52 protein-coding genes (2 of these 52 running past the window's edge) are annotated in these 56,508 nt (G+C 66.7%); 38 read left to right on the plus strand and 14 right to left on the minus strand.

Annotation, left to right across the window (positions count from 1 at the left end; all coding sequences use genetic code 11):
• The 16 genes from tal to xylB all read left to right on the plus strand — a co-directional run.
• On the plus strand, window positions 1-466 hold the 3' end of the coding sequence (gene tal, locus ACSFBM_RS01010; protein ID WP_435482734.1) for a transaldolase. It extends 491 nt beyond the left edge of the window; only the last 466 of its 957 coding nucleotides appear in the window; its start codon lies off the left edge, out of view; it ends in the stop codon at window positions 464-466.
• Between the two features lie 2 nt (window positions 467-468).
• Window positions 469-2,025: a glucose-6-phosphate isomerase gene (gene pgi / locus ACSFBM_RS01015; protein WP_435482735.1), complete on the plus strand. Its 1,557-nt coding sequence runs from the start codon at window positions 469-471 to the stop codon at window positions 2,023-2,025.
• Between the two features lie 208 nt (window positions 2,026-2,233).
• Window positions 2,234-4,690 carry a type VI secretion system Vgr family protein gene (locus ACSFBM_RS01020; protein WP_435482736.1) on the plus strand — a complete coding sequence of 819 codons (2,457 nt, stop codon included), beginning with the start codon at window positions 2,234-2,236 and terminating at the stop codon, window positions 4,688-4,690.
• An 11-nt stretch (window positions 4,691-4,701) separates the two neighbouring features.
• On the plus strand, window positions 4,702-5,532 hold the full coding sequence (locus ACSFBM_RS01025) for a M23 family metallopeptidase (protein ID WP_435482737.1): 831 nt from the start codon (window positions 4,702-4,704) through the stop codon (window positions 5,530-5,532).
• Between the two features lie 3 nt (window positions 5,533-5,535).
• Complete coding sequence (locus tag ACSFBM_RS01030; RefSeq protein WP_435482738.1) at window positions 5,536-5,982, plus strand: hypothetical protein; 447 nt, start codon at window positions 5,536-5,538, stop codon at window positions 5,980-5,982.
• A complete protein-coding gene (locus ACSFBM_RS01035) occupies window positions 5,979-6,557 on the plus strand; it encodes a hypothetical protein (RefSeq protein ID WP_435482739.1) in 579 nt (192 codons plus the stop codon). Before ACSFBM_RS01030 ends, ACSFBM_RS01035 begins: the two co-directional genes overlap by 4 nt.
• A 352-nt stretch (window positions 6,558-6,909) precedes the next feature.
• Window positions 6,910-8,220, plus strand: coding sequence for an ABC transporter substrate-binding protein (locus ACSFBM_RS01040; protein ID WP_435482740.1), 1,311 nt, complete (start codon window positions 6,910-6,912; stop codon window positions 8,218-8,220).
• A 149-nt stretch (window positions 8,221-8,369) separates the two neighbouring features.
• Window positions 8,370-9,227 (plus strand): carbohydrate ABC transporter permease, encoded by an 858-nt coding sequence (locus tag ACSFBM_RS01045; RefSeq protein ID WP_435482741.1) that lies wholly within the window; start codon window positions 8,370-8,372, stop codon window positions 9,225-9,227.
• 10 nt (window positions 9,228-9,237) lie between these two features.
• Window positions 9,238-10,062 carry a carbohydrate ABC transporter permease gene (locus tag ACSFBM_RS01050; protein WP_435482742.1) on the plus strand — a complete coding sequence of 275 codons (825 nt, stop codon included), beginning with the start codon at window positions 9,238-9,240 and terminating at the stop codon, window positions 10,060-10,062.
• A gap of 167 nt (window positions 10,063-10,229) precedes the next feature.
• Window positions 10,230-11,270: an ABC transporter ATP-binding protein gene (locus ACSFBM_RS01055; protein ID WP_435482743.1), complete on the plus strand. Its 1,041-nt coding sequence runs from the start codon at window positions 10,230-10,232 to the stop codon at window positions 11,268-11,270.
• Between the two features lie 79 nt (window positions 11,271-11,349).
• Window positions 11,350-12,738, plus strand: coding sequence for a D-arabinitol 4-dehydrogenase (dalD, locus tag ACSFBM_RS01060; RefSeq protein ID WP_435483706.1), 1,389 nt, complete (start codon window positions 11,350-11,352; stop codon window positions 12,736-12,738).
• Window positions 12,735-13,523, plus strand: a complete 789-nt coding sequence (locus ACSFBM_RS01065; RefSeq protein ID WP_435482744.1) for an L-iditol 2-dehydrogenase — start codon at window positions 12,735-12,737, stop codon at window positions 13,521-13,523. Before dalD ends, ACSFBM_RS01065 begins: the two co-directional genes overlap by 4 nt.
• Before the next feature lie 23 nt (window positions 13,524-13,546).
• Complete coding sequence (locus tag ACSFBM_RS01070; protein ID WP_435482745.1) at window positions 13,547-14,218, plus strand: transaldolase family protein; 672 nt, start codon at window positions 13,547-13,549, stop codon at window positions 14,216-14,218.
• A 17-nt stretch (window positions 14,219-14,235) separates the two neighbouring features.
• A complete protein-coding gene (locus tag ACSFBM_RS01075; RefSeq protein ID WP_435482746.1) occupies window positions 14,236-15,204 on the plus strand; it encodes a carbohydrate kinase family protein in 969 nt (322 codons plus the stop codon).
• Between the two features lie 11 nt (window positions 15,205-15,215).
• The gene (locus ACSFBM_RS01080; RefSeq protein WP_435482747.1) at window positions 15,216-16,163 is read left to right on the plus strand and encodes an AraC family transcriptional regulator; all 948 of its coding nucleotides are present in this window, start codon (window positions 15,216-15,218) and stop codon (window positions 16,161-16,163) included.
• Window positions 16,164-16,181: 18 nt separating this feature from the next.
• Window positions 16,182-17,651 carry a xylulokinase gene (gene xylB, locus ACSFBM_RS01085; RefSeq protein WP_435482748.1) on the plus strand — a complete coding sequence of 490 codons (1,470 nt, stop codon included), beginning with the start codon at window positions 16,182-16,184 and terminating at the stop codon, window positions 17,649-17,651.
• A 162-nt stretch (window positions 17,652-17,813) separates the two neighbouring features.
• Here the strand turns inward: xylB and groL are convergent, their stop codons facing one another.
• Complete coding sequence (gene groL / locus ACSFBM_RS01090; RefSeq protein ID WP_435441693.1) at window positions 17,814-19,466, minus strand: chaperonin GroEL; 1,653 nt, start codon at window positions 19,464-19,466, stop codon at window positions 17,814-17,816.
• A gap of 53 nt (window positions 19,467-19,519) precedes the next feature.
• On the minus strand, window positions 19,520-19,810 hold the full coding sequence (groES, locus tag ACSFBM_RS01095; RefSeq protein WP_093125512.1) for a co-chaperone GroES: 291 nt from the start codon (window positions 19,808-19,810) through the stop codon (window positions 19,520-19,522).
• Between the two features lie 291 nt (window positions 19,811-20,101).
• Between groES and ACSFBM_RS01100 the strand changes: the two genes are divergently transcribed.
• Window positions 20,102-20,902: a GntR family transcriptional regulator gene (locus tag ACSFBM_RS01100; protein ID WP_435482749.1), complete on the plus strand. Its 801-nt coding sequence runs from the start codon at window positions 20,102-20,104 to the stop codon at window positions 20,900-20,902.
• A gap of 63 nt (window positions 20,903-20,965) precedes the next feature.
• Here ACSFBM_RS01100 and ACSFBM_RS01105 read toward each other — a convergent pair whose 3' ends face one another.
• The 4 genes from ACSFBM_RS01105 to ACSFBM_RS01120 are packed head-to-tail and all read right to left on the minus strand — an operon-like array spanning window position 20,966 to window position 23,887.
• Entirely contained in the window at window positions 20,966-21,703 is a 738-nt protein-coding gene (locus tag ACSFBM_RS01105) for an amino acid ABC transporter ATP-binding protein (RefSeq protein WP_435444926.1), read from the minus strand.
• On the minus strand, window positions 21,681-22,370 hold the full coding sequence (locus ACSFBM_RS01110) for an amino acid ABC transporter permease (RefSeq protein WP_435482750.1): 690 nt from the start codon (window positions 22,368-22,370) through the stop codon (window positions 21,681-21,683). The genes ACSFBM_RS01105 and ACSFBM_RS01110 overlap by 23 nt, the downstream gene beginning before the upstream one ends.
• On the minus strand, window positions 22,370-23,038 hold the full coding sequence (locus ACSFBM_RS01115; protein ID WP_435482751.1) for an amino acid ABC transporter permease: 669 nt from the start codon (window positions 23,036-23,038) through the stop codon (window positions 22,370-22,372). Before ACSFBM_RS01115 ends, ACSFBM_RS01110 begins: the two co-directional genes overlap by 1 nt.
• 15 nt (window positions 23,039-23,053) lie before the next feature.
• Window positions 23,054-23,887 carry a transporter substrate-binding domain-containing protein gene (locus ACSFBM_RS01120; RefSeq protein ID WP_435482752.1) on the minus strand — a complete coding sequence of 278 codons (834 nt, stop codon included), beginning with the start codon at window positions 23,885-23,887 and terminating at the stop codon, window positions 23,054-23,056.
• A gap of 206 nt (window positions 23,888-24,093) precedes the next feature.
• Between ACSFBM_RS01120 and ACSFBM_RS01125 the strand changes: the two genes are divergently transcribed.
• The 7 genes from ACSFBM_RS01125 (at window position 24,094) to ACSFBM_RS01155 (ending at window position 31,050) form a co-directional block, all read left to right on the plus strand.
• Complete coding sequence (locus ACSFBM_RS01125) at window positions 24,094-24,420, plus strand: (2Fe-2S)-binding protein (protein ID WP_435482753.1); 327 nt, start codon at window positions 24,094-24,096, stop codon at window positions 24,418-24,420.
• Window positions 24,413-25,861, plus strand: a complete 1,449-nt coding sequence (locus ACSFBM_RS01130; RefSeq protein WP_435482754.1) for an FAD-dependent oxidoreductase — start codon at window positions 24,413-24,415, stop codon at window positions 25,859-25,861. The genes ACSFBM_RS01125 and ACSFBM_RS01130 overlap by 8 nt, the downstream gene beginning before the upstream one ends.
• Entirely contained in the window at window positions 25,858-27,006 is a 1,149-nt protein-coding gene (locus tag ACSFBM_RS01135) for an NAD(P)/FAD-dependent oxidoreductase (protein ID WP_435482755.1), read from the plus strand. Before ACSFBM_RS01130 ends, ACSFBM_RS01135 begins: the two co-directional genes overlap by 4 nt.
• Before the next feature lie 12 nt (window positions 27,007-27,018).
• A complete protein-coding gene (locus tag ACSFBM_RS01140; RefSeq protein WP_435482756.1) occupies window positions 27,019-27,954 on the plus strand; it encodes a dihydrodipicolinate synthase family protein in 936 nt (311 codons plus the stop codon).
• Between the two features lie 32 nt (window positions 27,955-27,986).
• Window positions 27,987-29,399, plus strand: coding sequence for a dihydropyrimidinase (hydA, locus tag ACSFBM_RS01145; RefSeq protein ID WP_435482757.1), 1,413 nt, complete (start codon window positions 27,987-27,989; stop codon window positions 29,397-29,399).
• Between the two features lie 13 nt (window positions 29,400-29,412).
• Window positions 29,413-29,667, plus strand: coding sequence for a zinc ribbon domain-containing protein (locus ACSFBM_RS01150; RefSeq protein WP_435482758.1), 255 nt, complete (start codon window positions 29,413-29,415; stop codon window positions 29,665-29,667).
• Between the two features lie 132 nt (window positions 29,668-29,799).
• Entirely contained in the window at window positions 29,800-31,050 is a 1,251-nt protein-coding gene (locus ACSFBM_RS01155) for a Zn-dependent hydrolase (protein ID WP_435482759.1), read from the plus strand.
• On the opposite strand, the gene ACSFBM_RS01160 is transcribed toward ACSFBM_RS01155, so the two are convergent.
• The gene (locus ACSFBM_RS01160; protein WP_435482760.1) at window positions 31,028-31,978 is read right to left on the minus strand and encodes a LysR family transcriptional regulator; all 951 of its coding nucleotides are present in this window, start codon (window positions 31,976-31,978) and stop codon (window positions 31,028-31,030) included. The two genes, ACSFBM_RS01155 and ACSFBM_RS01160, sit on opposite strands and share 23 nt — an antisense overlap.
• Window positions 31,979-32,060: 82 nt before the next feature.
• On the opposite strand from ACSFBM_RS01160, the gene pyrB reads away from it, so the two are divergent.
• Together pyrB and ACSFBM_RS01170 are read left to right on the plus strand one after the other, a co-directional pair.
• Window positions 32,061-33,101: an aspartate carbamoyltransferase gene (pyrB, locus tag ACSFBM_RS01165; RefSeq protein WP_435482761.1), complete on the plus strand. Its 1,041-nt coding sequence runs from the start codon at window positions 32,061-32,063 to the stop codon at window positions 33,099-33,101.
• A complete protein-coding gene (locus ACSFBM_RS01170) occupies window positions 33,101-33,853 on the plus strand; it encodes a sulfite exporter TauE/SafE family protein (protein ID WP_435482762.1) in 753 nt (250 codons plus the stop codon). Before pyrB ends, ACSFBM_RS01170 begins: the two co-directional genes overlap by 1 nt.
• A 43-nt stretch (window positions 33,854-33,896) precedes the next feature.
• On the opposite strand, the gene ACSFBM_RS01175 is transcribed toward ACSFBM_RS01170, so the two are convergent.
• Window positions 33,897-35,498, minus strand: a complete 1,602-nt coding sequence (locus ACSFBM_RS01175; protein ID WP_435482763.1) for a phospholipase D family protein — start codon at window positions 35,496-35,498, stop codon at window positions 33,897-33,899.
• Between the two features lie 172 nt (window positions 35,499-35,670).
• On the opposite strand from ACSFBM_RS01175, the gene ACSFBM_RS01180 reads away from it, so the two are divergent.
• The 4 genes from ACSFBM_RS01180 to ACSFBM_RS01195 all read left to right on the plus strand — a co-directional run bounded on the left by ACSFBM_RS01180 (window position 35,671) and on the right by ACSFBM_RS01195 (window position 41,409).
• On the plus strand, window positions 35,671-37,791 hold the full coding sequence (locus tag ACSFBM_RS01180; RefSeq protein WP_435482764.1) for a TonB-dependent siderophore receptor: 2,121 nt from the start codon (window positions 35,671-35,673) through the stop codon (window positions 37,789-37,791).
• Window positions 37,792-37,819: 28 nt separating this feature from the next.
• Complete coding sequence (locus ACSFBM_RS01185) at window positions 37,820-39,010, plus strand: PepSY-associated TM helix domain-containing protein (RefSeq protein WP_435482765.1); 1,191 nt, start codon at window positions 37,820-37,822, stop codon at window positions 39,008-39,010.
• Window positions 39,007-39,195 (plus strand): hypothetical protein, encoded by a 189-nt coding sequence (locus tag ACSFBM_RS01190; protein ID WP_435441422.1) that lies wholly within the window; start codon window positions 39,007-39,009, stop codon window positions 39,193-39,195. The genes ACSFBM_RS01185 and ACSFBM_RS01190 overlap by 4 nt, the downstream gene beginning before the upstream one ends.
• A 63-nt stretch (window positions 39,196-39,258) precedes the next feature.
• Window positions 39,259-41,409 carry a TonB-dependent receptor domain-containing protein gene (locus ACSFBM_RS01195; RefSeq protein ID WP_435482766.1) on the plus strand — a complete coding sequence of 717 codons (2,151 nt, stop codon included), beginning with the start codon at window positions 39,259-39,261 and terminating at the stop codon, window positions 41,407-41,409.
• Window positions 41,410-41,482: 73 nt separating this feature from the next.
• On the opposite strand, the gene ACSFBM_RS01200 is transcribed toward ACSFBM_RS01195, so the two are convergent.
• Genes ACSFBM_RS01200 through ACSFBM_RS01210 form a run of 3 tightly spaced genes read right to left on the minus strand, consistent with a single transcriptional unit; the run spans window position 41,483 to window position 44,219 of the window.
• Window positions 41,483-42,355: an ABC transporter permease gene (locus ACSFBM_RS01200; protein ID WP_435441420.1), complete on the minus strand. Its 873-nt coding sequence runs from the start codon at window positions 42,353-42,355 to the stop codon at window positions 41,483-41,485.
• Between the two features lie 23 nt (window positions 42,356-42,378).
• Window positions 42,379-43,188 (minus strand): ABC transporter ATP-binding protein, encoded by an 810-nt coding sequence (locus ACSFBM_RS01205; RefSeq protein WP_435482767.1) that lies wholly within the window; start codon window positions 43,186-43,188, stop codon window positions 42,379-42,381.
• A gap of 2 nt (window positions 43,189-43,190) precedes the next feature.
• Window positions 43,191-44,219, minus strand: coding sequence for an ABC transporter substrate-binding protein (locus ACSFBM_RS01210; RefSeq protein WP_435482768.1), 1,029 nt, complete (start codon window positions 44,217-44,219; stop codon window positions 43,191-43,193).
• A 182-nt stretch (window positions 44,220-44,401) separates the two neighbouring features.
• Between ACSFBM_RS01210 and ACSFBM_RS01215 the strand changes: the two genes are divergently transcribed.
• Entirely contained in the window at window positions 44,402-45,076 is a 675-nt protein-coding gene (locus ACSFBM_RS01215; protein WP_435482769.1) for a response regulator, read from the plus strand.
• Window positions 45,077-45,088: 12 nt separating this feature from the next.
• Window positions 45,089-46,534 carry a sensor histidine kinase gene (locus ACSFBM_RS01220; protein WP_435482770.1) on the plus strand — a complete coding sequence of 482 codons (1,446 nt, stop codon included), beginning with the start codon at window positions 45,089-45,091 and terminating at the stop codon, window positions 46,532-46,534.
• A 12-nt stretch (window positions 46,535-46,546) separates the two neighbouring features.
• Here ACSFBM_RS01220 and metK read toward each other — a convergent pair whose 3' ends face one another.
• A complete protein-coding gene (gene metK / locus ACSFBM_RS01225) occupies window positions 46,547-47,728 on the minus strand; it encodes a methionine adenosyltransferase (protein ID WP_435441416.1) in 1,182 nt (393 codons plus the stop codon).
• A gap of 214 nt (window positions 47,729-47,942) precedes the next feature.
• Here metK and ACSFBM_RS01230 point away from each other — a divergent pair, with 214 nt between their 5' ends.
• Together ACSFBM_RS01230 and ACSFBM_RS01235 are read left to right on the plus strand one after the other, a co-directional pair.
• Window positions 47,943-48,833, plus strand: a complete 891-nt coding sequence (locus tag ACSFBM_RS01230) for a lysophospholipid acyltransferase family protein (RefSeq protein WP_435482771.1) — start codon at window positions 47,943-47,945, stop codon at window positions 48,831-48,833.
• The gene (locus ACSFBM_RS01235) at window positions 48,830-49,714 is read left to right on the plus strand and encodes an LpxL/LpxP family acyltransferase (protein WP_435441414.1); all 885 of its coding nucleotides are present in this window, start codon (window positions 48,830-48,832) and stop codon (window positions 49,712-49,714) included. Before ACSFBM_RS01230 ends, ACSFBM_RS01235 begins: the two co-directional genes overlap by 4 nt.
• Before the next feature lie 21 nt (window positions 49,715-49,735).
• On the opposite strand, the gene ACSFBM_RS01240 is transcribed toward ACSFBM_RS01235, so the two are convergent.
• Both ACSFBM_RS01240 and yihA read right to left on the minus strand, forming a co-directional pair.
• Complete coding sequence (locus tag ACSFBM_RS01240; RefSeq protein ID WP_435482772.1) at window positions 49,736-50,647, minus strand: alpha/beta fold hydrolase; 912 nt, start codon at window positions 50,645-50,647, stop codon at window positions 49,736-49,738.
• An 85-nt stretch (window positions 50,648-50,732) separates the two neighbouring features.
• Window positions 50,733-51,506 carry a ribosome biogenesis GTP-binding protein YihA/YsxC gene (yihA, locus tag ACSFBM_RS01245; RefSeq protein WP_435482773.1) on the minus strand — a complete coding sequence of 258 codons (774 nt, stop codon included), beginning with the start codon at window positions 51,504-51,506 and terminating at the stop codon, window positions 50,733-50,735.
• A gap of 78 nt (window positions 51,507-51,584) precedes the next feature.
• Here yihA and ACSFBM_RS01250 point away from each other — a divergent pair, with 78 nt between their 5' ends.
• The 4 genes from ACSFBM_RS01250 to msrP all read left to right on the plus strand — a co-directional run.
• The gene (locus ACSFBM_RS01250; RefSeq protein ID WP_435441411.1) at window positions 51,585-52,274 is read left to right on the plus strand and encodes a c-type cytochrome; all 690 of its coding nucleotides are present in this window, start codon (window positions 51,585-51,587) and stop codon (window positions 52,272-52,274) included.
• Between the two features lie 122 nt (window positions 52,275-52,396).
• Entirely contained in the window at window positions 52,397-54,571 is a 2,175-nt protein-coding gene (locus ACSFBM_RS01255; protein WP_435482774.1) for a cytochrome c biogenesis protein ResB, read from the plus strand.
• Window positions 54,568-55,884: a c-type cytochrome biogenesis protein CcsB gene (gene ccsB / locus ACSFBM_RS01260; protein ID WP_435441409.1), complete on the plus strand. Its 1,317-nt coding sequence runs from the start codon at window positions 54,568-54,570 to the stop codon at window positions 55,882-55,884. The genes ACSFBM_RS01255 and ccsB overlap by 4 nt, the downstream gene beginning before the upstream one ends.
• A gap of 116 nt (window positions 55,885-56,000) precedes the next feature.
• On the plus strand, window positions 56,001-56,508 hold the beginning of the coding sequence (msrP, locus tag ACSFBM_RS01265) for a protein-methionine-sulfoxide reductase catalytic subunit MsrP (protein WP_435441408.1). 512 nt of this gene lie beyond the right edge of the window; the window shows 508 of its 1,020 coding nt (coding positions 1-508); the start codon lies at window positions 56,001-56,003; the stop codon falls past the right edge of the window.

The raw sequence follows: 56,508 nt of genomic DNA on the forward strand, positions 1-56,508 counted from the left end.
CGGCGTGCAGCTCATTTCGCCCTTCGTGGGCCGCATCTACGACTGGTACAAGAAGTCGGCCGGCGCCAAGTGGGACGAGGCCGCCAACGCGGGTGCCAACGACCCCGGCGTGAAGTCGGTGCGTGAAATCTTCAACTACTACAAGCAGCACGGCATCAAGACCGAGGTCATGGGCGCGAGCTTTCGCAATGTGGGCCAGATCCAGGCGCTGGCCGGCTGCGACCTGCTGACCATCAGCCCCGAGCTGCTGGCCGAGCTGGCCGCAAGCAACGAGCCGCTCGAACACGCGCTCGACGCCAAGGCTGCAACCCAGGGCGATGCGAAGAAGGTGAGCTACGACGAGGCGGGCTTCCGCTTCGCGCTCAACGAAGACGCCATGGCCACGGAAAAGCTCGCCGAAGGCATTCGCGCCTTCGCGGCCGACGCCGTGAAGCTCGAGAAGCTCATGCAGGAAAGCGGCAAGTAAACATGGCCATGACCCAACGCTGCGATCGCGCGCCGGCCTGGGCGCAGCTGCAATCCAGTTTCGACATCGCCGGGCGCCAGTTCGACGTGCGCCACGCCTTCGTCGACGACGCCGGCCGCTTCGCGCGCTTCAGCCAGGAGGCGCCTTATGTCTTCGCCGACCTGTCGAAGAACCTGATCGACGCGCGCACCGAAGAGCTGCTGCTCACGCTGGCGCGCGAATGCGGCCTCGAGGCGCACCGCGACGCCATGTTCACGGGCGAGCACATCAACAACACCGAAGACCGCGCCGTGCTGCACACGCTGCTGCGTGCGCCGGCCGATGCGCCGACCGGCCCCAAGACAGCGAACGAGCTGCGCGAGGTGCACGCCACGCTCGACGCCATGCTGGCCTATGCCGAGAAGGTGCGCGGCGACCACACCATCACCGACGTGGTCAACATCGGCATCGGCGGCTCCGACCTCGGCCCGCAGATGGCGGTGCTGGCGCTGGCCGAGTTCGCCGCACCGGGCAAGCGCTTTCATTTCGTCTCGAACGTCGACGGGCATGAGCTGGCCGGCGTGCTGAAGGGCCTGGCACCGGAGCACACGCTGTTCCTCATTGCCTCGAAGACCTTCACAACGACCGAGACGATGACCAACGCGCTCTCGGCCAAGCGCTGGTACGAGCAATCGGGTGGCACCGACGTCGCGGGCCACTTCGCCGCGCTCACCACCAACGTCGAGGCCGCGAAGAAGTTCGGCATCGACACCACCTTCGGCTTCTGGGACTGGGTGGGCGGGCGCTATTCGCTGTGGTCGGCCATCGGCCTGCCGATCGCGCTGGCCATCGGCCCCGAGGGCTTTCGCCGGCTGCTGGCCGGTGCGCATGCGATGGACGAGCACTTCCGTACCGCACCGCTCGCACAGAACCTGCCGGTGCGCCTGGGCCTGCTCGACGTCTGGTACCGCAACTTCCACAAGTTCACGAGCCGCGGCATCGCGCCCTACCACAGCGCCCTGAAGCGCCTGCCGGCCTACCTGCAGCAGCTGGAGATGGAAAGCAACGGCAAGCAGGTCGACGCGAGCGGCAAGCCGGTGGCCTTCGGCACGTCGCCTGTGCTGTGGGGCGAGCCCGGCACCAACGGCCAGCATGCGTACTTCCAGATGCTGCACCAGGGCACCGACGTGATTCCGCTCGAATTCGTGGCGGTGCGCGACGCGGCCCACGAACTCGAAGGCCACCACCCCAAGCTGCTGGCCAATGCGCTCGCACAGGCGCAGGCCTTGATGGTGGGCAAGCTCGACGAAGGCGGCCACAAGAACTTTCCGGGCAACCGGCCGAGCATCTTCTTCGTGTTCGAGAAGCTCACGCCCGAATCGCTGGGTGCCTTCCTCGCGATGTACGAGCACCGCGTGTTCACCAGCGGTGCGCTGTGGGGCATCAACAGCTTCGACCAGTGGGGCGTGGAGCTGGGCAAGGTGCTCGCGAAAGACATCGAGCCGCGGTTGGCTTCGGGCGATGTCACGGGGCTTGATGCGTCGACGGCGGGGTTGCTGCGGCGTCTGAGTTCGCGGTAGCGATTTGCAGCGGGCGCCGACGCCGGCGCGCCGCGCAGAAGCCGCGTGAGCGACACGGCCTGACCGCGCCGCAGTGCGCGGCTTCTGCAAATTACTTCTCACTCTTTTCGGCTTTGTTCGGCGATGGAGGCCGGGCGACCATTGTTTGCAATGGTGCAGCGCACGCACCCCTGAGACTTCTTGAACGATCACTCGTCAAGGTCTGTGCGTGCCTTCCTCCATCTTCACCAGCTCACGAACCATCTCTGTCGGCAGCGTTGCAATGCCCAGCCTGCTGGGCAACCCGGCGCTGGAATTCAAGTCGCTCGACGGCCACGAGGCGTTGGGCGAACTCTTCGAATACACCGTCCGGCTGCAGACGCCCGACAGCCCGGCACTCACCGAGTACGTCACGGCCAATGTTCCGGTCAAGCAACTCATCGGCAAGGAGTTCGGTGTCTGCATCGAGCTCGACGGCAAGGGCTTCGGTGTAGCGGCCCGAACGGGGGCGGGCACGCGCGAGATCAACGGCCTCGTCACGAGCGCGCGGTTCCTGCGATCCGAAGACCGGCGAGGCATCTACGAAATCGTTCTGCGCCCATGGCTGATCCTGGCCACCCACACCAGCGACTACAGGATCTTCCAGAACAGGACGCCGTTGGAGATCATCGAAGAGGTGCTGGCCGACTACAGCTTTCCCACTGAAAAGCGCGTCACCCATCGCTACCCGCAGCGCGTGTTCCAGGTGCAGTACGGCGAGACGGACTTCGAGTTCATCACGCGGCTGATGCAGGAGTTCGGCATCTGCTATTTCTTCGAGCACAAGGATGCTGCTCACCGGCTGGTGCTGGTGGACGACGCAGGCGCACACAAGGCTTTCGAGAGCGAGGCCTACCGGATCATCAGCTACTACCCGCCAGGGCACCAGGTCGACGAAGAGCACTGCAACGAGTTCTGCAGCAGCGAGAACCTCGAATCGGGCCAATGGGTCACCGACGACTTCGACTTCACCCGGCCGCGTGCCCGGCTTCGGCAGATCTCCAAGATGCCGCGCAACACGGGCAACAACGCCTGTGAGTTGTACAAGTGGCCGGGTGACTACAGCGATCCCGAAGAAGGCCGCGACCTGGCGCGCACGCGCATGGAAGCGACCGGCGGCCCCGGCAGCCGGGGCCGCGGAAGCGGGAACCTGCGTGCGGTCGTCACGGGATGCACCTTCTCTCTGATCAACTACCCGCAGGATGTGGCAAACCTCGAGTACTTGGTCATCGCCAGCACCTTGCGCCTGCACGAAAGCGCGCATGCCAGCGGCGAGGACGGCTACGTGTGCTACGCCGACTTCGAGGTCCAACCCGCCCACAAGATCTTTCGCTCACCGCAGACGCAACCCAAGCCGAGCACCGCCGGGCCGCAGACGGCCATCGTCACGGGCCCGAGCGGCCAGGACATCTGGACCGACGAATACGGCCGCATCAAGGTCAGCTTCCACTGGAATCGCTACTGCACGAAGGACGAAAATTCTTCCTGCTGGATACGTGTGGCCTCCTCTTGGGCCGGCACCAACTTCGGCGCCATGCATGTGCCGCGCATCGGCCAGGAGGTGATCGTCGACTTCGAGAACGGGGACCCTGATCGCCCCATCGTCACCGGGCGCGTCTACAACCGGTTGAACATGCCGCCCAGGCAACTGCCCGGGCAAAAGCACCTCTCGGGTTTTCGCAGCCGTGAACTGAGTGCCGATGGACAAGGCCAGAGTGCCCGCGGCAACCATCTCGAACTGGACGACCATCCCGGCAAGATCCAGGCGCAGCTCAAGAGCGACCACCTGAGCAGCAGCTTGAGCCTGGGACACATCGGGCGCATCGACGACTCGACCGGCCGCAAGGACGACCGGGGCCAGGGTGTCGAACTGCGCACCGACGGCCACGGCGCCATCCGCGCCGCCCAGGGCTTGCTGGTCACCACGCAAGCCCGGCCCAACGCGCAGGCGCACATCACCGACATGGGGGAGACCCTCGTCAGGCTCACGCAGGCGCGCGATCTGCACGAGGGAATGAGCGAGCTGGCGCAGCAGGCCAAGGCGCACGAAGCGGGCGATCAGGATGCCGTCACGAAGGTCCTGAAGGAACACAACGACGCGGTCAAGGGCAAGCGCGGCGGCACTGCGCAAGGGCAGTTCCCGGAACTCGATGAACCCCACCTGGTGCTTGCCAGCCCGGCAGGCATTCACAGCACCGCCGGGACGACGACGCACATTGCAAGCGTCGGGCACAACGCGTTGACAAGCGGCGGGCATACCAGCGTCAGTGCGGGCAAGGGCTTTCTGGTGAGCGTGAAGGATGCGATGCGCCTGTTTGCCTGGAAGGCCATTCGCCTTACGGCCGCCACCGCAGGCATCGACATCGTGGCGCTGCAGAACAGCATCAAGCTCATGGCCAAGCTCGACATCAAGCTGGAGGCCCACAGGATCAGCATCACCGCCAAGGAAGAGATCCTGATCAACGGGGGGAGCAGCTACACCCGGTGGGACGCCTCGGGCATCGTGCATGGCACCACTGGGGTGTGGCGCGAGCACGCGGCCACGCACAGCTTTGCGGGGCCCGACAGCTTGCCGGTGGCCGTTACTTCCTTCGACGTGCCCCAGGTATTGCCGAAGACAAACGGCAAGTTTCCCTTCTCTCTCTGAGCTCGATTGACATGATCATCAGCCCTCCCTTCCTGTCGTTGAGCGACATCCCCGTCTATGACGGTCAGTGCGTCAGTAGCGTCATGCCCGGTGGCATTGTCGGCAGTGGTGCCTACCCGATCAGTCAGGCCATGGGCTGGCATGGCGGACTTCACATCCACGCCCCCACCAATACGGAGCCCGTGCGCGCCATTGCCGACGGCACCGTGGTCTTCAGACGCGACGCAGGCAACGCGCGCTACGACAACGAGGACCATTCGACGGGTTGCGTCGTGATCCGTCACGTGAGCGAGATCGGCGCGCAAGGCTCCACGCCTGTCACCGTCACCTACTACTCCATCACCCAACATCTTCGGCAACTGGATCGCGACCTGCCCGCTGTCGGCAGGGCCATCTATCGCAAGGACAAGCTGGGACTTGCTGGCACCATTCATGGCGAGAGCGACCGCATCCATCTGGAAATCATCGCGGGCGATGCCGACACCCTCAAGCTCGTCGGACGCAGCACCGGGGAATTGGCTGTCGGTGGCAGCGGTCGCATCGATGCGGTTTACGGCCAGATGTATGTGCTGGTGCCCGCCAAGAGCCCGTGGTACAGCGCGCAGCCAGCCGGCGTCCCCGGGGCCACGGCTGCCGGCGACAGTGGCAACGACGACCTGGTCATCGGCATCCGGTATGAAGCGGGTAGCGCCACGCTCACCACATACAAGCTCAGCGGCGGCATCGTTGGAACGGCGCCGCGAGAAGCCGATGCCGAATACAACCTCTACACCGAGGCGAACGCGCGCCATGGCCGGCTGAACGCAGCCGACCAGCCCCACAGCAGCCCCAGTGGCTGGTAAGAGTTGCTGCGCTTCGGTCGCAATCTGGGCACGGACCCCTTGCCCGCAAATGCAGCCCACTGGCGCAAGGTCGTCGTGCCGGGCCAACCAGGCGGTGTCTGGATCAATCTGAATGCCAGCAACACCAGGAAATTCAGCGATGCCGATTTCCCGCAGTGGGCAGGCTGGAAGCTGATCGACGATGACGTGACCGACGACAACAGCCGCTGCGACTCGGCCGCGATCAACGCGATGCTGACCTCGCCACCTCAATCCTTCGTCAACTGCGCCACTGCCGTTAATTTTCCTGGCGCGACGGGACAAAATCCACCCAACATGAACGGATTGGTTGATCGCTCAGTCGCATTTGTGAACGCTTTAATGGTTTTGGCTGATGTTCCTTTGTTCGAGAATTCCCAACAAATTTACGAGCCTCAGCCAGAGAGCTACGTTCAGCAAAGGGCCGTATGAAATCAGTATCCATTCTCTGGATGGTTCTCGCCCTTCATCTGCCCTGCAATGCAAATGCTACGGATTTTTCTAGCCCCACTGCTGCAGACAGGCTCAAGATTGAATGCGGCTACGATCTTGGAGAGGAAATAACCAGGGAAATTATTTCGGAGGAGATAAAAGAAGGTGTTTTTGATTCTGCCAAATACGTCAATTTTGATTTCCGAATTAATTTGAGAATTTTGCAAAAAGAGGTGGCAGCCAATATTGTTTTTAATTGCATTGGTGAGGGGTCACGTGCCCCATCTAAGAAATCGCTGACGCCGATTCAATTGATGCGGCAGGAGGATGCAGGTGGTCGTTATTTTCGGCACGTCGCATGGCAACGAAAAATACATGGGCGTAATTGGAGTGGCTTGATTGCTTATTCTGATTATCTTTTTGGAGACGGGCAGAAAACGCCGACTTACACCTATTTGATCTGTCGTGCTCAATCGCAGTGTTTTAATATTGAGATTGATCCAAGAGATAGACTGACCTCCAGGGAGCGTGAGGCAGTGCTTGATTTGATAAAGGACATTTCGTACGAAAAATAAAAAGATGAAATCTTGGATATTTCAATCGAAAAGTAAATAAGTTTCTCAGTGTTGTCTCGAACGCTGGAGGCCTGCGGTTTGCGCTGCGCATGTCACGCGACCCGCATTGGTCTCGCTTGGTGAGACGCGTGGATCTCCGCCATGGCGGTTGCAGCAGTCGCTGGGCGGCTGTGGCCTTTGGACCCCGCAACATGCATGCTGTATTGCAGTAACTAGGGAATATCCCAGTCAAGTAGTGCATGAAAGTACCATTGCTGTCCGTCGAAGTACCAAAGCTGCAACGGCGTTTCTCCAGAATCCACCCCACGGCGACCCGACAAGAAGAGGGCGTCGCTCACCTCTAGGAGACAACATGAAGCGTTTTCTGAAAGCGGGCCTCGTCCTCGCACTCATCGGCACGGGCGTCGTGTCCCAAGCCGCCACCGAACTCGTGATCGCGACCGTGAACAACGGCCACATGATCGAGATGCAGAAGCTCACCCCCTTCTTCGAGAAAGCCAACCCCGACATCAAGCTGAAGTGGGTCACGCTCGAAGAAGGCACGTTGCGCCAGCGCGTGACCACCGACATCGCCACCAAGGGCGGCCAGTTCGACGTGATGACCATCGGCCTGTATGAAACCCCGATCTGGTCGAAGAAGGGCTGGCTCAAGCCCATCGCCACCGATGCGGCCTACGACATCGACGACCTGCTGCCCGCCATCCGTAACGGCCTGTCGACCGACGGCAAGCTGTACGCGGCGCCGTTCTACGGCGAGAGCTCGATGCTCATGTACCGCAAGGACCTGGCCGACAAGGTGGGCGTGAAGTTTTCCGACCAGCCGACCTGGGCGCAGGTGAAGGAGTTCGCCGACAAGGCCAACGACCCGAAGGGCGGCGTCTACGGCATGTGCCTGCGCGGCAAGCCGGGCTGGGGCGACAACATGGCCTTCCTGACCACGCTGGTCAACACCAACGGCGGCCAGTGGTTCGACATGCAATGGAAGCCGCAGATCGACACCAAGGCCTGGAAAGACGCGATCACCTTCTACGTCGACATGATGAAGAAGGACGGCCCTCCGGGCGCGTCGGCCAACAGCTTCAACGAGAACCTCGCGCTCTTCAATGAAGGCAAGTGCGCGGCCTGGGTCGACGCGACCATCGCCGCGTCGTTCGTCAGCGATCCGAAGCAGTCGAAGGTGGCCGACAAGGTGGCGTTCACGCAGGCACCGACCGCCAGCACGCCCAAGGGCGCCAACTGGCTGTGGTCGTGGAACCTCGCCATTCCGGCCAGCTCGACCAAGGACGAGGCCGCGCAGAAGTTCATCAAGTGGGCCACCTCCAAGGACTACATCAGCCTCGTGGCCAAGGAGACCGGCTGGGCCTCGGTGCCGACCGGCACGCGCAAGTCGACCTACGCGAACCCCGATTTCCAGAAGGTCGCCAAGTTCGCCGAAGCCGAGAAGAAGGCCATCGACAGCGCCAACCTGACGGACAGCACGCTGCCCAAGTCGCCGTACGTCGGCGTGCAGTACGCGGCCATTCCGGAGTTCCAGGCCATCGGCGTGGCAGTGGGCCAGCAGATGAGCGCGGCGCTGTCGGGCAAGGTCACGGTCGACCAGGCGCTGAAGACCTCGCAGACCGCGGCCGAGCGTGAGATGAAGAAGGCCGGGTACTACAAGTAAAGCCTGCGGGCTTTGCTCCCTCCCCTTGCGGGGGAGGGTAGGGGTGGGGGCACGCGGCGCGCGCGACAACGCCGCGCCTGAACAGGCAGCCCCCATCCCGGCCTTCCCCCAGCGGGGAAGGAGCCAGGGACCACAAGAAGGGATACCTCATGAAACGACTCCTGCCCCGCGCCCTCATGGCGCCCGCGGTGCTCACGCTCTTCCTCTGGATGATCGTGCCGCTGCTGATGACGTTGTACTTCTCGTTCGTCAACTACAACCTCATGCAGCCCGGCGAACGCACGTTCGCGGGCCTCGAGAACTTTCACTACTTCGTCACCGACCCCGACTTCTGGCCGGCCACATGGAACACGCTGCTGCTGATCGGCAGCGTGATCGTCATCACGGTGGTGTTCGGCGTGCTGCTCGCGCTGCTGGTGAACGAGCCCTTCCCGGGGCGCGGCATCGTGCGCGTGCTGCTCATCTCGCCGTTCTTCGTCATGCCCGCGGTCAATGCGCTGCTGTGGAAGCACATGATGATGAACCCCATCTACGGTGTGCTGGCCGACCTGTGGCGATTCTTCGGCGCCACGCCGGTGGACTGGCTCACCGACGTGCCGCTGTTCTCGGTGATCGTCATGGTGGCCTGGCAGTGGCTGCCCTTCGCCTGCCTGATCTTCATCACCTCGCTGCAGTCGCTGGACCGCGAGCAGATGGAGGCCGCGCGCATGGACGGCGCGAGCTCGTTCCAGCGCTTCTTCTATCTCACGATTCCGCACCTCGGCCGCCCGATGGCCGTGGTGATCATGATCGAGATGATCTTCCTGCTCAGCGTGTTCGCCGAGATCGCCATCACCACCAACGGCGGCCCGGGCAACGAGAGCACGAACATGACCTACCTGATCTTCAAGCAGTCGCTCATGAATTTCGACGTGGGCGTGGCTTCGGCCGGTGCGCTGTTCGCGGTGGTGCTGGCGAACATCGTCGCGGTGTTCCTCATTCGCATCATCGGCAAGAACCTCGACTGAAGGAACGACCATGCAACCCAGCAACTTCCTTCCCCAACTGCTGCGCACCGTCGGTGCGTGGGTCGTGGCGCTGCTCTTGTTCTTTCCGCTCGGCTGGCTGTTCCTCACGGCGTTCAAGACCGAGCTGCAGGCCATCCACGTGCCTCCGCTCTTCATCTTCGAGCCCACGCTGGACAACTTCGGCGAAGTTCAGCGCCGCAGCGACTACCTGCTGTATGCGCGCAACTCGCTCATCACCAGCCTGGGCTCGACCATCATCGGCCTGCTGATCGCGGCGCCCGCGGCGTACTCGATGGCGTTCTTCCGCACCAAGCGAACGCGCGACATCCTGATGTGGATGCTCTCCACCAAGATGATGCCGGCCGTGGGCGCGCTGGTGCCGATCTACGTGCTCGCGCAGACCGCGGGCATGCTGGACTCGCTCACCGCGCTGACCATCGTGTTCACGCTGTCGAACCTGCCGATCATGGTGTGGATGCTCTACAGCGCCTACAAGGACATTCCGAACGAAATTCTGGAAGCCGCGCGCATGGACGGCGCGAGCCTGTGGACGGAGTTCCGCCACGTGGTGCTGCCGCTGTCGGTGGGCGGGCTCGCATCGACCGGCCTGCTGTGCCTGGTGCTGAGCTGGAACGAGGCCTTCTGGGCGCTCAACCTCACCTCGGCCAAGGCGGGCACGCTGGCCACGCTCATCGCCTCGTACTCCAGCCCGGAGGGCCTGTTCTGGGCCAAGTTGTCGGCCGCCTCGCTGATGGCCATCGCGCCCATCGTGGTGTTCGGCTGGTTCAGCCAGAAGCAGCTCGTCCAGGGCCTGACCTTCGGCGCCGTGAAATGAACACCCCCCGTCTTCGCGCACTTCGTGTCGCTTCGCCAACCCCCTCAAGGGGGCGCTGCCAGCGGCCCGGCAAAGCCGGTTCCGCGGCAGCTCCCGCATTTCGCTGCGCGCTTTCGACCCGTGCAGGCGCTTCGGCAGCCTGCCCACAAGCAATCAAGGAGTTGTGAATGGCCTACCTCGAACTCAAGAACATCAAGAAGAGCTTCGGCGAAATCAACATCATCAAGGGTGTGGACCTGCAGATCCAGAAGGGCGAGTTCATCGTCTTCGTCGGGCCTTCGGGCTGCGGCAAGTCGACGCTGCTGCGGCTGATTGCCGGGCTCGAGCCCATCACCAGCGGCAGCCTGATGCTCGACGGCAAGGACATCACCTGGGCGCCGTCGGGCAAGCGGGACCTGGCGATGGTGTTCCAGAGCTACGCGCTCTATCCGCACATGAGCGTGTACGACAACATGTCGTTCGCGCTCAAGCTCGCGGGCGTGTCCAAGAGCGAGATCAAGACCAAGGTCGAGCATGCGGCCACCACGCTCAACCTCACGCAGTACCTCGACCGCACGCCCAAGGACCTGTCGGGCGGCCAGCGCCAGCGCGTGGCCATCGGCCGCGCCATCGTGCGCGCGCCCAAGGTGTTCCTGTTCGACGAGCCGCTGTCCAACCTCGACGCGGCGCTGCGCGGCAACACGCGTGTGGAAATCCACAAGCTGCACCGCGCGCTGGGCGCGACCACCATCTATGTGACGCACGACCAGGTCGAGGCCATGACGCTGGCCGACCGCGTGGTGGTGCTCAAGGACGGGCTCATCGAGCAGGTCGGTACGCCGCTGGCGCTGTACGACCGCCCGGCCAACCAGTTCGTGGCGCAGTTCATCGGCATGCCGTCGATGAACATGGTGGCCGCCAATGCCATTCCCAGCTTCTCGGCCGCCACCGGCGGCAGGCTGCCCGCGGACGGCTTCCTGGGCGTGCGCCCCGAAGGCCTGCGCGTGCACGCGAAGCAGGGCGCGCCGGTGTCCGATGTGCAGGGCCGCGTCGAGCTCATCGAGGCGCTGGGCGCCGACACGCTGATTCACGTCGACGTGGGCGGCGTGCCGCTCGTCGCCCGCCAGAACGACCGCACGCCGCTGCAGGCCGGCGACGACGTGGCGGTGGAGCTCGACCCCTCCGTGCTCCATCTGTTCAACCGCGAAGGCCGTTCAGTCAGCGCGTGAGCCCGATTCCTTCAACGCCATTTCAACGGATATTGCCGTGACCATCGCGCACATTCCACCGGCTCCCACGGAGTTCACGGTGCTTCATCTCGGCCTGGGGTCGTTCCATCGCGCGCACCAGGCGGTGTACCTGCAGCGGCTGATCGACGCGGGCGACACCCGCTGGTCGCTGTCGGGCGCCAACATCCGGCCGGACATGGCCGACGTCGTCGCGGCGCTGCAGGCGCAGGGCGGACGCTACACACTCGAAACGGTGTCGCCGGCGGGCGAGTACCGCTACGAAGAGATCGAGGCCATCCGCGAGGTGCTGCCCTGGGAGCGCTCGCTGGCCAGCGTGATCGCGCGCGGCGCGACGCCCTCGACGCGCATCGTGTCGTTCACCGTCACCGAAGCCGGCTATTACCTCGACGACAAAGGCAAGCTGGACCTGTCGTTCGGCGAGCTCGCCGCCGATGTAGCGCGCGCGCGCCGCGGCGAGGCCGGCGGCGACAACGTGACCATCTATGGCGCGCTGTGCGCCATCCTGCGTGCGCGCAAGGAAGCGAACGCGGGCGCCGTCACGCTGCTGAACTGCGACAACCTGCGTCACAACGGCGAGCGCTTCCGCGCGGGCCTGCTGGAGTTCATTGCGCTCGCGGGCGACACCGGCCTGCTGGCCTGGGTGAACGCGAACACGCGCTGCCCGAACGCAATGGTCGACCGCATCACGCCGCGCCCGCCCCCCGAGCTGCGCGCGCGCGTGAAGGCCGCCACGGGCCGCGACGATGCCGCCGCCATCACCGGCGAGAGCTTCATCCAGTGGGTCGTCGAAGACAACTTCGCGGCCGGCCGGCCCGACTGGGGCCGCGTGGGCGCGGAGCTGGTCGAATCGGTGCAGCCTTACGAGGAAGCCAAGATCCGCATCCTCAACGCCACGCACAGCTGCATCGCCTGGGCGGGCACGCTGGTGGGGCTGGGCTTCATTCACGAAGGCACGCACGACGCGGCCATCCGGAAGATGGCGTTCGACTACGTCACCGACGACGTCATTCCCTGCCTGACCCCGAGCCCGATCGACCTCGCGGCGTACCGCGACGTGGTGCTCGACCGCTTCGGCAACCCCGCCATCCGCGACACCAACCAGCGCGTGGCGGCGGACGGTTTCTCGAAGATCCCGGGCTTCATTGCGCCGACGGTGCGCGAGCGCCTGGCGGCCGGTCACGGCATCGACAGCGTGGCGATGCTGCCCGCGTTGTTCCTGGCGTTCCTGCAGCGCTGGCACAAGGGCACGCTGCCCTATGCCTACCAGGACCAGGGCATGGACGAAGCGGAGGCGCACGCGATCTGCGACGCGGCCGATCCGGTCGTCGCGCTGTGCTCGGACGCGGGGCTGTGGGGTCCCCTTGCCGCCGATGCCCGCCTGATCGATGCCGTGCGCCGCGCCAGCGAGCGCGTTGCGCGTTTCATCCAGACCGAAAGCCAGCCATGACCCGACGCCTTCAAGACCGCCATGTTCTGCTGACCGGCGCGGGCGGCGGCATCGGCCTGGCCGTGGCCGAGGCGTGCATTGCCGAAGGCGCGCGCTGCAGCGTGATCGACCGCGCGACCGCCGCACCCGACGCGGTGCGCGAACTGCAGCAGCGCCACCCGGACAGCCTGGCGTACATTGCCGCCGACGTCACCGACACGCAGGCCATCACGCACATGCTGGCCGAGGCGCAGGTGGCGTTCGGGCCGATCCACACGCTGTTCAACAACGCGGCGGTGTTCGACCTGGCGCCGCTGCTGGACAGCGACGAGGCCTCGTTCGACCGGCTCTTCGCCGTCAACGTGAAGGGCATGTTCTTCGTGATGCAGGCGGTGTTGCGCCACATGGTCGAGGCCGGCACGCAGGGTGCCTCGGTCATCAACATGGCCTCGCAGGCGGGGCGCCGCGGCGAGGCGCTGGTGTCGCACTACTGCGCGACCAAGGCGGCCGTCATCAGCTACACGCAGAGCGCCGCGCTGGCCATGGCGCCGCACGGCATTCGCGTGAACGGCATTTCACCAGGGGTGGTCGACACGCCGATGTGGGACCACGTCGACAGCCTGTTCGCCAAGGCCGAAGGACTGCAGCCCGGGGAGAAGAAGCGGCAGGTCGGGCTGGCGGTGCCGCTCGGGCGCATGGGCTCGCCGAGTGATGTTGCCGGCGCGGCGGTGTTCCTTGCCAGCGACGAGGCGCGCTACATCACGGCGCAGACGCTCAATGTCGATGGCGGCAACGTCATGAGCTGACCCTCTTGTGTGCGACCCGAGCCATGAATGAAGACTTCCACCTGTACCTCGACAGCGCCGACCTGACCGAACTGCAGGCCTGCCTGCCGCACCCGGTGGTGCACGGCGTGACCACCAACCCGACGCTGCTGCTTCGTGCCGGCGTCGGCCGCGCTGCCTTGCCGGGGCTGCTGAAGCGCTGCATCGAACTGGGCGCACGCCAGGTGCAGGCCCAGGTGTATTCCAGCGAGGTCGACGGCATACTCGAAGACGCGCGCGCCTTGCTGTCGCATTTCGACCGCGGCCAGCTCGTCATCAAGATTCCCGCCACGCGCCAGGGCCTGGATGCCGGCGCGCGGCTCATTGCGCAGGGCGTGCCGGTCACCTGGACGGCCGTGTATGCGCCCGAGCAGGCCCATTTCGCGGCGCAACTGGGCGCGGCCTACGCGGCGCCGTACCTCGGGCGTCTCGAAGACGCGGGCGCCAACGGGCTGGCGCTGATTGCGCAGATGCAGTCGCTGGTCGCACGGCGGCCTTTGTCCGGCACGCGACTGCTGGTGGCCAGCATTCGCTCGCGCGGGGCGTATCTTTCGTTGCTGGGGCTCGGCGTGGGGGCCATCACCATTCCGCCGCGTCTCTTTGCCGAGCTGCTCGACCATCCCGCCACGCTGGCCGCCGAACGCGGCTTCCTGGCCGATGCGAGCGCCTTGCCCTGATCGAGAATCCAGACACCATGCGCATAGCACTCACGGGCGAAGCCCTCATCGATTTCACCGCCAGCGAGGCGGGCACCCTGGCCTTCCTGGGGCACGAGGGCGGCTCGCCGCTCAACACGGCCGTGGCCTGCGCCCGGCTCGGACAGCCGACAGGCTTCTTCACGCAGCTCTCGACCGACCTGTTCGGCGAGCGGCTGATGGGTTTCCTGCAGAGCAACGGCGTGGACACGAGTTTCGTGCTGCGCAGCAATGCGCCTTCCACGCTGGCCTTCGTCGAGCGCACGCCGCAGACCAACCGCTACGCGTTCTACACACAGGGCAGCGCCGACGCCACCTGGGCGCCCGAGCCGCTGCCGCAGCTGCCGGCGGACTGCCGCTTCCTGCATTTCGGCTCGATTTCGCTGCTGCAGCAACCGGCTGCCACGCGCATCACCGACCTGATCACGGCGAACAAGGGTCGCTGCGTGATCGTGTTCGACCCCAACGTGCGGCCCAGCCTGATTGCGGACATGGTCGGCTACCGAGCACGCGTGACGGGCTGGTTCGCGCTGGCCGACCTGGTCAAGCTCAGCGACGAAGATGCCGAACTGCTCGCGCCCGGGCAACCGGTCGACGCCCTGGCCGCGGACATCCTGAAAGCCGGGGCGCGTGCCGTGATCGTCACGCGCGGCGGGCACGGCGCAACGCTGTGGCGCACGGGGCACGCGCCCATGGCCGTGGCTGCGCCGCGCGTGCAGGTGGTCGACACCATCGGCGCGGGAGACACCTTCACGGCCGGGTTGTCGGTCTCGCTGCTTGCGCACGGCGTCGAGCGGCCGGCGCAGCTCGGCGAACTGGGCGACGAGGCCTGGCGCGAGGTGATGCGCTTCGCCGCCACCGCCGCCGCGCTCAACTGCGCCCGCGAGGGTGCCGACCCGCCCACGCTCGCCGCGGTTCACATCGCGCTCGCGGAGGCACAAAATACCGGTGCTGCTTCCCGGTCCTGAACCGTGCTGCCATGACGACGTCCACACGCAAGCGTTCGATTCCCCGCCAGCGCCAGCCTGAGCTGGAGCGCGACTTTGCGCGCTCTCCCTCGCTGGGCTACGAGGCGCCCGAAGAAACCGGCCTGGTGCGCTGCCTGGCGCACGGCTTTCCCAGTCCGCTGGTGCGATGGCACTTTCATGAAGACTACGAGCTGCACCTGATCACCGAAACCTCGGGCAAGGCCTTCATCGGTGACTGGATCGGGCCGTTCCAGCCCGGGCACCTGGTGCTGTGCGGGCCGCGGCTGCCGCATAACTGGATCTCGCTCGACGTGCCCGAAGGCGGCGCCGCAGGGCGCGATCGGGTGATCCAGTTCCGCCACGAGCCCATCGAGCGCGCGGCCAGCGAGATTCCCGAGCTGCGCGAGGTGATGCAGCTGCTCGAGCGCGCGCGCCACGGCATCGAGTTCTTCGGCATGTCTGCGCAGGCGCAGGTGCACTGGGACCACATCAAGGCCGCGCGCGGCGTGCGGCGCCTGGGTCGGTTCTGCGAATTCCTGGCCGATCTGGCGGAGTGCACCGACTACCGGCTGCTGTCGAGCGTGCAGATGCAGGGCGCGGACGGCGATGCGCAGGTCGACCAGATCAACGGCATCGTCAACCGCATCACCAACAACATGGCCGAGTCGATCTCGATGTCGGACGTGGCCGCCGAGCTGGGCATGAGCGAGAGCCGCTTCAGCCGCTTCTTCCGGCGCTCCACCGGCAACAGCTTCACCGACTTCGTCAACCGCGTGCGCATCAACAGCGCCTGCCACCTGCTGATGCAGACCGACCACTACGTGACGGACATCTGCTACCAGGTGGGCTTCAACAACGTGGCCAACTTCAACCGGCGCTTCCTTGAAATCAAGGGCATGACGCCGAGCGAATTCAGAAAACAGGCCGACACGCGCTTCGGCAGCGGCGTCTCTTCGTAACACGGCAGGGAGTTCATCTTGTACCTGGGACTCGACCTCGGCACGTCCGAGCTCAAGGCGCTGCTGCTCGCCGACGATCACCGCATCGTGGGCGTGGCGCGTGCGCCGCTCACGGTCGAGCGGCCGCAACCGCTGTGGTCGGAGCAGGCGCCGCGGCAGTGGTGGCAGGCGCTCGAGCAGGTGATGGCGGCGTTGAAGGCATCCCATGGCGAGGCGTTGTCTGCCGTGCGCGCCATCGGCCTGTCGGGCCAGATGCACGGCGCCACGCTGCTCGACGCGGCGGGCGAGGTGCTGCGCCCGGCCATCCTGTGGAACGACGGGCGCAGCGGCGCGCAGTGCGAGGCGCTTGCGCGCGCCGTGCCGCGCCTGGGCGCGATCGCGGGCAACCTGGCGATGCCGGGGTTCACCGCGCCCAAGCTGATGTGGGTGCGTGAACACGAGCCCGAAATCTTTGCGCGCACGGCACGCGTGCTGCTGCCCAAAGACTGGCTGCGCTTCATGCTCAGCGGCGAGGCGGTCAGCGAGATGTCGGACGCCGCGGGCACGCTGTGGCTGGACGTGGGCGCGCGCGACTGGTCCGACGAGTTGCTGTCGGCCACCGGGCTCACGCGCGCACACATGCCGCGGCTGGTCGAAGGCAGCGAGGTGTCGGCGCAGCTCAAGCCCGAGCTGGCAACGCGGTGGGGCGTGGGCCGCGGCACGGTGCTGATCGCCGGCGGCGCGGGCGACAACGCCGCGAGCGCGGTCGGCATGGGGCTGGTGGAACCGGGGCAGGGCTTCGTGTCGCTCGGTACGTCGGGCGTGGTGTTCGTGTCGACCGACCGCTTCCTGCCGAACCCCGCGCAGGCCATGCACGCCTTCTGCCACGCGCTGCCGAAGCGCTGGCACCAGATGTCGGTGATGCTCTCGGCCGCGAGCGCGGTGAGCTGGGCGGCGAAGACATTCAAGTTCACCGATGAGGCGGCGCTGCTGGAGGCTGCGGCGTCGGTGCCGGTGTTGCAGCGTGTGCACTGCCCGCTGTTCCTGCCGTACCTGTCTGGCGAGCGCTCGCCGCACAACAACCCCGCTGCACAGGGCGTGCTGTTCGGCCTCACGCATGCGCACGGTCCCGCGGAGATTGCCTATGCCGTGGTCGAGGGCGTGAGCTTCGGCCTGCGCGACGGCTTCGACACCCTGCGTCTGCCGCCCGACATGCCGCTGCGCGAAGTGGCGCTGGTGGGCGGCGGTGCGCGCAGCGTGTGGTGGGGCCAGTTGCTGGCCGACATCTTCCAGGTACCGCTCACGCTCTATGCGGGCAGCGAGACCGGCGGGGCGCTGGGCGCGGCGCGCCTGGCGTGGCTGGCCGATGGCGGCGCCGTGGCTGAAGTCTGCACCTTGCCGTCGGTGAAGCAGGAGCTGGTTCCGGGGACGGAGGGCGTGGACACGCACAAGGCGCGGCATGCGCGCTTCCAGGCGCTCTATGCGGCGCTGCGGGATCAATTCGAATAAGCGACGCACATTCCGAGCGCCCATAAAAAAACCCGTCGCAAGACGGGTTTTTTACTTTCGCGAAACACCGCGGAACCGGCTTTGCCGGGCCGCAGGTGTTGCCCCCGGTAGGGGGGTGGCGCAGCGGACACGAAGTGCCGCGCAGCCTGGGGACGAGCGAAATTACATCCCCATGCCGCCCATACCGCCCATACCGCCCATATCGGGCATGCCGCCGCCGGCACCCGATTCTTCCTTCGGTGCGTCAGCGATCATGGCTTCGGTCGTCAGCAGCAGCGAGGACACCGAGGCGGCGTTCTGCAGTGCGGTGCGGGTGACCTTCGTCGGGTCCAGGATGCCCAGTTCGAGCATGTCGCCGTACGAGTCGTTCGCAGCGTTGAAGCCGTAGTTGCCCTTGCCGGCCAACACAGCGTTCACCACCACCGAGGCTTCGCCGCCGGCGTTGTTCACGATTTCGCGCAGGGGCGCTTCGATGGCCTTGAGCACCAGCTTGATGCCGGCTTCCTGGTCGGCGTTGTCGCCCTTGACCGAGTCGCCCACAGCTTGCTTGGCACGCAGCAGAGCCACGCCGCCGCCAGCCACAACGCCTTCTTCCACGGCAGCGCGGGTGGCGTGCAGTGCATCTTCGACGCGGGCCTTCTTTTCCTTCATTTCGACTTCGGTGGCAGCGCCGACCTTGATCACTGCAACGCCGCCGGCCAGCTTGGCCACGCGCTCTTGCAGCTTTTCACGGTCGTAGTCGCTGGTCGCTTCTTCGATCTGAACGCGCACTTGCTTCACGCGGGCTTCGATGTCACCAGCAGCGCCGGCGCCGTCGATGATGATCGTGTTTTCCTTGCCCACTTCGATGCGCTTGGCTTGACCCAGGTCGGCCAGCGTCACCTTTTCGAGCGTCAGGCCCACTTCTTCAGCGATGACCTTGCCGCCCGTCAGGATGGCGATGTCTTCCAGCATGGCCTTGCGGCGGTCGCCGAAGCCAGGCGCCTTGACGGCCACGACCTTCAGGATGCCGCGGATCGTGTTCACGACCAGGGTCGCCAGGGCTTCGCCCTCGACTTCTTCGGCAATGATCAGCAGCGGACGGCCAGCCTTGGCGACTTGCTCCAGCACCGGCAGCAGGTCACGGATGTTGCTGATCTTCTTGTCGAACAGCAGCACGAAGGGGTTGTCCAACAGCGCCGATTGCTTCTCGGGGTTGTTGATGAAGTAGGGCGACAGGTAGCCGCGGTCGAACTGCATGCCTTCGACGACGTCGAGTTCGCTGTCCAGCGACTTGCCGTCTTCCACGGTGATCACGCCTTCCTTGCCGACCTTGTCCATCGCGTCAGCGATGAGCTTGCCGATGGTTTCGTCGCTGTTGGCCGAAATGGAGCCGACCTGCGCGATTTCCTTGGAGGTGGTGGTGGGCTTGGAAGCCTTCTTCAGCTCGGCGACCAGGGCCGTGACAGCCTTGTCGATGCCGCGCTTCAGGTCCATCGGGTTCATGCCGGCAGCCACCAGCTTGAAACCTTCGCGAACGATGGCTTGTGCCAGCACGGTCGCGGTGGTGGTGCCGTCACCGGCGTTGTCCGAAGTCTTGGAGGCCACTTCCTTCACGAGCTGGGCGCCCATGTTCTGGAGCTTGTCCTTGAGTTCGATTTCCTTGGCCACGGACACACCGTCCTTGGTCACGGTGGGGGCGCCGAACGAGCGTTCGAGCACCACGTTGCGACCCTTGGGGCCCAGGGTGACCTTGACTGCGTTGGCCAGGATGTTCACACCCTCGACCATGCGTGCGCGGGCTTCTCCGCCGAAGACTACGTCTTTTGCTGCCATGATGAATTAACTCCGAATGGATTGGATTTGAATGAATCGGAAGGGGAGAAGGCTTACTTCTCGACGACTGCGAACAGGTCGTCTTCCTTCATCACGAGCAGTTCGTCGCCGTCGACCTTGACGGTCTGGCCGCTGTACTTGCCGAACAGGACGCGGTCGCCGACCTTGACGGTCAGTGCGGTCAGTTCGCCCTTGTCGGTGCGCTTGCCCGGGCCCACGGCCAGGACTTCACCCTGATCGGGCTTTTCGGCGGCTGCGTCGGGGATGACGATGCCGGAGGCGGTCTTGGTTTCGCTGTCAACACGCTTGACGATCACGCGATCGGCCAAAGGACGAAGTTTCATTGCATCTCCTGATATGGATAAGAAACGGGTTTGTGGTCGGACACCGGACGGGGCCCGGGTGCCCATTCGACTTGCAGCGAGTGGCTGTTAGCACTCGTCGGCAGCGAGTGCTAATGATAAGGGCATTCGGTGACGTTTCAAGGGCAGGGGATTGGGGGCGTCGTATTCCAGGGCCGTTTCCGCGCTGCCGGACGCGCCGGTTCTGCATGGCCGAACCGGCCTCGCGGGCGCTGCAATGCCTGACGTATGCTGTGGCATCGTTCGATTGCACACAGTTTGTAGACAAATCATATGAAACCCAAAGCCCCGATCAAGCCGGCGCCGCGCGCCAAGCCCGGCAAGACCGCAGCACCGGTCAAGGCCTCGGGCACCCGCAAGTCCGGGTCGGCCGTTGCCAGGACCGTTGCCGATGCGCCCGCGGCGCCCGACACGTCCGGCGAAGCCTCGAGCAATCTGACCGACCGGGCCTACGCCGTCGTGAGGCGCCTCATTCTGCAGCGCGAGTTGACCGGCGGCGAAGTGCTGGTCGAAGGGCGCCTGGCCGAGCGCCTGCAGATGTCGCGAACGCCCTTGCGCGAAGCGCTGCTCCGACTCGAGGGCGAAGGCCTGCTGGTGCGGGCCAATGCGCGCTCGTACGCGGTGCGGCGCATCACCGCGTCGCATTACTTCCAGTGCCTGCAGGTGCGCGAACGGCTGGAGTCGCAGGCCGTGTCGCTCGCCATGGGGCAGGTGCCCGCGGAACTGGTGCAGCGCCTGCGCAGCGACATCCTGTCGCTGGATTCGAGCCAGCAGGGTTCGAGCCACTGGCACGCCGACGACGAGATCCACGGCCTGTTCGCGCGGGCCTCCGGCAACGCCATGCTGGCCGAGACCATCGCGCACCTGCGCGTGCTGTGTCGTCTGTTCGAGGTGGTCGACCCGTTCAACCGCATCGAGGACGACAGGGCCGAGCACCTGGCCATCCTGGACGCCTACATCGCGGGCAACGCGAAGGCGGCCGAAGAGGCGGTCATTGCCCATCTGCGCCATCTGGCGCGCTACACGCTCTCCAGGCTCAGCAACGGCCTGGTCACCGGCTTCCCGCCGCACTAGCAGCGCGGGCGCAGTCCGCGGCACTGGCGGCGCAGGCGAGGTTGCCTGCGGTGCGCGACCCTTTCAGTGCCGCAGGATCTTGCCGACGAAATCGCGGGTGCGGGCCTCGCGGGGTGCGTCGAAGATCTGCCGGGGGTCGCCGACCTCGACCACGTGCCCGTCGGCCATGAAGACGACCTTGCTCGACACCTCGCGCACGAAGCCCATCTCGTGCGAGACGATGAACATCGTCATGCCCTCGGCGGCCAGCAGCCGCACAGTGTCGAGCACTTCGTTGACCAGCTCAGGGTCGAGGGCGGCCGTGACCTCGTCGAGCAGCAGGATGCCCGGCTGCAGCGCCAGCGCGCGCGCGATCGCCACGCGCTGCTGCTGGCCGCCCGACAGCTGGTCGGGGTAGGACTTCAGCTTGGCCCCCATGCCCACCTTCTCGAGCAGCTGGACCGCATAGTCCTCGACCTGCTTGCGCGGGCGTCCCTTGACCTTGATGGGGGCGACCGTGACGTTGTCGAGCACCGTCATGTTCTGGAACAGGTTGTACTGCTGGAACACGATGGCCATCTGCGAGCGCACGCGGCGAAGTTGCTCCCGGTCGTTGTAGTCCAGGGCCTGGCCGTCGATGCGAACCTGGCCCTCGATGGGCGGCAGCAGGCCCATGAGCACGCGCAGCAAGGTGCTCTTGCCCGAGCCCGACGGCCCGATGAGGCTGACGATCTCTCCCTTGTCCACCGACAGGTTGATGCGCTCGAGTACGGTGTGTGCGCCGTAGTTGGCCTTGAGGTCAACGATTTCGAGTTGGGGCAAGTTTTTTCTCCAGGTATTTGCCGAACCGGGCCAGCGGATAGGACAGCATGAAATAAAGCGCCAGCACCGTGCCGTAGACCAGCGTGGCCGAGAAGCCCTTGTTGTTCATCGTCTTGCCGGCGAAGGCCAGCTCGACGACGCCGATCTGCGAGGCCAGCGCGGTGTCCTTGATGAACAGCACGAAGAAGCCGAAGACCGGCGGAAGAATGATCTTCCAGGCTTGCGGCACGATCACCAGGCGCAGCGTCTGCAGGTAGCTGAAGTTCATGGCCGCCGCCGCGTCCCACTGGTTGCGGTGCACAGACTCGAGCCCGCTGCGCACGATCTCGGCAATGAAGGCGGTGGCGATCAGGCACACGCTGATCAGGGCCACCGTGAACATGGCGAGGTCGGCGTGCAGGCCCTGGAAGATGAAGAACACCAGCATCAGCGTGACCAGGAACGGGATGCGCCTGAACAGCTCGATGAAGGCGGTGGCCGCAACGCGCAGCGGCATGCCGGCGGGCCGGTCGCCCAGCCGCACCGCCGCGAGCACGAAGCCCAGCGAGAAGCCGACGATGCAGCCGATGGCGGACAGCGCGAATGTCACGCCCAGCGCCTTCGCGAAGAACAGCAGGTTGTAGTAGCTGAAGAAGCGAGGCAGCTCCTGCAGGATCTGGTCGAGCATCAGAACCACCTCATCTTGGCGCGGAAGAAGCGCTTGCCCACGAAGGCCAGCGACAGCGTGGCGATCAGGGTGATCACGAGGTAGAGCACCGCCACGACGGAGAACACCTCGATCGAGCGAAAGGTCTCGGCGTTGATGTTGTAGGCCCGCCCGGTGAGTTCCTCGACGCCGAAGATGGCAGCCATCGAGGTGCCCAGGGTCATCAGGATGTACTGGTTGGACAGCGGCGGAAACAGCACCCGCACGATGTGCGGCAGGATCACGTAGCGAATGGTCTGGATGCGAGAGAAGCCCAGCGTTTCGGCGGCCTCCAGCTCGGGCAGGCGCACCGATTCGAAGCCCGCGCGCTGGATCTCGGTCAGGTACGCACCGGCATTGAGCGTCATGCCGATCAGCACGGCCTGGTAGGGCGACAGCAGGATGCCCGCGTCGGGCAGCGCGAAGAAGATGAAGAAGATCTGGATGAGCTGCGGCGTGTTGGTGAAGAACACCACGTAGGCGCCGACGATGCGGCGCGCCCACCGCGGGCCGTAGGCGCGCACCGAGGCACCGCCCAGGCCGAGCAGCATGCCGAGCGCGAACGCGAGGAACGCGATCTGCAGGCTCAGCCAGGCGCCGCCGACCAGATAGGGCAGGCGCTCCAGCACCGATGAATAGTCGAACTGCATGCGCCCCCTGCGGCCTTACTTGTAGCTCGGTGCGGTGCGCGGATCGTGCAGCATCGGGCCGCCGAACCACTTCTTCCAGCGTTCGTCCACGTAGCCGCTCTTGTGCATTTCCTTGATGGCGCCGGTGAGCTTCTCGCGCAGCGCGTCGTTGCCCTTCTGCACGCCGATGCCGCAGAAGTAGACCTCGATGGGTGCGTCCACGATGCGCCAGTCGATCTTGTGCTTGGCGGTGTGTTCAGTCATGAAGTCCATCACGTCGATCATCGCGTCGGCCCGGCCCTGGGCAATGGCACGCACCGCGTCGGGGTAGTTGTCCAGCAGCAGCAACTGCGCCTTGGGCAGCTTTTCCTGCACCAGCTTCACGGGCGTGGCACCGCGCACCTCGACCAGCCGGACCGCCGGATCGTTGAGTTCCATCCAGTCCTTGTAGGGCTTGGCCTTGGTGGTCAGCACGCCCAGCACCTCGGTGTGCAAGGGCACGGTGAAGTCGATCACCTTCTGGCGCTCGGGCGTGATCGTCATGGCACCGAGCACGGCATCGATCTTGCCGCTGCTCACGAAGGGAATGCGGTCGGGCGAGCCTACCTGCACGATCTCCGTCTTGACGCCCAGCAGTTCGCCGAGCTTGCGCGCGATGTCGACGTCGAAGCCGTCGATCTCGTTCTTGTCGTTGAAGATGCCCAGCGGCGGAAGGGTCGGGTTGACGCCGACCACCAGCTTCTTGCTGGCCACGATTTCATCGAGCGTGCGGGCCGAACTGGCCATCGGCAGGCCCATCAGGGCCGACCCCAGCGCGAGCGAACCGGCCACCAGGAAGGTGCGGCGGACGGCGTTCCTTGTTTGCTTCATCGAGAAAAACTCCTAGAGGTTGAAGGTTGGGCCAGAGGCGCCGAAGCGCTCCGGATTGCCGGGTGGACGGATGCAAGACGAATGCCAGATGGCGCGTTGTCTGCAAAAAATATAAGATTTATATATTGAATGTATACAATAAAATTCCATCGGTCCAGTGCAGGTTTGCGCTGCGGGTTTTCCTGTTCATCCGGCCACTTCCTTTCATGACGAAAAGCTCAACTTCTGCAATGCCCTCGCTGCGCGACGAGCGGGCGGTGCGGCGCGGGCCTGCGGTGCGCTTCACGGCCGACGGCCACCCGGTCGAAGCCTTCGAAGGCGAAAGCGTCGCGGCCGCGCTGCTTGCCGCGGGGCGGCGCGAACTTCGGCGCAGCCCGCGCAACGGCGCACCGCGTGGCATGTTCTGCCTCATGGGCTCCTGCCAGGAATGCCTGGTGTGGGTCGGCGAACGCAAGCTGCCGGCCTGCCAGGTGCCGGTGGTGGCAGGCCTGGCCATCGAATCGCTCGACTTCCGGGAGCAGCGCCTTGGCTGAAGCGCTCCCTTCACCCGTCGACTTGCTGGTGATCGGTGCCGGTCCGGCCGGTGCGCGCGCGGCCTTGCGCGCGCAAGCCTGCGGCCTGGACGTGCTGCTGGTCGACGAGAACCCGGACGCAGGCGGCCAGGTGTGGCGCGCGCTGCCGCCTGGCTTCATGCGGGCCGCCGGCGTCCGGCCGTCGCACGAGGCCATGCAGGGCGACGCCCTGCGCGCCGAACTGCATCGCTCGGGCGTGCGTTGCCTGTTCGGCCACAAGGTATGGAACGTGGGCAGCAGCCTGCGCACCGACCTGATCGGCCCAGGCGGCGTGGCGAGCTGGCAGCCGCGCGCCCTGCTGGTGGCGACCGGCACCACCGAGCGCGTCGTGCCCTTCGCCGGGTGGACCGAGCCCGGGGTGATCGGCCTGGCCGCGGCCACCATCCTTCTCAAGTCTCAGAACATGCTGCCCGGCCGGCGCACGGTGGTCGCCGGCAGCGGTCCGCTGCTGCTGGCCGTGGCGACCGGCATCCTCAAGGCCGGCGGCGAGGTCGCCGCGGTGCTGGACCTGGCCAGCCGCGCGGACTGGCTGCGAACCCTGCCTTCGCTGGCCGGCCGGCCCGATCTGATGTGGCAGGGCATGCAATGGCAGGCGCGCCTGCGCATGGCGGGGGTGCCGATGTTCTATCGGCACGGCATTGCGTCGGTCGAGGCGCTCGGCGGCGGGTTCCGGGTTCACGCGCAGCAGGTCGACACGGCCGGTGCGCCTCTTGCGCGCATCGCGCCTGTGGCTTTCGATGCGGACGCTGTCGCCGTGGGGCACGGCCTGGTGCCGGGTACCGACGTGACCCGGCTGCTGCGGGCGCGCCATCGCTACGACGCGGCGCGCGGCGGCTGGATCGCACACGCCGACGCCGAGGGCCGTACCTCCATCGCCGGCCTGTACGTCGCCGGCGACGGGGCGGGCATTGCCGGTGCCGCTGCGGCCGGCGCCCATGGCGAGCTTGCGGCCGTTGCCTGCGCGCACGATCTGGGTCGCTTGACCGCCGAGGCCCATGCGCGCGAGCGCGATCGCCTGCTCGCGCTGTGGCGCAAGCCCGCGCGCTTCGGGCGCGCGATGGCGGGCCTGATGGCCTTGCGAGACGGCAGCCTCGCGGGCATCGCGCCCGACACGGTGGTCTGCCGCTGCGAGGACGTGACCCGCGGCGAGATCGACGCCGCCGCGCGCGACGGGGCGCGCGACATGAACCAGCTCAAGGCCTGGACCCGCTGCGGCATGGGCCCCTGCCAGGGGCGCACCTGCGGGGACGTCGCGGGGGCATTGCTCGCCGCCCACGTGGGCAGCCGCGAAGCCGCAGGCTGCTTCACTGGCCGGGCGCCGCTGCGGCCGGTCTCGCTCGCCGAGGTGGCCGGCGACTACACCTACGCCGACATCCCCATTCCGAAGGCGGCCCCGCTGTGAGCCACGGCGCAGGCTCCTCTTCGGCCTACGACGCGGTCGTGATCGGCGGCGGTGTCATGGGCTGCTCGACCGCGCTGCATCTGGCGCGAGGCGGCATGCGGGTCGCGCTGGTCGACCGCGGGCCGCTGTGCCGCGAGGCGTCCGGCGTCAACGCCGGCACGCTGACGCTGCACATGACGCGCGCCGCGCTGGTGCCCTATGCCATGCGCGCCTGGCAGATGTGGATGGACGCCGAGCAATGGTTGGGCATGGGCGTGCTCGCCACCCACGTGCCGGGCCTCACGCTGGCCTTCACCGAGGCCGAGTGCGAACTGGTCGACCTGCGTGCCAAGGCGCGCCGCGAATACGGTGCACCCATCGAAGTCATTTCGGCGGCGCGCGCGAGACAGATCGAACCCGGCGTGCATCCCGGACTGCTGAAGGCGGGCTATTGCGACATCGACGGCTTCGCGAGCGCCTACCTCACGGGCCGTGCCTTTCGCCATGCGCTCACTGTCGCGGGTGTGGCGGTGATCGAGAACGCGCCCGTCGAGGCCATCGATTCCGGCGATGCCGGCCACCGCGTGCGCTTCGCCGGCGCGGTGGGCCGAGCGCCCTTGCAGGCGGCGCGCGTGGTGCTCGCGGGCGGTGTGTGGATCGAGGACATGCTGGCCTGGCTCGGCGTGCGGATTCCCATCAAGGTGCTGGTCAACCAGCTCATCGTGACCGAGCGCATCCGGCCGGTGATGCGCACCGTGCTCAGTGTGGCCAACGGGTTGCTGTCGCTCAAGCAGTTCGCCAACGGCACCGTGCTGATCGGCGGGGGCTGGCAGGGCGAGGGCGACCGCGAGCGCGGGGGCGTCGAGGTTCGCGCGCAGAACCTCGTGGGCAACATGCGCCTGGCCGCCTATGCCGTGCCCGCCCTGGCCGAAGCCCGCATCGCGCGCATCTGGCTCGGACTGGAGGCCGAGACCGCCGACGCCATGCCGATCGTGGGCGAGGTGCCCGGCGTGCCGCGGGCCTACGTGGTCGGCAGCGCCCATTCTGGGTACACGAGCGGCCCGTTCATGGGCCGGATCATGGCCCAGCACATCCTGGGGCAGCAACCCGACCTGCCTCTTTTCGATCCCGCCCGTTTGCTGGGCATGCCGATGCCCGGCGCTTGACAACCCGTTGCCATGATTCCTGAACAACCCGACGCTTTCCACGGCATCTATGCCGCCACCCTGTGCCCGCTGCACGACGACGGCCGCATCGACGAAGCGACGCTGGCGCGTCATCTCGAAGCCAACGCCCGCGTGCCGGGCATGAAGGGCCTGCTGATCAACGGCCACGCCGGCGAGAACTTCACGCTCTCGCGCGAAGAGAAGCGCCGCGTGACCGAGATCGCGTTCGAGGTCTGCGGCCCGCGTTCGCTGCTGGTGTGCGGCATCAATGCCGAGGACAGTTTCGAGGCCCAGCGCCACGTCGACGATGCGAAGGCTGCGGGGGCCGACGCCGTGCTGGTCTTTCCGCCGTTCTCGTGGGCGCTCTCGCAGGACGCGCGCATGGCCGTGACGCACCACCGGATCGCCAACGCCAATGCGGGCCTGCCCCTGATGCTCTACCAGGCCGGCGTCCATGCGGGCACCCTGGGCTATCGCCCCGAGGTGCTGGCCGAGCTGGTGCAGCTGCCGCATGTGGTCGGCGTCAAGGAGGGCAGCTGGGAGGCCGCGGCCTACGAGGCCAACCGCCGGCTGGTCAAGCGCGTGGCGCCGCACGTCGCCATGATGGCCTCGGGCGACGAGCACCTGCTGACCTGCTTCGCCGTCGGCAGCGAAGGCAGCCTTGTGAGCCTCGCCGCAGTCGTTCCCGAGCTGGTGATCGACCTCGACCTTGCGATGAAGCGCGGCGATCTCGCGACGGCGCGCCGCCTCAACGAACGCATCTATCCGCTCGCCAAGGCGATCTACGGCACGGCGCCCGGCGGCTACGCGACGGCGCGCCTGAAGACCTGCCTCAAGCTGCTGGGCCGCTTTCCGAGCGATGCCATGCGCGCGCCGCTGGGACCGTTGCCGCGCGAGGAGGTGGCGGCCCTGGAGCGAGCGCTGGCCGAAGCCGGCGTGCCCGCATGAACTGAACCGACCCGACCCAGGAGAACGCACCCATGACCCGCAAGATCATCCGCAACGGCCGCATCGTCACGGCCGTGGACGACTACACCGCCGACCTGCTGATCGGCGACGGCTGCATCGTCGCCATCGGCCGCACGCTCGATGTCGGGCCCGACGTCGAGGTCATCGACGCCGCCGGCATGCTGGTGCTGCCGGGCGGCGTGGATTGCCACACCCACATGGACAACACCTTCGGCGACTCGACCACCTGCGACAGCTTCGAGTCGGGGACGCGGTCGGCCGCTTTCGGCGGCACCACCACCATCGTGGACTTCGCCTTCCAGCGCAAGGGAGTGAGCGTGCTCGAGGCCATCGAACGCGCCCGCGCCAAAGGTGCCGACGGGGCCTGCATCGACTACGGCTTCCACGTCATCGTGACCGGGGTGGACGAGCAGGTGCTGGCCGACATGCAGCATGCGATCCGGCATGAAGGCGTCTCCAGCTTCAAGATGTTCATGGCCTACCCGGGGTCGGTGATGGTCGACGACGCGGCCATCTTCCAGGCGATGCGCATGGTCGGGCAGCACGGCGGCATGATCGCGCTGCACGCCGAGAACGGAACCATCATCGAGCTGCTCATCAAGGAGGCGCTGGCCCAGGGCCACACCGCGCCCAAGTACCACGCGCTCACGCGCCCGGCGATCATGGAGGGCGAGGCCACGCACCGCGGCATCAAGCTGGCCGAGCTCGCGGATGCGCCGGTGTATTTCGTGCACCTCTCGGCCAGGGAAGCGCTCAAGCACGTGGTCGAGGCGCGGGACATGGGGGTGCCGGTGTTTGCCGAGACCTGCCCGCACTACCTTTTCTTCGACGACAGTGCCTACGACAGCGAAGACTTCGATCTGGCGCGCTACGTGATGAGCCCGCCCCTTCGCTCCAAGACGTCGCAGCAGGCCTTGTGGACCGCACTGCGCACCGACGACCTGCAACTGGTCTCGACCGACCATTGCCCCTTCTGCATGAAGGAAGGGCACCTGGGGCGCATCAACCAGAAGCCGTACGGCCAGAACGATTTCTCGAAGATCCCCAACGGCGTGCCCGGCGTGGAGACGCGCATGCCGACCCTCTACGACGGCGGCGTGCGCGCGGGCCGCATCTCGCTGAACCGCTTCGTGGAGCTGGTGTCCACGGCGCCGTCGAAGCTGTTCGGCCTGTTTCCGCAAAAGGGCACGATCGCCGTCGGCAGCGATGCCGACCTGGTGATCTTCGACCCGGAGGCGCAGCACGTCATCTCGGCGAAGACGCAGCATGGCAACTGCGATTTCACGCTGTTCGAAGGCCACGGCGTGACGGGGCAGGTGAAGAAGGTGCTGTTGCGCGGCGAACTCATCGTCGACGGCGAGCGATGGCTCGGCAAGGCCGGCAACGGCCGCTATGTGGCGCGCGGGGAATCGGGCGGCTGGTAGCCGGCGACGCGGCGTGCCCACCTACGACTACGCCTGCGCGCGCTGCGGCCCCTTCGTCGAGCGACGGCCGATGGCCTTGTTCGACCGGCCGGCGCCGTGCCCCGCGTGCGGCGCGCCGTCGGACCGCGCACTGAGCGTGCCTCATTCGCTGGGCACCCGGCGCAGCCAGGAAGGTCCAGGTCGCGCGGCAGCGCACGGCGATGCGCCGGGCTACCGGCGCCTGCGCCCGGGTGGCGGGTGCGCCTGCTGTCCGCCTGCCAGCGCGTGAACCGCCGGACGGTCTTTTGCGCGTCCCCAAGTTCCTTCGACGGGCCCGTCCGAGGGCGGGCAAAAAATGCTTTATGGCTTGCATTACCCGTTCCCGCTTCATGGAACGCGCCGCGCACGTCACCATGCGGGGATGCCCTCAACCTTCCGCATCCAGCCCGATCGCCTCTGGCAGCGCCTCGAGACCCTCGCCTCTTTCACCCGCCCTGACGTTCCCTGGACGCGCCGCGCCTTCTCGCCCGAATTCGACGAAGCCAGGAACTGGCTGCGCGGCCAGTTCGAGCAGGCCGGGCTCAGCGTGCGCATCGACGCCGCCGGCAACCTGGCCGGGCGCCGCGAGGGCACCGAACCCGGGCTGGCGCCGCTCGTCACCGGGTCGCATTGCGACACCGTGGTGGGCGGCGGGCGTTTCGACGGCATCCTGGGCGTGCTGGCGGGGCTGGAGGTGGCGCAGTCGCTCCACGAGGGCGGCGTCTTGCTGCGCCATCCGCTGGAAGTGATCGACTTTCTCTCGGAAGAGCCCAGCGACTACGGCATTTCCTGCGTGGGAAGCCGTGCTTTCGCCGGCACGCTCGACGCGGCCATGCTGGCTTCCTGCAACGAGGCCGGCGAAAGCCTCGCGCAGGCCATGCGGCGCATCGGCGCGCGGCCCGACGACCTGGCCAGCGCGGCCCGCGGACCCGGCGGCATCGCCGCCTTCGTGGAACTGCACATCGAGCAGGGGCCGGTGCTGGAGCGCGAGGGCCTGCCGATCGGCGTGGTCACCGACATCGTGGGCATCCGCCGCGTCGCGCTCACCGTGACCGGGCAACCGGACCACGCCGGCACCACCCCGATGGACATTCGCCGCGACGCCCTCGTCGGCGCGGCCCGGCTGATCGACGCGGTGCACCGCGAGGCCTGCGCCATGGACGGCAGTCCGCACTACGTTGTGGCGACGGTCGGGCGCCTCTCGATGAGCCCCAACGTGCCCAACGCCGTGCCGGGCCGGGTCGACATGGTGCTGGAGGTGCGCAGCAATGCGCAGACAGTGCTCGACGATTTCCCCGAGCGCGTGATGGCCCTGTGCCGCGACGACTTCCAGCGCCTGCGTGTCGCCTGCAGCGCCGCACCCCTCACGCGCACGCCGCCCACGCGGTGCGACGACATCGTCATGCAGGCCGTTGCCAAGGCCGCCGACGGCCTGGCGCTGGCGCACCGTGCGCTGCCCAGTGGCGCTGGCCACGACGCGATGCACGTCGCGGCGACGGGCCCGATGGGGATGATCTTCATCCCCTGCCTGAACGGTCGCAGCCACTGCCAGGAAGAGTGGGCCAGCAAGGAGCAGGTGGCCGCTGGCACCCGGGTGCTGGCGCAAACGCTCAGGCTGCTGGACGCACGCTAGCCGCCGCGGCTTCGAAGGCCCGCCCCGCCGCGACGACGGCGTCGATCACCTGCCGCAAGCCCTTGCTCAGCGGCTTGTCGTTGCGGGTGACCAGCGCCAGGGTGCGGTGCAGTGGCGGGTGCAGCGCTCGCAGGTCGAGCTCGGGGTGATGCCCACGGCCCGTGACCGCCATCCTCGGCAGGATCGCCACGCCCAGGCCGGCCGCCACCATGGCCTTGATGGCCTCGACGCTGTCGAACTCCATCACCGGCGGCGACGTGCATCCGCCGCGCCGCAGCCAATCGTCGACGAGGCCGCGCGTGCTGGCTTCCGACACGAACTTGACGAGCGGCAGCGAGCCGAGCATGGCCGCCGTCACTTCGGCCGGCCACTCGGTGCTGCCGCGCTGGCAGATGGCCACGAACTCGTCGCGAAGGATCGGCGTCACGGCCAGCGCGCGCGAGCTGACCGGCAGCGTGACCACGGCGGCGTCGACCGTGTTGTCTTCCACGCGCCGCACGTAGCCCTCGGTGTTGCCCGTGCTCACGATGATGTTGAGCAGCGGATAGCGCGCGCGCAGGTCGCGCAACGCCGAGGGCAGCAGGTAGAGGCAACTGGTGCCGCCAGTGCCGAGCCGCACGCGGCCGGCCACGCCCGCCGAATGGAACGTGGCGGCATTGATCGCGTTGGACAGCGCCGCCACCACTTGGGGCAACTCCGCCATCAGGTCGGTGCCCGCGGGTGTGGGGCCGACCCGGCGGCCGACCCGCTCGATCAGGCGCACGCCGAGGCGCCTTTCGAGTTGCTTCACTTGCACGCTGACCGCCGGCTGCGTCAGGCCGAGTCGTTCGGCGGCGGCTGAAAAACTACCTAGTTCGAGCACCAGTGAAAAAGTGCGCAATTGCTCGAAATTAATAGACAAAGCCAAATTGTTTTTTATGGGGTGCATAACGATGCACGGCTTCTTTCAAGCATGCGCGACTACAAGAATGAGTTGGGGAGGGGCAAAGAGCAGAACACTGGCCGAACGAATGGATGCCAGGGCGGCAAGATCCGCACGGCAGGTTATATGCCAAGGACCCCATGGACGCGTTTCAAACAAACTGCTCAAGGGGATTGGCATGCAGGACCTTATTTCCATCGAGGATCTTTCCAGGATCGAGATCGAAAAATTGTTTTCGACCGTCGATCATTTGCGTCGCACACCTGAAATCTTCAGGCACGCGCTGGCCGGGCGTGTGGTGTGCACGCTCTTTTTCGAGCCCAGCACGCGAACACGGTTGGGCTTCGAGGCAGCAGCGCACCGCCTGGGCGCGCGCGTGCTCAGCGTGTCCGACATGCGCAACACGCGGCTGGAGCTCGGCGAGAGCCTGCTGGACACCACGCGCATGGCCGGCTTCTATTGCGACGCGGTGGTGGCGCGCCACACGGAGGACGGCGTCATGCGCCGCATCAAGGACACGGTGCGCGTGCCGCTCATCAATGCCGGCGAGGGACAGGTCCGGCATCCGAGCCAGGCGCTCATCGATCTCTATACGCTGCAGGACCATTTCGGCGACATCGACAACCTGCATGTGGGCATTGCCGGCGGCATTCGTTATTCGCGGGCGGCCAAATCGCTGATCGCAGGGTTGCGCAAGTTCAGCAATGTCCGCCTTCACGTGGTCGATGCGCCGCACGAGGCGGACGAAGGCACCGAATTTCCCCGGGAACTGGGCGAATTGAACGGCGTGCCGGCGCTCGAGTATTCGTCGATGAAGGAAATGATCGGGCTTGTCGACGTCGTGTACATGGTGCGCGTGCAGCAGGAAAAATTCACCGACCCGGCCGCATACCAGCGCCAGCTGCACAAGTGCCGGCTGCACCGTGCGCTGCTGTCCCGCGCATTGCCGGGCCTCGTCGTCATGCACTGCCTGCCGCGCACCGACGAGCTGGATGCGGACATCGACGACACGCCGCAGAACAAGTACTTCCAGCAGGCGCGAAACGGCGTGGCCGTGCGCAGTGCGGCGCTGCTGCGCTGCCTCGCCGTCGGGTCCGGCGCGGGCCCGGTCGGCGGCGGCAGGTCGTGATGACCTTGCTTGTGATTCCGGCGCTGGGCCTTTTCATCGGCGTGGTGGCGGTCACCATCGGCGGCGGTGCGACGGCGGGCGTGCCGCTGTTGCTGCTCATGGGGCACTCGGCGGCGCAGAGCATTGCCACGGTCAAGTTCGCGCTGCTCGGCTCCTTCGTCACCGGCTCGCTCGCGCACCGCGGTGACGCCGCCGAGCGCAAGGCGATGCCCTGGGTGGTGTGGCCGCTGGCGGTCGTGGGATCGGTATCGGGTTCGCTGCTGGTGGTCGGCATTGCCGACCGGGTGCTCAAGATCGTGGTGGCGCTGCTGATGGTCGTCATTCTCTGGATCACGCACCGGACCGACTTCTCGCAACGCCCGCGTGATGTGCAGGCGCGCCTGCCGTACGCGCCGGCAGGCGTGGCGGTGATCTTCGGGCTGTGCGTGTATTCCGGGTTCTTCGGTGCCGGCTTCGGCACGTTGCTGATCTTCGCGCTGATGCGCTGCTACGGACTCACGTTCCGCGAGAGCGCGGCGGTCATGACGCGCATCAACCTGCTGGTGGTCGGGGCGTCGGTGGCCACCTTCGTCTCCAGCGGCGCCGTCGACTTCCGCCTGGGCATTCCCTTGTTCGTCGGATGTGCGGTGGGCGGATGGCTGGGCGCGTGGGTGGCCCGTGTGGCGGACCCCAAGCGCATGAAGACCGCCTTCCAGGCCTTCACGCTGCTGCTGGGCGCCAAGCTGTTGTGGGAAGCGTGGGCGGCGGGGTAGGAGCCGGCACACGTGGCCCGCGCAGCCCGTGGTTGCCGGGCCGCTACAGCTGGTCCGTCGGTACGAACCACGAGAACAGCAGCAACTGCAGCCGCGTCAGCATGCTGGAATCGGGCTCGCTGTCGAGCACCTCGTTGTCGACGTCGCCGGTGCCGATCCACTGCACGTTCTTGCCGTCGGGGTTGAGGGTCACTCGGTACACGCCTTCGATGTCGTCGAGCTGGTAGGCGAACAGCAGGGCCTGCGCCAGCTCGAAGCTGCGCACGCGCACGCCGAACTCGGTGTTCAAAAGCGCCGAGCGCGGGTCTAGGTTCATGGAACCTAGCAGCACCCACTGGCGGTCGACCAGCGCCAGCTTGGCGTGCAGGCGGCCGCGGGCCTTCTTCAGCAGGGTGCGGAACTGGCCGGCGCGGCGCAGCTGCTGCGTGCTGACCTCGTACAGGTTCACGCCCAGCTTGAGCATGTCGACGCGGTAGCGGTTGTAGTTGATGTTGACCAGCGGCTCATCGCTGTCGGCCAGCGAGTTGGTGATGACGGTGATGTTGATGCCGTGCTCGCGCCCCATGCGGATGCGCTCCATGCCTTCGTCGCCCGGAATGAAGTAGGGCGAGATCACCACCACGTTCGACTGCGCGGTGGCCAGCATTTCATGGAAGCGGCGCGCCAGCGACTCGGTGGGCTGCGTCATGACGCCCAGCGCCTTGTTGGGGCTGTCTGCCGTGGCGTGCGCCTCGGCGCGCATCCATCGGAGCTGCGCCACGTCGGCGAGCTGCGCGCCCAGCGGCAGGTCGCCGAGCAGGTCGGTGATGGGAAGCGGGTCGGGCGAGGGCGCGTGGGCCGGGGAGGTGGCTTCTTCGAAGTCGGCCTTCAGCGCCTGCGGTGTGCGGCTCGTGCTGGCCACCCGGCGCAGGGGGTAGACCACGTCGCTGTTCCAGTAGGTGTCGAAGATGGCGGCGGACTCGGGGGCCACCGGACCGGCCATGAGCAGTTCGAAATCGATGAAGTTCGCGCTCTCGCTGCGCAGGAAGTACTCGTCGGCGAGGTTGCGCCCGCCCGCGATGACCATGGCGCCGTCGGCCACGAACAGCTTGTTGTGCATGCGGTGGTTGAGCCGGCGGAAGTCGCCGAAGAACTCCAGCCAGCGCCCCGACGAATGGTCGCGCGCGTTCACGAACGGGTTGAACAGCCGCACCTCGGCGTTGGGCTCGGCGGCCAGGCCGAGCAGCAGGGGGTCCATGCCGGCCGTGTAGAAGTCGTCGAGCAGCAGCCGCACGCGCACGCCGCGCCGGGCGGCATTGCGCATTTCGCGCAGCAGCAGCCGGCCGGTCTTGTCGTTGCCCAGCTGGTAGGTCTGGATGTCGAGCGACGACGTGGCGCGCCGCATGAGCTCGAGCCGCGCGTCGAGCGCGAAGGAGGCCTCGATCAGCGGGCGCATGCTGGACAGCCCGTCGGGCGGTGAATTGAGGCTGAGCGCCGCGCGGCCGAGCTCGGTGGACGCGGAGGCCGCAATGGCGAATGCCGGCGGCTCGGGGATGCGCGGAGGCAGCCCGGCGCAGCCTGCCAGCACCAAGGCCGCAGCCAGGGCCATCAGGCGCCAGGCCAGGCCGCGCAGTGCAGAAGACAGAAGGGCAATGAGCTTGAACATGAGGGCCGCAAACGCACAGTGGCGTGCGGGCGGCATGGTAGCTGTTTCGCCTCGAAAAGAAGACGCAATTTCACAACGCAACCCCCGCTCGGTGACTGGGGATTGGACGAAGTGCCTGCTTTTCGCTAATAAAATAATAATGATTCTTAATTGTATTTGGAGCGAGGTTCTCATGACGAGGTTGGTTGAGCGGCCCAAGGCTGTATCGGTGCTGGTGGGGTGTCTGGCGATCTATGCGCAGCACCAGGTGCTTGCCCAGACGACAACGGCGGGTTCCTTGCCTGAAGTCCGGGTCGATGCCAATGCCGATGCCGAAACGGCGACCTCGCCCGTCATCGGCTACCGCGCAAGGAACGCCGTCACCGCCACCAAGACCGACACGCCGCTGTCCGAAACACCTCAGTCGGTGACGGTCGTCACCCGGGACCAGATGGTCGATCAAGGTGCGACCAACCTGCAGGATGCACTGACCTATGCTGCAGGCGTGCGTTCCGACGCGTACGGCCTCGACGCTCGCTCGGACAGCTTCTCGGTGCGCGGCAGCGATCCTTCCGTCTACCTCGACGGACTGCAGACCTATTCCTCCGGCTGGTACACCGCCACGGCGCGCCCCGACCCCTACACGCTGGAGCGCCTGGAGGTGCTGCGCGGGCCTGCCGGCATGCTGTTCGGCGCGGGCACGGCCGGCGGTGTGGTCAACATGGTCAGCAAGCGCCCCCAGCAGCAGGCGTACCGCGAGGTGGGCGTGCAGCTCGGTTCCTTCGGCCGCAAGCAGGTCCAGGCCGACCTCACCGGTCCGCTGACGGCGGACGGCGACTGGTCGTACCGGCTGGTGGCGCTGCAGCGCAAGTCCGACACGCAGGTCGACTACGTGCCGGACGACCGCTCGCTCATCATGCCGTCGCTCACCTGGCGGCCCAGTGCCGCCACCTCGCTGACGGTGCAGGGCCTGTGGCAGAAGGACAAGACCGGCAGCACCTCGCAGTTCTTTCCTTGGCAAGGCACCATCCTGGCGAACGTCAACGGCCCGCTGCGCTCGAGCCGGTTCATCGGCGAGCCGGGCGATGGCTACGACACCGAACGCAAGACCTTCGGCTGGATGTTCGAGCACAAGTTCAACGACGACTGGACGTTCCGCCAGAACTTTCGCGTGTCGCGCACGTTCAACGACTCGCACTACCACTACGGCGACTTCTTCTCCTTGCCCGGCGGCTGGGGCCTCGACCCGGCCGGCCAGCGCCTGCTGGGCCGTGTCAACGACAAGTCGCTGACCTGGACGCGCATGACCGGCGTCGACAACCATGTCGAAGGTCACTTCAACACCGGCGCGGTGCGCCACACGTTCCTGGTGGGCGCCGAGTATTCGCGCCAGCGCCAGGACAAGATCGAGGGCTCCTCGTACAGCGCCATCGACGCGTACGCGCCGGTCTACGGCATCGGCTACGTGCCGGTGACCGAGCTCACCAACCGGCCCCGCACCACCCAGCGCAACGCCGGCGTCTACGTGCAGGACCAGATGAAGCTGGACAACTGGATCTTCGTGGCCGGCTTGCGCCATGACCGCAGCACGGCGGGCACTGCAGGCAGCGACTCGGAGACCACCAGTGCCACCTCGCGCCGGCTGGGTGTGATGTACACGCTGCCGTCGGGCTGGTCGCCCTACCTGAGCTATACCGAATCGTTCACCCCGCAGGCGGGCACGAACCTCGAGGGCAAACTGTTCAAGCCGCTGCGCGGCGAGCAGGTGGAGGCCGGCGTCAAGTACCAGCCCGCGGGCTCGGCCACGAGCTTCACCGCGTCGGTCTTCTCGCTCAAGGAAAAGAACCGCGTCGTCTCCGACAGCACCAACCCCAACTACGGCCGCCAGGTCGATGCCACGAAAAACAAGGGCGTCGAGTTCGAACTCAAGACGACGCTGGCACGCGATTTCGACCTCATCGCCAACTACACCCACATCGATGTCGACCGGAAGCTCGTCGAACAGCCGCGCAACCAGGTGTCGATGTGGGGCAAGTACCGCTTCTCGATCGCCGGAGTGCCGGGCTTCTCGGCCGGCGCCGGTGTGCGCTACATGAGCGACTTCACCGATGTGGACGGCAGCAGCGCGGGGCCGCGCGTGCCTTCGGTGACCCTGGTGGACCTCATGCTGGCCTACGAGTCGGCCAAGTGGCGCTATGCCCTGAACATCAACAACGCAACCGACAAGACCTACTTCAGCACCTGCCTGGCGCGCGGCGACTGCTGGTACGGTGCGCGTCGCAGCGTCGTCGCGAGCGCCACCTACCGTTTCTAGACCACGACCTCAAAAAAGCCACCACGACATGAACAGCCGAAAAATCAAGACCTGGGCCTGGGTGCACAAGTGGAGCAGCCTCGTGTGCACTGTCTTCATGCTGCTGCTGTGCCTCACCGGCCTGCCGCTCATCTTCCACCACGAGATCGGCCACCTGCTGGGCACCGAGGTCGAGGCGCCGAAGATGCCGGCGGGCACGCCCCACATCAGCCTGGACCGCGTGCTCGACATCGCCAAGGCCAAGCACCCCGACCGCGTGGTGCAGTTCGCCTCGCAGCCGGAGGACGACGACGGCCTGTGGTTCGTCACGCTCACGCCCACGCCGGCGCCCACGGACGACTTCAAGTCGGTCGCGGTCGACGCGCGCACGGGCGACATCCTGGCGCAGCCCAAGTTCGACGAGGGCTTCATGTACGTCATGTTCAAGCTGCACGTCGACCTGTTCGCGGGCCTGCCGGGCAAGCTGTTCCTGGGCTTCATGGGGCTGCTGCTGCTGGTGGCCATCGTGTCGGGCGTGGTGCTGTATTCGCCTTTCATGCGCAAGCTCGACTTCGGCACGGTGCGCCGCGAGAAGCGTCCGCGCCTGAAGTGGCTCGACCTGCACAACCTGCTGGGCATCGTCACGCTGGTGTGGGTGTTCGTGGTGGGCTCCACCGGCATGATCAACACCTGGGCCGACCTGCTCATCAAGTACTGGCAGTACGACCAGCTCAGCGCGCTGCTCACTCCCTACAAGAACGAACCGGTGGTGGCGGTGAACGAGCGCGCCTCGGTGCAGCGCTCGATGGACGCCGCGCTGCAGCACGCGCCCGGCATGAAGCTGTCGTTCATCGCCTTCCCCGGCACCTCGTTCTCCAGCCCGCACCACACCACCTTCTTCGTGCGCGGCAGCGAGCCTTTCACCTCCAAGCTCTTCCAGCCGGTGCTGGTGGACGCCAAGACGGCCGCAGTGACCGCGTCGCCGAAGCTGCCCTGGTACCTCACGGCGCTGCTGGTGTCGCAGCCGCTGCACTTCGGCGACTACGGCGGCATGCCGATGCAGATCCTCTGGGCGCTGCTCGACATCGCCACCATCATCGTGCTGGGCAGCGGGCTGTACCTGTGGCTCAAGCGGGGCAATCCCGTGCCCGCATCCCGCAAGACCGCGGCGCCTGAACAGCCGGGGGGTCCCGCTGGCGCGCAACCCGAGCCGGCACCGGCCATGAAGGCGCGGGCATGAAACAGCACCAAGGCTTCTGGCGCATGTGGGGCTGGCCGATCGTGCTGGGCCTGCTGACGACCTTCGGGCTGATCTCGGCCTTGTTCAGCGACGGCGGGCTGGGCGACATCCTGGCCTGGATCACCTTGGGCATTCCGGTGATCGTCTGCGCCTGGTTCGGCTGGCGAAAGTCGCCCACCCGCTAGTTTTCCCTTGGCGTCGCGCCACCGCGACACGGCGGGGGGCGAGGCCGAAGCAGAATCGGCGCGATGAACATCGCTCCCGTCGCTGCGGCCTGTCTCTTGTTGCTGGGGGCTTCATCGGCCGCGCAGGCCCAGCCGGAGCCGCCGCCCGGTCCGGATGCCGGTCCGCAGGCCGGTGCTTTGCGCCTGCGCGAAATCACCGTCTCCACGCCGCGCGGCGAGGTCACGCCCTTCAACGTGCCCGGCTCGGTCGACCGGGTCGACGGCAGCGACATGCGCGACAGCCGCCTGCAGGTCAACCTCTCCGAAAGCCTGGGCGCCGTGCCGGGTCTGCAGGTGCAGAACCGGCTGAACTACGCACAAGACCTGCAGCTGTCGATTCGCGGCTTCGGCGCGCGCTCGACCTTCGGCGTGCGCGGCGTGCGGCTGTATGTCGACGGCATCCCGGCCACCTTGCCCGACGGGCAGGGCCAGACCTCCAACATCGACATCGGCTCGGTGGACCGCGTGGAAGTGCTGCGCGGGCCGTTCTCCGCGCTCTACGGCAATTCTTCCGGCGGCGTGGTGCAGGCCTTCACCGCCTCGGGCGAGGGCCCGCCGCGGCTGTCGTACTCGCTCGCGGGCGGCAGCTTCGGCACGTGGCGGCAGTCGCTGCAGCTGAGCGGTTCGCAGGGCGCGGTCGACTACCTGCTCGATGCGAGCCGCTTCCACACCGACGGCTGGCGCGAGCACAGCGCCGCGCGGCGCGACATCGCCAACGGCAAGCTGGGCATCGCGCTGGACAACGGCGACAAGCTCACGCTCATCATGAACAGCGTGCGCATCGACGCACAAGACCCCCTGGGACTCACCGCCGACCAGTACGCACTGGCCCCGCGCAGCGCGCCGCTGGCCACGCAGTACGACACCCGCAAGACGGTCGAGCAGACGCAGGTCGGGCTGCTCTACGAGCGTCGCATCGATGCCGAACAGGGGCTGCGCCTGATGCTCTACAGCGGCGAACGCAAGACCACGCAGTACCAGTCCATTCCCCCGTCGGCGCAGCAGAACCCGCTGCACGCGGGCGGCGTGATCGACCTGTCGCGCCAGTACGGCGGCGTGGACCTGCGCTGGAACGCCGCGCTGACGTTGGCCGACCGCCCTTTCGACGTGGTGGCGGGCCTGGGCTACGACAGCCTGCGCGAGAAGCGCCGCGGCTACGAGAACTACCTGGGGCCCGTCGCGGCGCCCGTGCTCGGCGTGCAGGGCCGGCTGCGGCGCAACGAGCTCAACGAGGTGTGGAACCTCGACCCCTACGCCCAGGCCACCTGGCGCTTCACCGACCGCTGGACGCTCGAGGCCGGCGTGCGCCGCAGCAGCGTGCACTTCAACTCGCAGGACCGCTACATCGTCGGCACGAACCGCGACGACAGCGGCAGCGCGCGCTACAGCGAGACGCTGCCCGTGGCCTCGCTGCGCTACCAGGCCACGCCCGACCTCGCGCTGTACGGCTCCATCGGCCGCGGCTTCGAGACCCCGACGCTCAACGAGCTGTCGTACCGGGCGAACGGCGCGAGCGGCCTGAACTTCGCGCTGCGCCCTTCGGTGAACGACAGCATCGAGGTCGGCGCCAAGGCCAGGCTCGCCGGCGGACTGCTGACGGCGGCACTGTTCCAGACCCGCACACGCGACGAGATCGTGACCAACACCAACGTCGGCGGCCGCGCGACCTTCCAGAACGCGGGGCGCACGCGGCGCAACGGTTTCGAGCTGGGCTGGCAGCACGAGACCGCCAATCACTGGCGCACGCAGGTGGCCTACACCTGGCTGGACGCGACCTACCGCGATGCCTTCTGCTCGCCGTCGCCCTGCGGGACGGGCAACACGGTGGCGGCGGGAAACCGCATTCCCGGAATTGCGCGCCAGTCGCTGTTCGCATCGCTGGGCTGGGTGCCGCCCGAAGGCTGGCGCGCGGGCGTGGAGATGCGCGCGCTGGGCATGCTCCAGGCCAACGACGCCAACACTGCGAGCGCGCCGGGCTATGCCGTCGCGGCGGTGTACGCGGGCTATCTGAAGAAGTGGGAGCGCTGGGAATTCAATGCCTTTGCGCGTGTCGACAACCTGTTCGACCGGCGCTACGTGGGTTCGGTGATCGTCAACGAAGGCAATGGCCGCTACTACGAACCTGCGCCGGGGCGCAACTGGACGGTGGGCCTGAGTGGTGCCTACCGGTTCTGATGCCATCGACAGCGGCATGAAAACAAAAAACGGCGGGTGATGCCCGCCGTTCGTGTGTGCAATTGCGCAATCGTCAGAACGCCGCGGGCCGCCACTTCAGCAGCCGCTTCTCGAGCGAACTCAGAAGAAAGTCGGCGGCCAGTGCAACCACCGCCAGAACGATCATCGCCGCGAACACGCCGCTGGCATTGAAGGCGCCCTGGGCCGTGGAGATCAGCAGGCCGATGCCTTCCTTGGCGCCGAGAAACTCGCCCACCACCGCGCCGACCAGCGCAAAGCCGAAGCTCACATGCAGGCTCGCCAGGATCCACGACATGGCCGACGGAATGACCACCGACATCGTCACCTGCCGGCGCGAGGCGCCCAGGATCTGCGCGTTCGCGATCATGTACTTGTCGGCTTCGCGCACGCCCTGGAAGGCATTGCCGAAGACCACGAAGAACACCATCACCACCGCCAGCGCCACCTTCGACGCCATGCCCAGGCCCAGCGCGATCACGAAGATCGAGCCCAGCACCACGCGCGGGATCGAGTTGGCGATCTGGATGTACAGGCTGAACACGTCCGACAGCAGCTTGTTGCGCCCGAGCAGGATGCCGCAGAAGATGCCGGCGATCGAGCCGATCAGGAAGCCGATCACCGTTTCCTCCAGCGTCACCGCGACCTGCATCCACAGCGAGCCCTGCGAGGTGCCGTCGCGCATCCACTCCACGAGTTGGTCGTAGATCATCGTGGGCATCGAATAGAAGAACGGGTCGATCCACTTCAGGCGCGCCGCGATCTCCCAGCCGCCCAGGGCGACCACGAGCACGATCAGCCGCAGCGAGATGATCAAGCGTCGGCGCGCGCGAATGGCCGCCTGCGCGCTCTCGGATTCGCGCGCCAGCGCAGCGTCGCTGAGCGACGAGGGCAGCACGGCCGCCGTGGGGGTGGTGGAAGGCGTCATGGTTCTTGTCGTTGTCGTCGTGTTCACTGGATGACCACTTCCTGGCGCAGATCGTCCCAGATGTGCTTGGAGAGCTCGATGAAGCGCGGGTCGTAGCGCACCTGCGACGTGATGCGCGGGCGCGGCAGGTCGATCTCGTACACGCGCTTGAGCGTGGCGGGCCGTGCCGACAGCACGAACACGCGGTCGGCCAGCGCAATGGCTTCTTCCAGGTCGTGCGTGACGAACACCACGCAGCCGCCGTTGCCCGACCACAGCTGCAGCAGCTCGTCCTGCATGAGCGTGCGCGTCTGCATGTCGAGCGCCGAGAAGGGCTCGTCCATCAGCAGGATCTCGGGGTTGTTGATGAAGGTCTGCGCCAGCGCCACGCGCTTGCGCATGCCGCCCGAGAGCTGGTGCGGGTAGTGCTTGCCGAACTTGGACAGGCCCACGCGGTGGATCCATTCCTGTGCAAGTTCCATCGCTTCCTTCCTGGGCTTGCCGCGGAACACCGGGCCGGCCGCCACGTTGTCTTCCACGCTGCGCCATGGGAACACCGCGTCGGCCTGGAACACGAAGCCGATGCGCGGGTCCACGCCCGTCACGGGCTGGCCCATCACCTTCACTTCGCCCACGGTGGGCTTGAGCAGGCCGGTGATCATGTTCAGCGTGGTCGACTTGCCGCAGCCCGTGGGCCCGACGATGGCGACGAACTCGCCGCGCGCCACCGACATGCTGAAGTTGCGCAGCGCCACGGTCGCGTTGCCGTCCTGCGAAATGAAGCGCAGCGAGACGTCGTCGAAGTCGATCGCCGACGTCACGGCGCTGCTGCTGGGAGGAATGCCGTTTCGCATGGTCACTTCGCCGCCACTGCAGCGCTGGCCAGGTAGGCGTTGCTGTAGGTCTTGGACAGGTCGATGTTCTTGCTCTTCACCAGCGGCTTGTAGGTGGCCAGCACCTTCAGCACGGTCTCGGGGCCGCCGGCGGGCATCTTCGCGTCGGTGGTGAACATCGGCAGCGACGCCTTCAGTGCCGTGACGTACAGCTCCTTGTCGTTGCCGTAGTAGTCGCGCGGCACCTTCTCGGCGATGTCCTCGGCGCTGTGGGTGTGGATGTAGGCCATGGTGCGGGCGAAGGCGTGCGCCAGCTTGCCGGCTTCGACCTTGTGCGACTCGGCCCAGGTGTTCTGCACGTAGAGGCTGGCAGCCGGGTACAGGCCGCCAAGCGCCTTGACGGTGTCGGCCTCGGTGCGCAGGTCGACCAGCACCTTGGCGTCGCCGGTCTTGAGCATCTGCGACACGGTGGGCTCGGTGGTCATGCCGGCCTGGATGCGGTCCTGCTTCATGGCTGCGATGAAGGTGTTGCCGGCGCCCACGGGCAGCAGCGAGTAGTCCTTGGAGGCCACGCCAGCACGGTCGGCCAGGTAGCGCGTGAGGAAGTCGGTGGACGAGCCCAGGCCCGTCACGCCCAGCGTCTTGCCGCCCTTGGCGTCGGCCATGCTCTTGAAGCCGGCGTCGGAGGCCTTGGTCGACACCAGCTCGACCTCGCCCGGCACCTTGCAGAACACGGCGATGGCCTGGATCTCCTTGCCCTTGCTCTGCAGGTCGATGGTGTGGTCATAGAAGCCCACCACGCCTTGCACCGCGCCGGCGATCAGCTGGTTCTCGGCATCGACGCCGGCCGGCTGCGATTGCAGCTCGACGTTCAGGCCTTCGTCCTTGAAGTAGCCCAGCGCCTCGGTGAGCTTGGCCGGCAGGTAGATGATCTTGTTGATGCCGCCCACCATGATGGTGATGGGCGCGTCGGCGGCCTGGGCGAGCGGGGCAGCGGCGGCGAAGGCGGTGCACAGGGCGGCGGCCAGCAGGGTGCGGCGGGTGGCGGACATGGTGTCTCTCCGTGTTGGAATGGTTTCGAGCGGCCCGCGCACTTCGTTCGCAGGACGAAGCCAGTCTAGAAAACGCCATCCTTCGGCCAGCTTTCAGTCGCCTTCAGGTTTCGTCATGGTTATCCCTACATGCAGGGCGCCGGGCGATGCTTCCTAGAATCCACGGCCACCGACCCCGCCCCATGAAGCTGCTGCTGATCGAAGACAACCCGCAACTCGCGCACTGGCTTTCCAGCCTGCTGCGCGCGCAGGACTTTGTGGTCGACCACGTGGACAACGGCGATGCGGCCGACCGGCTGCTGACGCAGACGGCCTACGACGTGGTGCTGCTCGACCTCAACATTCCGCAGCTCTCCGGCAAGGCCGTGCTGCGCCGCTTGCGCGAGCGCGGCGACACGGTGCCGGTGATCGTCCTCACGGCCACCGCGTCGCTCGACCAGAAGGTGCTGTGCCTGGAGATCGGCGCCGACGACTACCTCGTGAAGCCCTTCGAGATCCGCGAGCTGGTGGCGCGCATCAAGGCGCTGGTGCGCCGGCAGATGCCGGGCAAGGCCAACGACATCGCCTGCGGCGACCTGCGCTACGACCTGCGCACGCGGCAGTTCACGCTGGCCGCCGAAGAGCTGGCGCTGCCCCCGCGCGAACGCACGCTGCTCGAGACGCTGATGCTCAAGGCGGGCAGCACGGTGTCGAAGCAGGCGCTGATCGACGCGATGTTCGGGCTGGACGACGAGCCCAGCGCGGATGCCGTCGACATCTACATCCACCGGCTGCGCAAGAAGCTCGAAGCGAGCCAGGCGACGATCATCACGTTGCGCGGCGTGGGCTATCTGTTGCGCACGCGGCAGGAAGACTAGGAGCGGCCCGCAGTGAAGCGCGCCAGCCTTCGCCTGCGCCTCGCGCTGTGGCTGCTGCTGCCGCTGTCGGTGTTCGTGGCGATCTGCGGGTACCTCAATTGGCGCAACGCCGCGGAAGTGGCCGACTACGTGCAGGACCACGACCTGCTCTCGTCCGCCAAGGTGCTGTCCGACAGGTTGATCTGGGAGGGCGACGACGTGCAGGCCAGCGTGCCGCCCTCGGCGCTGAGCCTGTTCGTGTCGCCCGAGCGTGACCGCGTGTTCCTCAGCGTGACGGGTGCGAACGGCGAGGTGCTGGCCGGCTCGCCCGACTTCCCGCTGCCCGCCGTGCGCAAACCCGAAGGCGTGGACCGCGCACAGTGGTACGACACCCACTTTGCCGGCCTGCCGCTGCGCGCCGTCGTCACCACGCGCGCCATGTATGAATCCGCGGGTTCGCGTGACATCACCATCGCCGTCGGCAAGACCGAAGGCAGCCGCAACCACATGCTGCGCACGCTGTGGTGGCCTTCGATGGAATACCTGCTGATCGCGCTCCTGCTCGCCATCGTGCTGGCCGTGGCGGCGCTGACGCTGGAGCTGCGCCCCATCGTGCGGCTGAGCCAGCAGCTCGCGCAGCGCGATCCGCTGCACCTCGACCTCGTGGTGGACCCCGCGGCGCTGCACAGCGAACTGCGTCCGGTGGCCGACACCATCAACCGATTCGTGGGCCAGCTGAAAGCGCACTCCGAGACGCAGCGCCGCTTCATCGCCGACGCGGCGCATCAGCTGCGCACGCCGCTGGCCATGCAGGCCTCGCAGATCGAGTTCGCACGCTACACGCGCCAGCACCGCGGCGAATGGGACACCCGCCGCGCCGACATGGACGCCATGTGGGTCGCCATGCAGACCAGCAACCGGCGGCTGGTCGATGTGACCAACAAGCTGCTGCTGCTGGCGCAGGCCGAGCACGGCGACGCGCACACGCGGCTCGAGCGGGTCGACCTGGCGGCGGTGGCGCTGCGCTGTGTGGAACAGCTTGCGGCGCTGGCGGACCGCCGGGGCATCGACCTGGGACTCGAGTCGCAGGCCGGGCCTGAAGACGCTGTCGTGCTGGCGCAGCCTGCGCTGCTCGATGCGTTGGTGACCAACCTGCTGGACAACGCGCTGCGCTACACGCAGGAAGGCGGTCGCGTGACGGTCGGTGTGCGCAAGCGGGAGGGTTCGGTCGAGCTGACCGTGGAAGACAACGGCCCGGGCATTGCGCCCGAGGCGCGCGAGCGGGTGTTCGAGCGCTTCTATCGGGTGTCGCAGGACACCGAGGGCAAGGGGCTGGGCCTGGCCATCGTGCGCGAGATTGCGCGGGCCTTCGATGCCGATGTGGACCTCGCAGCCAACCCGCGCGAGGCGAGCGGGCTGCTGGTCACGGTGCGCTTTCCACCCGTCGAGCCGGCGGAAAAGGCGCAGCAGGCCCTGTAGGCCTCGAGGGCCTTACAGGCCGGCGGCTGCGCGCAGCGCGGGGGCTTGCGTCGTCGCTTCCCAGGTGAACTCGGGCTCTTCGCGGCCGAAGTGGCCGTAGGCGGCGGTCTTCTGGTAGATCGGGCGCAGCAGGTCGAGCATCTGGATGATGCCCTTCGGACGCAGGTCGAAGTGTTCGCGCACGAGGGCTGCGATTTTTTCGTCGGGGATCACGCCCGTGCCTTCGGTGTAGACCGTAATGTTCATCGGCTCGGCCACGCCAATGGCGTACGCCACCTGGATCTGGCACTGGCGCGCGATGCCCGCGGCCACGATGTTCTTGGCCACGTAGCGCGCAGCGTAGGCGGCCGAGCGGTCGACCTTCGACGGGTCCTTGCCCGAGAACGCGCCGCCACCGTGCGGGCAGGCGCCGCCGTAGGTGTCCACGATGATCTTGCGGCCGGTGAGGCCGCAGTCGCCTTGCGGGCCGCCGATGACGAAACGACCGGTCGGGTTGATCAGGTAGCGCGTGTTCTGCAGCCATTCCTTCGGCAGCACGGGCTTGATGATTTCTTCAATGATGGCTTCGTTGAACGATGCCTTCATCTTGGTCGAGGTTTCGCTCTGGTCGGGGTGATGCTGCGTCGACAGCACCACGGTGTCGATGCTGTGCGGCTTGCCGTCCACGTAGCGCATCGTGACCTGGCTCTTGGCGTCGGGGCGCAGGAAGGGCAGGCGGCCGTCCTTGCGCAACTGGGCCTGGCGCTCGACGAGGCGGTGCGCGTAGTAGATGGGCGCGGGCATCAGCTCGGGCGTTTCGTCGCAGGCGTAGCCGAACATCAGGCCCTGGTCGCCGGCACCGGTGTTCAGGTGGTCGTCGCTTGCGTGGTCCACGCCCTGGGCGATGTCGTTGGACTGCTTGTCGTAGCAGACCATCACGGCGCAACCCTTGTAGTCGATGCCGTACTCGGTGTTGTCGTAGCCGATGCGCTTGATGGTGTCGCGCGCGACCTGGATGTAGTCGACGTGCGCGTTGGTGGTGATTTCGCCGGCGAGCACCACGAGACCGGTGTTGGTCAGCGTCTCGGCGGCCACGCGGCTGCGGGGGTCCTGCTCGAAGATCGCGTCGAGGATGGCATCCGAGATCTGGTCGGCAACCTTGTCGGGGTGGCCTTCGGAAACGGATTCGGAAGTGAAGAGGAAGTCGTTCGCCATTTTCAAAGCTCCTTGAAGTGATTTGGCGCGTTGCCAACTCTGCGGAGCCCTGGCGAACGCTTTAGCAGATGTCGATGATTCGACGGGGCACAATCGCCATGCGCTTGTGTTTGTCGCCCTGCAAGTTGTTCCGTAACTCGGCGACAATTTGGATTCTATTCGAGCCGCGCATACCATGCGCGCGCGTCCGTTTTTTGACCCCCTCCCGTTTTCAATGATCACCCTGTTCCGCCTGCTTGCCCGCGTGCCCATGCCGTTGATGCATGGGTGCGGTGCCATGCTGGGCTGGCTGGTCTGGTGGAGCGCGCCGGGCTATCGCCGCCGCTTCAGGGCCAACGCCGAGCGCGCGGGCTTCGCGCCCGACCAGTACCGTCCCGCCATCGCCGCCGCCGGCAAGATGGCCTCCGAGCTGCCCTGGCTCTGGCTGCGTCCGCACGGCCAGACAGTGCTGCACCGCGTGGTGCGCTGGGAAGGCGTCGAGGCCTTCGAGGCCGCCATGCAGGCGAAGAAGGGCGTGATCCTTGTGGCGCCGCACCTCGGCAGCTGGGAGATGTGCGGCCAGGCCATCGGCGAGCGCTTCCTCGCGGCCTACGGACCCATCACGGCGCTGTTTCGCCCGGCGCGCAAGAAATGGATGGCCGACCTGATCGCCGCCGGCTCGCGCGACCGCCCCGGCCTGCAGACGCTGCCCACCAACAACAGCGGCGTGCGCGGCCTGATCCGCACGCTGCGCGGCGGCGGCTATACCGGCATCCTGCCCGACCAGGTGCCGCCGTTGGGGCAGGGCGTCTGGGCGCCGTTCCTCGGCCGCCCCGCCTACACCATGACCCTGCTTCCCCGCCTCGCGCAACAGACCGGCGCGGCCTGCTTCCTGAGCGTGTGCGAACGCCTGCCGCGTGGCGCGGGCTATGTGATTCGCTTCGAACCCATCGTCGGTACCGCGCTCACCGACCCCGCGGCGTCCGTCGAAGACGCGACGGCCGCCATGAACGACGGCATCGGCCGGCTGATTCGCAGCCTGCCTGGCCAGTACGTCTGGGACTACGCGCGCTACAAGGAGCCGCGCGCCGAGCGCGTGACCGCCGCCACCGGGGAGTCCGCATGAGCTTCGGTTCCCGGCTAGGCATCGGTTTCATGCGCGCGATTGCGCCGCTGCCGCTGCCGCTCGTGCGTGGCTTCGGCAGGGTGCTGGGCCGCATCCTGCACACCGTGGCCGTGCCGCGGCGGCGTGTGGTCGATACCAACCTGGCCGTCTGCTTCCCCCAGAAGTCCGAGGCCGAGCGCCGCGCCCTGGCGCGCGAAACCTTCGTCTACGTGGCGCAGTCGTGGCTGGATCGCGGCTGGCTCTGGCATGCGCCCGAGAAGGTGGTGGCGAGCCGGCTCAAGGTGGTCGGTGCGGCGCCGGAGATCCGCGAGATCGCCGAGGGCGACGCGCCGATGATCCTGTTCGCGCCGCACTTCTACGGACTGGACGCCGCGGCCACCGCGCTGACCATGCACACGGCGCGCCCCTCGGCCACCATCTACACGACCCAGCGCGACCCCATGGTCGACGCCTGGATCCGCGAGGGCCGCACGCGCTTCGGCGACGTGGCGGCGCTCAACCGGGTGGACGGCATCAAGCCGGTGCTTCAGGGCCTGCGCAAGGGCGGCCTGCTGTACCTGCTGCCCGACATGGACTTCGGCCGCGACCAGACCATCTTCGTGCCGTTCTACGGCGTGCAGGCCGCCACCGTGCCCTCGCTGTCGCGCTTTGCGCGCCTGGGCAAGGCCAAGGTGGTACCGGTGGTGTCGAAGCTCACGCCGGGCGGCTACGAAATCCAGGTCCTGGAGACCTGGCAGAACTTTCCGACCGACGACATCGATGCCGACACGGCGCTCATGAACGAGCGCCTGCAGGGCTACATCGACACGATGCCCGCCCAGTACTACTGGGTACACCGCCGGTTCAAGACGCGCCCCGAAGGCGAGCCGCCGATCTATTGAAGCGGCCCGGCGGCGGCGGCATCAACTGCGCTGCAGGAAGGCCTCGATCTCGCGGGCGACCAGTTGCGGCTGCTCGTGCACGATCCAGTGGGTCGCGTTCGGTACCTTCTTGATCTCGAGCTTTGGCACGTACTCGTCGAGCCCTTCGAGCAAGCCGGGCAGCAGCGCGGCATCGTCGAGCGCCCAGAACACGAAGGTCGGCACGTTCACCGTGAGCCGCTCGCGCGGCACCACCGGAATGCCGTCGACGGTCTGGCCCGGCAGCGGCGGCTTCATCGGTGTCACGCGGTACAGGTTGCACGCGCCGGTGAGGCCGGCGCCCCACACTTCGCGGTACTGCTGCTTCACTTCTTCGGTGAGCCAGCCGAAGCCGTCGGGGCCGGCCTTCATCAGCGTGAAGAAGGGCCACATGCGCTTGAAGTCGTCGGCCGCGAGCAGGGCCTCGGCGTCGGGGCGCGCAAGGAAGTTCATGTAGGCACTGGCCTGCTGCTGCGCCGGGTTGTTGCGCAGCTCGCGGGTGAAGGTGCCCGGGTGCGGCGAATTGATGATGACCAGCTTGCCGACCTGCGCCGGGAATGCATTGGCATAGCCCCATCCGAAGGCGCCGCCCCAGTCGTGGGCCACCAGCGCGGCCATGGTGCCGTCGGCGCTTTCGGTGGCGACGAGTTGCTGGATGTCCTGGATCAGCAGCTGGGGCTTGTAGGCCGCCACTTCGGTCGGCGCGCTCGATCGCTCGAAGCCGCGCAGGTTGGGCGCCACGCAGCGGTAGCCGCCGTGCGCCGGGTCCGAGAAGTAATCGAGCAGTTCGTCCCAGATGAACGCGGCTTCGGGAAAGCCGTGCAGGAACACCATCAGCGGGCGGCCCGGCTTGCCGGCGGCGCGGCAGCTCAGGGTGGTGCCGTTGGGCAGGCTGCGTTGGAAGGTCTCGGTCATGCTCGTTGTCTCCTTGGGTTGACTGTCGCTATTCTTTTGATAGTGAACCACGCACGCTGGACGGCCGCTGCAGCCTGTTTGAGGCCTATTCGTCTGCGGGCGACGGCTCCGTGGGTTCGATCGTCTCGGCCGCTGCAGCCGATGCGGCCGCGGGTGTTGCTGCCCCTTCGGGGTGCACCCAGCGCCACAGCAGCTCGGCCGCCTCGCCGACACCCTGCTTCTTCAGGGCGGAGAACAGTTTCACCTCACCGCCGCCGGCGTTGAGTCGCGTGATCGACAGCACCTTGGCGGCTTCGCTGCGCGTGAGCTTGTCGGACTTGGTCAGCAGCACCAGGAACTTCAGGCCCTGCTCCACGCGCGGACGGATCACGTCGAGCAGGATCTCGTCGAGCTCGGTCAGGCCCTGGCGCGGGTCGCACATGAGCACCACGCCGCGCAGGCTTTCGCGCGTCATCAGGTAGTTGCCCATCACACGCTGCCAGCGCAGCTTGGCTTCCTTGGGCACTGCTGCGTAGCCGTAGCCGGGCAGGTCGGCCAGCACGGCGTCATCGACCTTCTGCTTGCCGATGCCGAACAGGTTGATGTGCTGCGTGCGGCCCGGCGTCTTCGAGGCGAAGGCCAGGCGCGTCTGCTGCGTGAGGGTGTTGATGGCGGTCGACTTGCCCGCGTTCGAGCGGCCGACGAAGGCGATCTCGGGCAGGTCGACGGGGGGCAGGTGTTCCAGCTGGGGAGCGCTGGTGAGGAAGTGGGCAGTGTGCAACCAGCCCAGTGCCACGCGCTCGCGTTCGGCGACCTGGGGGTCCGCGGCGGGAGCCGCGCGGGAAGGATAGGCAGCGGGCTTGGCGCGCGGGGAGGGCATCTACGGACTTTCTAAACAAGACCCCCATTGTAGAATCGTGAGGTTTTGCGCCAATAAATTCGAAGCGAAGCCCCCGATATGAAGTTGTTTGCCAATATTCTGCTTGCAGCCCTCGTCGGCATCGCATGCAGCACGAGTTTTGCAGCCGATGAACACGCGGCAACGCCAGGAGCGGCAACTGCGGCCGCCGCGGCCCCTGCAAAGCCGCCCAAGCCGGACCCCGCCAAGGGGGACACGTTGTTCAACGCGACGCCGGCCAACAGCCAGAGCTGCGCGTCGTGCCACAACGCGGATGGCAACTCCGCCATTGCGGCAAACCCCAAGCTGGCGCAACAGCATCCCGAATACATCCTCAAGCAGCTGGAAGAGTTCAAGTCCGGCAAGCGCAAGAGCGCAATCATGAAGCCGCTGGCTTCCGCGCTGTCCGAGGAAGACATGCGCAACATCGCCTGGTTCGTGGGCTCGAAGAAGATCAAGCCGGGCTTCTCCAAGGACAAGGACACCCTCGCGATGGGCGAGAAGATCTACCGCGGCGGCATCGGCGATCGCCAGATCCCGGCCTGCGCAGGTTGCCACAGCCCGAACGGCGCCGGCATTCCTGCCCAATACCCGCGCCTGGGTGGACAGAACGCCGAGTACACCGTGGCCCAGCTCACCGCCTTCCGCGACAACGTGCGCCTGAACAGCGCCCCCATGACCGGCGTTGCCGCCAAGCTCAACGACCGTGAAATCAGGGCCGTGGCCGACTACATTGCCGGTCTGCGTTGATGACGACGCGCCTTCGAGCGTGAACTAACCGCCGATAACAACCCCAAACAAAGGGCGGGCCGATCCAGGAGGATGGCCCGCCTTTTTGCTTTTTTCTTCCTTTCCTTCATTCCTCTCGCCCGATGTCCGTCTCCACACATGGCCTTCGCGTTCATCGCGGCCCGCAAATGCTTCGCGCTGCGGTGGAGCTGTTTTCGTCGATGCGCTTCGCCATTGCGCTGCTCACCGTCATCTGCATCGCGTCGATCATAGGCACGGTGCTCAAGCAGCACGAGCCGATCAACAACTACATCAACCAGTTCGGGCCGTTCTGGGCCGCGCTGTTCCGCGCGGCCAAGCTCGACGCGGTCTACAGCGCCTGGTGGTTCCTGCTGATCCTGCTGTTCCTGGTGATCAGCACCACGCTGTGCATCGCGCGCAACACGCCGCGCATCCTGGTCGACCTGAAAACCTTCAAGGAAGACATTCGCGCGCAGAGCCTGAAGGCCTTCGGCCAGCGCGCGGAGAACCGGCTGGGCGAGACGCCGGAGGCGGCGGCCAACCGCATCGGGCAGCTGCTGGTGAGCGGCGGCTGGAAGGTCAAGCTGCAGCAGCGCGAGGCCACCGACGGCAGCCGGCCGACCTCGGCGGGCTGGATGGTCGCGGCGCGCGCCGGCGGCGCGCACAAGCTCGGCTACATCGCAGCCCACAGCGCCATCGTGCTGGTGTGCATCGGCGGGCTGCTCGACGGCGACCTCATGGTGCGCGCGCAAACCTGGTTCAACGGCAAGAGCGTGTTCACCGGCGGCGGCATGATCGCCGACGTGCCGCCGCAGTACCGGCTGTCCGCCAGCAACCCGACCTTCCGCGGCAACATCCTCGTGCCCGAAGGCGGGCAGGGCAGCGTGGCCATCCTGAACCAGGCCGACGGCGTGCTGCTGCAGGAGCTGCCGTTCTCCATCGAGCTGAAGAAGTTCATCGTCGATTACTACTCGACCGGCATGCCCAAGCTCTTTGCGAGCGAGGTGGTGCTGCACGACCGCGAAACCGGCGAAGCGGTGCCCGCGCGCATCGAGGTCAACCACCCGGCGAGCTACAAGGGCGTGGAAATCTACCAGTCCAGCTTCGACGACGGTGGCTCCAAGGTGAAGCTCAAGGCAGTGCCGATGGCGGCCGCAGCCAAGCCCTTCGAGGTCGAAGGCGTCATCGGCGGCCCGAGCACCGAGATCACCAACGGCAAGGACAAGCTCACGCTCGAGTACGCCGCGCTGCGCGTGATCAACGTCGAGAACTTCGCCGACGCGGGCGCCCTGACGAGCGGCGCCGACGTGCGCAAGGTCGACCTGCGCCACGACATCGAGTCACGCCTGGGCGCGGCCAACAAGGTCAACAAGCCGAAGGTGCTGCGCAACATCGGCCCGAGCATCGGCTACAAGCTGCGCGACGCCGCCGGCCAGGCGCGCGAGTACCAGAACTACATGGTGCCGGTCGACACCGGCGACGGCCAGCCCGTTTTCCTGCTGGGCATGCGCGAGAAGCCCGAAGACCCGTTCCGCTACCTGCGCGTGCCGGCCGACGACCAAGGCTCGATGGACGGTTTCGTGCGCATGCGCACCGCGCTCGGCGATGCCGACACCCGCGCCAGGGCCATCGAGCGCTACATCGCCAAGGCGAGCGACGCCAAGCGCCCCGAGATGGCCGAGCAGTTGCGCGTGTCGGCCACGCGCGCGCTGGCACTGTTCGCGGGCAGCGAGCGCGCCAAGGCCGACGCCACCACCGTGGGCGGCTGGCAGGCGATTGCCGAGTTCATGGAGGTCAACGTGCCCGAGGCCGAGCGCGAGCGCGCCGGCGGCGTGCTGGTGCGCATCCTGAACGACGTGCTGTTCGAGGTGCTCAACCTGAGCCGCGAAGGCGCCGGCCTGATTGCGTTGCCCAACGACGAGAAATCGCAGGCCTACCTGACGCAGGCCGTGCTGGCCATCAGCGACGCGCACTTCTACCCGGCCCCGGTCGCGATGATGATGACCGACTTCACCCAGGTGCAAGCCAGCGTGTTCCAGGTGGCGCGCGCGCCCGGCAAGAATGTGGTGTATCTGGGCTGCCTGTTGCTGATCGTCGGAATTTTTGCCATGCTGTACGTTCGCGAGCGCCGCCTCTGGGTGTGGCTCACACCCGACGGCACGGCCTCCGGAGACACGCGCACGGCCGCCACGATGGCCTTCTCGGTCAATCGCAAGACCATCGACAGCGATCGCGAATTCGAGCACCTCAAGCACAAGCTGCTCGCACTGGACAAAGAACAAACGGCGACACCATGAACACCACGACCCTCACGCTCAATGAAAGCTGGCTCTCGCGCCGCAACCTGTTCGACTGGGTGTTCGCGGCGCTGGTGCTGGCCGGCGGCCTGTTCGCGTTCACGCGCTACGCGGGATCGATGGACTACTACGAGAAGCCGATCCTTGCCGCCGCATTGATCGCGATGATCTCCATCGGCTGGTTCTGGCGGCCGTTGCGCGTGCTGGCCCTCGTGGTGGCTGCGGCCTCGCTGCTGGCCATCAGCTCGTACCAGGGCGACCTGGCACGGGCCGACACGGTGTTCTGGCTCAAGTACTTCCTGTCGAGCCAGTCGGCCATCCTCTGGATGAGCGTGCTGTTCTTCATGAGCACGCTGTTCTACTGGCTCGGCTTCTTCGTCGGCAAGCAAGCCGACACCTTCGACGCGATCGGCTCGCGCCTGGCCTGGGCAGCGGTGACGATGGCGCTGATCGGCACCATGGTGCGCTGGTACGAAAGCCACCAGCTGGGCCCGGACATCGGCCATATTCCGGTGAGCAACCTGTACGAGGTGTTCGTGCTGTTCTGCTGGCTGACGGCCGCGTTCTACCTGTACTTCGAAGAGCGCTACAACACGCGCGCGCTGGGCGCCTTCGTGATGCTGGTGGTGAGCGCCGCGGTCGGCTTCTTGCTCTGGTACACGATCGTGCGCGAGGCGCATGAAATCCAGCCGCTGGTGCCCGCGTTGCAGAGCTGGTGGATGAAGCTGCACGTGCCCGCCAACTTCATCGGCTACGGCACCTTCTCGCTCGCGGCCATGGTGGCCTTCGCCTACCTCATCAAGGAGCAGGCCGACGAAAAACGCTGGTACAAGCTCACGCCGATCTGGCTGCTGGGCGTGGCGCTGTGCTTTGTGCCGGTGGCGTTCCGCCAGCGCGTGCAGGAAGCCGGTGGCAGCTACTGGGTGGTCTACGCGGGCATCTCGGCGCTGATCGCGGCGGGCATCCTGCTCGGGCGCAAGCGCATCGCGGCGCGCCTGCCGGCCAACGAGGTGCTGGACGACGTCATGTACAAGTCGATCACCGTCGGCTTCGCCTTCTTCACCATCGCCACCGTGCTGGGCGCCCTGTGGGCGGCCGATGCCTGGGGCGGCTACTGGAGCTGGGACCCGAAGGAAACCTGGGCGCTGATCGTCTGGCTCAACTACGCGGCCTGGCTGCACATGCGGCTCGTGAAAGGCCTGCGCGGCACCGTGGCGGCCTGGTGGGCGCTGGGCGGCCTGGCGGTTACGACCTTCGCCTTCCTGGGCGTGAACATGTTCCTGAGCGGCCTGCACAGCTACGGCACCCTGTAGGCGCAGGCTCGCGGCCTTTCGCGAAGAATTGAAACCGCGCGCCGCGATGGCGCGTAACCAAAGCAGGGGGAGTCACGAACTACCCTGAGCATCACGATTCACGCGAAAGGCCTGTCATGTCGTTCCATTCCCGCCCGATCCGCCGCTCCAGCAGCAACGACGGCTTCATTCACCCGCTGTCGAGCGAAATCACGCCGCGCGCCGAATACGAAAGCCGGCGCGACCTGCTCAAGCTCATGGCGGGCGGTGCGGCAGGCGCGGCGCTGGCGGCTTTCGCGTCGCGCGAAGCCTGGGCACAGACGGAGCGTCCCAACAAGCTCGCGCCGCTGCCGGGCGCCAAGTCGGCGGTGCCCGGTGCCATCTCGATGGACAAGCTCACCGACTACAAGGACGCGTCGACCTACAACAACTACTACGAGTTCGGTACCGACAAGGCCGATCCGGCCAAGAACGCCGGCACGCTGAAGACGCGGCCCTGGACCGTCGAGGTCGAGGGGCTGGTCAAAAAGCCGGGCAAGTACGGCATCGAAGACCTGCTCAAGCTCAGCGCGCAGGAAGAACGCATCTACCGCCTGCGCTGCGTCGAAGGCTGGTCGATGGTCATTCCGTGGGTCGGCTATTCGC

Source organism: Variovorax pasteuri (assembly GCF_051216435.1).
Lineage (GTDB): Bacteria > Pseudomonadota > Gammaproteobacteria > Burkholderiales > Burkholderiaceae_C > Variovorax.

Bases quoted from the DNA above. Each gene is read 5' to 3' on its own strand.
- pgi (WP_435482735.1), top strand. From the start codon at position 469: ATGGCCATGACCCAACGCTGCGATCGCGCGCCGGCCTGGGCGCAGCTG.
- ACSFBM_RS01025 (WP_435482737.1), top strand. From the start codon at position 4,702: ATGATCATCAGCCCTCCCTTCCTGTCGTTGAGCGACATCCCCGTCTAT.
- ACSFBM_RS01035 (WP_435482739.1), top strand. From the start codon at position 5,979: ATGAAATCAGTATCCATTCTCTGGATGGTTCTCGCCCTTCATCTGCCC.
- ACSFBM_RS01040 (WP_435482740.1), top strand. From the start codon at position 6,910: ATGAAGCGTTTTCTGAAAGCGGGCCTCGTCCTCGCACTCATCGGCACG.
- ACSFBM_RS01045 (WP_435482741.1), top strand. From the start codon at position 8,370: ATGAAACGACTCCTGCCCCGCGCCCTCATGGCGCCCGCGGTGCTCACG.
- ACSFBM_RS01050 (WP_435482742.1), top strand. From the start codon at position 9,238: ATGCAACCCAGCAACTTCCTTCCCCAACTGCTGCGCACCGTCGGTGCG.
- ACSFBM_RS01055 (WP_435482743.1), top strand. From the start codon at position 10,230: ATGGCCTACCTCGAACTCAAGAACATCAAGAAGAGCTTCGGCGAAATC.
- ACSFBM_RS01065 (WP_435482744.1), top strand. From the start codon at position 12,735: ATGACCCGACGCCTTCAAGACCGCCATGTTCTGCTGACCGGCGCGGGC.
- ACSFBM_RS01070 (WP_435482745.1), top strand. From the start codon at position 13,547: ATGAATGAAGACTTCCACCTGTACCTCGACAGCGCCGACCTGACCGAA.
- ACSFBM_RS01075 (WP_435482746.1), top strand. From the start codon at position 14,236: ATGCGCATAGCACTCACGGGCGAAGCCCTCATCGATTTCACCGCCAGC.
- ACSFBM_RS01080 (WP_435482747.1), top strand. From the start codon at position 15,216: ATGACGACGTCCACACGCAAGCGTTCGATTCCCCGCCAGCGCCAGCCT.
- groL (WP_435441693.1), bottom strand. From the start codon at position 19,466: ATGGCAGCAAAAGACGTAGTCTTCGGCGGAGAAGCCCGCGCACGCATG.
- groES (WP_093125512.1), bottom strand. From the start codon at position 19,810: ATGAAACTTCGTCCTTTGGCCGATCGCGTGATCGTCAAGCGTGTTGAC.
- ACSFBM_RS01100 (WP_435482749.1), top strand. From the start codon at position 20,102: ATGAAACCCAAAGCCCCGATCAAGCCGGCGCCGCGCGCCAAGCCCGGC.
- ACSFBM_RS01110 (WP_435482750.1), bottom strand. From the start codon at position 22,370: ATGCTCGACCAGATCCTGCAGGAGCTGCCTCGCTTCTTCAGCTACTAC.
- ACSFBM_RS01115 (WP_435482751.1), bottom strand. From the start codon at position 23,038: ATGCAGTTCGACTATTCATCGGTGCTGGAGCGCCTGCCCTATCTGGTC.
- ACSFBM_RS01120 (WP_435482752.1), bottom strand. From the start codon at position 23,887: ATGAAGCAAACAAGGAACGCCGTCCGCCGCACCTTCCTGGTGGCCGGT.
- ACSFBM_RS01125 (WP_435482753.1), top strand. From the start codon at position 24,094: ATGACGAAAAGCTCAACTTCTGCAATGCCCTCGCTGCGCGACGAGCGG.
- ACSFBM_RS01140 (WP_435482756.1), top strand. From the start codon at position 27,019: ATGATTCCTGAACAACCCGACGCTTTCCACGGCATCTATGCCGCCACC.
- hydA (WP_435482757.1), top strand. From the start codon at position 27,987: ATGACCCGCAAGATCATCCGCAACGGCCGCATCGTCACGGCCGTGGAC.
- ACSFBM_RS01155 (WP_435482759.1), top strand. From the start codon at position 29,800: ATGCCCTCAACCTTCCGCATCCAGCCCGATCGCCTCTGGCAGCGCCTC.
- ACSFBM_RS01160 (WP_435482760.1), bottom strand. From the start codon at position 31,978: ATGCACCCCATAAAAAACAATTTGGCTTTGTCTATTAATTTCGAGCAA.
- pyrB (WP_435482761.1), top strand. From the start codon at position 32,061: ATGGATGCCAGGGCGGCAAGATCCGCACGGCAGGTTATATGCCAAGGA.
- ACSFBM_RS01170 (WP_435482762.1), top strand. From the start codon at position 33,101: ATGACCTTGCTTGTGATTCCGGCGCTGGGCCTTTTCATCGGCGTGGTG.
- ACSFBM_RS01175 (WP_435482763.1), bottom strand. From the start codon at position 35,498: ATGTTCAAGCTCATTGCCCTTCTGTCTTCTGCACTGCGCGGCCTGGCC.
- ACSFBM_RS01180 (WP_435482764.1), top strand. From the start codon at position 35,671: ATGACGAGGTTGGTTGAGCGGCCCAAGGCTGTATCGGTGCTGGTGGGG.
- ACSFBM_RS01185 (WP_435482765.1), top strand. From the start codon at position 37,820: ATGAACAGCCGAAAAATCAAGACCTGGGCCTGGGTGCACAAGTGGAGC.
- ACSFBM_RS01190 (WP_435441422.1), top strand. From the start codon at position 39,007: ATGAAACAGCACCAAGGCTTCTGGCGCATGTGGGGCTGGCCGATCGTG.
- ACSFBM_RS01195 (WP_435482766.1), top strand. From the start codon at position 39,259: ATGAACATCGCTCCCGTCGCTGCGGCCTGTCTCTTGTTGCTGGGGGCT.
- ACSFBM_RS01200 (WP_435441420.1), bottom strand. From the start codon at position 42,355: ATGACGCCTTCCACCACCCCCACGGCGGCCGTGCTGCCCTCGTCGCTC.
- ACSFBM_RS01205 (WP_435482767.1), bottom strand. From the start codon at position 43,188: ATGCGAAACGGCATTCCTCCCAGCAGCAGCGCCGTGACGTCGGCGATC.
- ACSFBM_RS01210 (WP_435482768.1), bottom strand. From the start codon at position 44,219: ATGTCCGCCACCCGCCGCACCCTGCTGGCCGCCGCCCTGTGCACCGCC.
- ACSFBM_RS01215 (WP_435482769.1), top strand. From the start codon at position 44,402: ATGAAGCTGCTGCTGATCGAAGACAACCCGCAACTCGCGCACTGGCTT.
- metK (WP_435441416.1), bottom strand. From the start codon at position 47,728: ATGGCGAACGACTTCCTCTTCACTTCCGAATCCGTTTCCGAAGGCCAC.
- ACSFBM_RS01230 (WP_435482771.1), top strand. From the start codon at position 47,943: ATGATCACCCTGTTCCGCCTGCTTGCCCGCGTGCCCATGCCGTTGATG.
- ACSFBM_RS01235 (WP_435441414.1), top strand. From the start codon at position 48,830: ATGAGCTTCGGTTCCCGGCTAGGCATCGGTTTCATGCGCGCGATTGCG.
- ACSFBM_RS01240 (WP_435482772.1), bottom strand. From the start codon at position 50,647: ATGACCGAGACCTTCCAACGCAGCCTGCCCAACGGCACCACCCTGAGC.
- yihA (WP_435482773.1), bottom strand. From the start codon at position 51,506: ATGCCCTCCCCGCGCGCCAAGCCCGCTGCCTATCCTTCCCGCGCGGCT.
- ACSFBM_RS01250 (WP_435441411.1), top strand. From the start codon at position 51,585: ATGAAGTTGTTTGCCAATATTCTGCTTGCAGCCCTCGTCGGCATCGCA.
- ACSFBM_RS01255 (WP_435482774.1), top strand. From the start codon at position 52,397: ATGTCCGTCTCCACACATGGCCTTCGCGTTCATCGCGGCCCGCAAATG.
- ccsB (WP_435441409.1), top strand. From the start codon at position 54,568: ATGAACACCACGACCCTCACGCTCAATGAAAGCTGGCTCTCGCGCCGC.